The 44,445-nt window shown below is 72.0% G+C and carries 39 protein-coding genes; 20 read left to right on the forward strand and 19 right to left on the reverse strand.

Annotated elements, in window-relative coordinates; all coding sequences use genetic code 11:
- Positions 1-143: 143 nt before the first annotated feature.
- Both D0D15_RS21140 and D0D15_RS21145 read left to right on the forward strand, forming a co-directional pair.
- A complete protein-coding gene (locus D0D15_RS21140; RefSeq protein WP_233157430.1) occupies positions 144-1,421 on the forward strand; it encodes a glycosyltransferase 87 family protein in 1,278 nt (425 codons plus the stop codon).
- 4 nt (positions 1,422-1,425) lie between these two features.
- Positions 1,426-4,509 carry an acetyl-CoA carboxylase family protein gene (locus tag D0D15_RS21145; RefSeq protein ID WP_094007656.1) on the forward strand — a complete coding sequence of 1,028 codons (3,084 nt, stop codon included), beginning with the start codon at positions 1,426-1,428 and terminating at the stop codon, positions 4,507-4,509.
- 53 nt (positions 4,510-4,562) lie between these two features.
- On the opposite strand, the gene D0D15_RS21150 is transcribed toward D0D15_RS21145, so the two are convergent.
- Both D0D15_RS21150 and D0D15_RS21155 read right to left on the reverse strand, forming a co-directional pair.
- Positions 4,563-5,003 (reverse strand): nitroreductase family deazaflavin-dependent oxidoreductase, encoded by a 441-nt coding sequence (locus D0D15_RS21150; protein ID WP_167481529.1) that lies wholly within the window; start codon positions 5,001-5,003, stop codon positions 4,563-4,565.
- A 153-nt stretch (positions 5,004-5,156) separates the two neighbouring features.
- Positions 5,157-6,134, reverse strand: coding sequence for an aldo/keto reductase (locus D0D15_RS21155; protein ID WP_094007657.1), 978 nt, complete (start codon positions 6,132-6,134; stop codon positions 5,157-5,159).
- A gap of 100 nt (positions 6,135-6,234) precedes the next feature.
- Here D0D15_RS21155 and D0D15_RS21160 point away from each other — a divergent pair, with 100 nt between their 5' ends.
- The 7 genes from D0D15_RS21160 to D0D15_RS21190 all read left to right on the forward strand — a co-directional run bounded on the left by D0D15_RS21160 (position 6,235) and on the right by D0D15_RS21190 (position 12,809).
- The gene (locus tag D0D15_RS21160) at positions 6,235-6,909 is read left to right on the forward strand and encodes a DUF998 domain-containing protein (RefSeq protein WP_094007658.1); all 675 of its coding nucleotides are present in this window, start codon (positions 6,235-6,237) and stop codon (positions 6,907-6,909) included.
- Between the two features lie 74 nt (positions 6,910-6,983).
- Entirely contained in the window at positions 6,984-7,745 is a 762-nt protein-coding gene (locus D0D15_RS21165; protein WP_094007659.1) for a beta-ketoacyl-ACP reductase, read from the forward strand.
- A 4-nt stretch (positions 7,746-7,749) separates the two neighbouring features.
- The gene (locus tag D0D15_RS21170; RefSeq protein WP_094007660.1) at positions 7,750-8,202 is read left to right on the forward strand and encodes a MaoC family dehydratase; all 453 of its coding nucleotides are present in this window, start codon (positions 7,750-7,752) and stop codon (positions 8,200-8,202) included.
- Between the two features lie 83 nt (positions 8,203-8,285).
- On the forward strand, positions 8,286-9,305 hold the full coding sequence (locus D0D15_RS21175) for a phosphotransferase family protein (RefSeq protein WP_094007661.1): 1,020 nt from the start codon (positions 8,286-8,288) through the stop codon (positions 9,303-9,305).
- A gap of 2 nt (positions 9,306-9,307) precedes the next feature.
- Complete coding sequence (locus tag D0D15_RS21180) at positions 9,308-10,528, forward strand: acyl-CoA dehydrogenase family protein (RefSeq protein WP_094007662.1); 1,221 nt, start codon at positions 9,308-9,310, stop codon at positions 10,526-10,528.
- Entirely contained in the window at positions 10,525-11,712 is a 1,188-nt protein-coding gene (locus D0D15_RS21185; protein WP_094007663.1) for an acyl-CoA dehydrogenase family protein, read from the forward strand. Before D0D15_RS21180 ends, D0D15_RS21185 begins: the two co-directional genes overlap by 4 nt.
- The gene (locus tag D0D15_RS21190) at positions 11,709-12,809 is read left to right on the forward strand and encodes an acyl-CoA dehydrogenase family protein (RefSeq protein WP_094007664.1); all 1,101 of its coding nucleotides are present in this window, start codon (positions 11,709-11,711) and stop codon (positions 12,807-12,809) included. The genes D0D15_RS21185 and D0D15_RS21190 overlap by 4 nt, the downstream gene beginning before the upstream one ends.
- 918 nt (positions 12,810-13,727) lie before the next feature.
- On the opposite strand, the gene D0D15_RS21195 is transcribed toward D0D15_RS21190, so the two are convergent.
- The 3 genes from D0D15_RS21195 to D0D15_RS21205 all read right to left on the reverse strand — a co-directional run bounded on the left by D0D15_RS21195 (position 13,728) and on the right by D0D15_RS21205 (position 15,921).
- On the reverse strand, positions 13,728-14,303 hold the full coding sequence (locus tag D0D15_RS21195) for a TetR/AcrR family transcriptional regulator (protein ID WP_094007665.1): 576 nt from the start codon (positions 14,301-14,303) through the stop codon (positions 13,728-13,730).
- A gap of 80 nt (positions 14,304-14,383) precedes the next feature.
- Positions 14,384-15,169: an SDR family NAD(P)-dependent oxidoreductase gene (locus D0D15_RS21200; RefSeq protein WP_094007666.1), complete on the reverse strand. Its 786-nt coding sequence runs from the start codon at positions 15,167-15,169 to the stop codon at positions 14,384-14,386.
- Entirely contained in the window at positions 15,166-15,921 is a 756-nt protein-coding gene (locus tag D0D15_RS21205; RefSeq protein ID WP_162830625.1) for an SDR family oxidoreductase, read from the reverse strand. Before D0D15_RS21205 ends, D0D15_RS21200 begins: the two co-directional genes overlap by 4 nt.
- A gap of 110 nt (positions 15,922-16,031) precedes the next feature.
- On the opposite strand from D0D15_RS21205, the gene D0D15_RS21210 reads away from it, so the two are divergent.
- The 5 genes from D0D15_RS21210 (at position 16,032) to D0D15_RS21230 (ending at position 21,167) form a co-directional block, all read left to right on the forward strand.
- Positions 16,032-16,643 (forward strand): TetR/AcrR family transcriptional regulator, encoded by a 612-nt coding sequence (locus D0D15_RS21210; protein WP_115944682.1) that lies wholly within the window; start codon positions 16,032-16,034, stop codon positions 16,641-16,643.
- 390 nt (positions 16,644-17,033) lie between these two features.
- Positions 17,034-18,143: an epoxide hydrolase family protein gene (locus D0D15_RS21215; protein ID WP_094007668.1), complete on the forward strand. Its 1,110-nt coding sequence runs from the start codon at positions 17,034-17,036 to the stop codon at positions 18,141-18,143.
- A gap of 10 nt (positions 18,144-18,153) precedes the next feature.
- Complete coding sequence (locus tag D0D15_RS21220) at positions 18,154-18,612, forward strand: nucleoside deaminase (protein WP_094007696.1); 459 nt, start codon at positions 18,154-18,156, stop codon at positions 18,610-18,612.
- Positions 18,613-18,622: 10 nt separating this feature from the next.
- Positions 18,623-19,582: an isopenicillin N synthase family dioxygenase gene (locus tag D0D15_RS21225; protein ID WP_094007669.1), complete on the forward strand. Its 960-nt coding sequence runs from the start codon at positions 18,623-18,625 to the stop codon at positions 19,580-19,582.
- 214 nt (positions 19,583-19,796) lie between these two features.
- On the forward strand, positions 19,797-21,167 hold the full coding sequence (locus D0D15_RS21230) for a purine-cytosine permease family protein (RefSeq protein WP_094007670.1): 1,371 nt from the start codon (positions 19,797-19,799) through the stop codon (positions 21,165-21,167).
- 3 nt (positions 21,168-21,170) lie between these two features.
- On the opposite strand, the gene D0D15_RS21235 is transcribed toward D0D15_RS21230, so the two are convergent.
- The 9 genes from D0D15_RS21235 to D0D15_RS21275 form a co-directional block, all read right to left on the reverse strand.
- Entirely contained in the window at positions 21,171-21,452 is a 282-nt protein-coding gene (locus D0D15_RS21235) for a hypothetical protein (RefSeq protein ID WP_233157431.1), read from the reverse strand.
- A gap of 230 nt (positions 21,453-21,682) precedes the next feature.
- Positions 21,683-21,907: a hypothetical protein gene (locus tag D0D15_RS21240; protein WP_094007671.1), complete on the reverse strand. Its 225-nt coding sequence runs from the start codon at positions 21,905-21,907 to the stop codon at positions 21,683-21,685.
- Between the two features lie 127 nt (positions 21,908-22,034).
- Positions 22,035-22,649: a TetR/AcrR family transcriptional regulator gene (locus D0D15_RS21245; RefSeq protein WP_094007672.1), complete on the reverse strand. Its 615-nt coding sequence runs from the start codon at positions 22,647-22,649 to the stop codon at positions 22,035-22,037.
- A gap of 13 nt (positions 22,650-22,662) precedes the next feature.
- Positions 22,663-23,820 (reverse strand): acyl-CoA dehydrogenase family protein, encoded by a 1,158-nt coding sequence (locus tag D0D15_RS21250; RefSeq protein ID WP_115944683.1) that lies wholly within the window; start codon positions 23,818-23,820, stop codon positions 22,663-22,665.
- A complete protein-coding gene (locus D0D15_RS21255; RefSeq protein WP_115944685.1) occupies positions 23,817-25,790 on the reverse strand; it encodes an ATP-binding protein in 1,974 nt (657 codons plus the stop codon). The genes D0D15_RS21250 and D0D15_RS21255 overlap by 4 nt, the downstream gene beginning before the upstream one ends.
- A 5-nt stretch (positions 25,791-25,795) precedes the next feature.
- Positions 25,796-27,394, reverse strand: coding sequence for an acyl-CoA carboxylase subunit beta (locus D0D15_RS21260; RefSeq protein WP_162830626.1), 1,599 nt, complete (start codon positions 27,392-27,394; stop codon positions 25,796-25,798).
- Positions 27,391-28,539 carry an acyl-CoA dehydrogenase family protein gene (locus D0D15_RS21265; protein WP_094007674.1) on the reverse strand — a complete coding sequence of 383 codons (1,149 nt, stop codon included), beginning with the start codon at positions 28,537-28,539 and terminating at the stop codon, positions 27,391-27,393. The genes D0D15_RS21260 and D0D15_RS21265 overlap by 4 nt, the downstream gene beginning before the upstream one ends.
- Entirely contained in the window at positions 28,536-30,227 is a 1,692-nt protein-coding gene (locus D0D15_RS21270; protein ID WP_094007675.1) for an acyclic terpene utilization AtuA family protein, read from the reverse strand. The genes D0D15_RS21265 and D0D15_RS21270 overlap by 4 nt, the downstream gene beginning before the upstream one ends.
- Entirely contained in the window at positions 30,224-31,006 is a 783-nt protein-coding gene (locus tag D0D15_RS21275) for a TIGR03084 family metal-binding protein (protein ID WP_094007676.1), read from the reverse strand. Before D0D15_RS21275 ends, D0D15_RS21270 begins: the two co-directional genes overlap by 4 nt.
- 276 nt (positions 31,007-31,282) lie before the next feature.
- Between D0D15_RS21275 and D0D15_RS21280 the strand changes: the two genes are divergently transcribed.
- The 3 genes from D0D15_RS21280 to D0D15_RS21290 all read left to right on the forward strand — a co-directional run bounded on the left by D0D15_RS21280 (position 31,283) and on the right by D0D15_RS21290 (position 36,859).
- Entirely contained in the window at positions 31,283-34,081 is a 2,799-nt protein-coding gene (locus D0D15_RS21280; RefSeq protein WP_094007677.1) for a ribonucleoside-diphosphate reductase subunit alpha, read from the forward strand.
- The gene (locus D0D15_RS21285; protein WP_094007678.1) at positions 34,078-35,148 is read left to right on the forward strand and encodes a ribonucleotide-diphosphate reductase subunit beta; all 1,071 of its coding nucleotides are present in this window, start codon (positions 34,078-34,080) and stop codon (positions 35,146-35,148) included. The genes D0D15_RS21280 and D0D15_RS21285 overlap by 4 nt, the downstream gene beginning before the upstream one ends.
- A 265-nt stretch (positions 35,149-35,413) precedes the next feature.
- Positions 35,414-36,859, forward strand: a complete 1,446-nt coding sequence (locus tag D0D15_RS21290) for a cytochrome P450 (protein ID WP_115944684.1) — start codon at positions 35,414-35,416, stop codon at positions 36,857-36,859.
- 231 nt (positions 36,860-37,090) lie between these two features.
- Here the strand turns inward: D0D15_RS21290 and D0D15_RS21295 are convergent, their stop codons facing one another.
- From D0D15_RS21295 to D0D15_RS21310, 4 genes are all read right to left on the reverse strand, one after another.
- Positions 37,091-37,546, reverse strand: a complete 456-nt coding sequence (locus D0D15_RS21295; RefSeq protein WP_094007680.1) for a peroxiredoxin — start codon at positions 37,544-37,546, stop codon at positions 37,091-37,093.
- On the reverse strand, positions 37,543-39,369 hold the full coding sequence (locus tag D0D15_RS21300; RefSeq protein ID WP_094007681.1) for a GGDEF and EAL domain-containing protein: 1,827 nt from the start codon (positions 39,367-39,369) through the stop codon (positions 37,543-37,545). Before D0D15_RS21300 ends, D0D15_RS21295 begins: the two co-directional genes overlap by 4 nt.
- Positions 39,370-39,681: 312 nt before the next feature.
- Complete coding sequence (locus D0D15_RS21305) at positions 39,682-40,278, reverse strand: GNAT family N-acetyltransferase (RefSeq protein ID WP_094007682.1); 597 nt, start codon at positions 40,276-40,278, stop codon at positions 39,682-39,684.
- Positions 40,279-40,329: 51 nt separating this feature from the next.
- Complete coding sequence (locus tag D0D15_RS21310; RefSeq protein ID WP_094007683.1) at positions 40,330-40,983, reverse strand: TetR/AcrR family transcriptional regulator; 654 nt, start codon at positions 40,981-40,983, stop codon at positions 40,330-40,332.
- 100 nt (positions 40,984-41,083) lie between these two features.
- Here D0D15_RS21310 and D0D15_RS21315 point away from each other — a divergent pair, with 100 nt between their 5' ends.
- From D0D15_RS21315 to D0D15_RS21325, 3 genes are read left to right on the forward strand one after another with little or no spacing between them, the layout of a single operon-like run.
- Complete coding sequence (locus tag D0D15_RS21315) at positions 41,084-42,037, forward strand: alpha/beta hydrolase (RefSeq protein WP_094007684.1); 954 nt, start codon at positions 41,084-41,086, stop codon at positions 42,035-42,037.
- Entirely contained in the window at positions 42,037-42,483 is a 447-nt protein-coding gene (locus D0D15_RS36605) for a hypothetical protein (protein ID WP_198958333.1), read from the forward strand. Before D0D15_RS21315 ends, D0D15_RS36605 begins: the two co-directional genes overlap by 1 nt.
- Entirely contained in the window at positions 42,480-43,250 is a 771-nt protein-coding gene (locus D0D15_RS21325) for an NAD(P)-binding domain-containing protein (RefSeq protein WP_094007685.1), read from the forward strand. Before D0D15_RS36605 ends, D0D15_RS21325 begins: the two co-directional genes overlap by 4 nt.
- A gap of 153 nt (positions 43,251-43,403) precedes the next feature.
- Here D0D15_RS21325 and D0D15_RS21330 read toward each other — a convergent pair whose 3' ends face one another.
- Positions 43,404-44,432: an LCP family protein gene (locus tag D0D15_RS21330; RefSeq protein WP_425266797.1), complete on the reverse strand. Its 1,029-nt coding sequence runs from the start codon at positions 44,430-44,432 to the stop codon at positions 43,404-43,406.
- Positions 44,433-44,445: the final 13 nt, after the last annotated feature.

Here is a 44,445-nt window from a genome sequence, read left to right on the forward strand (position 1 = left end):
CCCATCAGGCGCCGCCGCCGGCCCTCCCCACCCCGGCGCCCGTCACCGGACCGGGGGACCTGCCGCCGCGCCCGCGCGTGCCGGTGCCAAGATGACGATCTTGGGGGACGCGGCAGGGGGCCGCGCCGGGACGGGGGGACACGATGGCCGCTCACCTGCACGCCCACGACCACCCGCGGCTCACCGGCACGCGCCTGCGGTGGATCACCCGCGGCGCGGCCGCGCTGCTCCTCCTCACCGTCGTCGGCTGGGTGCTGCTCTTCCAGGGGTTTCTCGACCTGCACGTCTACCGCACCGGCGGCCTCGCCTGGCGGACCGGCGCCGGGCTGTACACGCCGGCCTTCGCGGCCATGGTGCCGGGCATGCCGCTGCCCTTCACCTATCCCCCGTTCGCCGCGATCCTGTTCGCGCCCGTCGAGCTCCTGCCCTGGCACGTGGCGAAGTTCGCGGTCAGCCTCGCCTCCGCGGCCACCCTCGCGCTCACCACCACGCTCACCGCCCGCCGCCTCCTCGCCAATCGCGCCGCGGCGAACGCCCTCGGCATGAGCGTCGCCGCCCTGTGGGCGCTGTTCGAACCGGCCCGGCAGACCATCGGTTTCGGCCAGATCAACCTGATCCTGATGGCCCTGGTCACCGCGGACTGCCTGCTCCCCCGCACCCGCTGGCCCCGCGGCCTGCTGGTCGGCGTGGCCGCGGCGATCAAGCTCACCCCGGCCGTCTTCGTGCTGCTGTTCCTCCTCCGCCGCCAATACCGCGCCGCCGCCACCGCGGTCGCCTCGTTCGCCGCCTGCGGGCTCGCCGCCCTGCTGCTCGCGCCGGCCGACTCCGCGCAGTACTGGCTGCACACCCTGTTCGACCCGGGGCGCATCGGCGGCCTCGCCTACGCGTTCAACCAGAACATCCAGGCGATCCTGGTCCGGCTGTTCCCGGAGAACACCCTGCTCTGGGCCGTGCTCGCGGCCGCGGTCATGGCCCTGGCCGCGGTCGCCGCCCGCCGGGCCCGCGACGACGTCACCGCCCTGCTCGCCATCGCCGCCGGCGGGTTGCTCGCCTCGCCGGTGAGCTGGTCGCACCACTGGGTCTGGGTGCTGCCCGCCGCGGTGGTGGTGCTGGTCCGCGCCCCGCGCTGGAGCCCGGTGCTGCTCGTCTTCGCCGTCGGGCCGCACTCGTGGCTGCCGCAGACCCACGACCTGGAGATGCACTGGACCTGGTGGCAGCACCTGCTCGGGTCCTCCTACGTGCTGGTCTCGGTGGCCGCCCTGGTGATCATGGCCGGGAATTCGCCATCCCCGCGGATCGTTGAACAACTCGGCCGCCGGTCTCGCCCGTCCCGATCTGGCGACACCGGCGGCCCTGGTAGCGGCACCGCCCGCCCGGTAGCGTCCGGGGAGACCGAGGACGTGATCGACACGGTGAGGTGAGACGGTGCCGTCCCTGCTCGTCGCGAACCGGGGCGAGATCGCCGTCCGGATCCTCGGCACCGCCGCCGCGCTGGGCTTCCGCACGGTCGCCGTGTATCCCGGGGACGACGCCGACTGCGCCCACGTCACCCGCGCCGACCACGCCGAACGCCTCGACGGCACCTACCTCGACGCCGCCGCGATCGTCGCCGCCGCGCAGCGCACCGGATGCGAGTTCCTGCACCCCGGTTACGGGTTCCTGTCCGAGAGCGCGGACCTCGCCCGCCGCTGCGCGGACGCCGGGATTCGCTTCGCCGGACCGTCCCCGGACGCCCTGGAACTGTTCGGCGACAAGACCCGCGCCCGGGCACGAGCCCGGGAGCTGGGCATTCCGGTCCTCGCGGGCACCGACGGCCCGACCGATCCGGCCACCGCCGAGGCGTTCTTCGCCGAGCACGGCGCGGTGATGGTCAAGGCGCTGGCCGGGGGCGGCGGACGCGGCATGCGACCGGTGACCGACGCGGCCGGCCTGCCCGCCGCACTGCGCCGCTGCGCCTCCGAAGCCCGGGCCGCGTTCGGCGACGGCTCGGTCTACCTGGAACGGCTCCTCCCCCACGCCCGCCACATCGAGGTGCAGATCGCCGCCGACGGCGAGACGACGCTCGCGCTCGGCGACCGGGACTGCAGCCTGCAGCGCCGCCGCCAGAAGCTCATCGAGATCGCGCCCGCGACCCTCCCGGCGGAGCTCCGAAAGCGCTTGCACGAGTGCGCCACGCGGTTGGTCGGGTCCACTGTGTACCTTGGTCTGGCCACTGTGGAATTCCTGGTCGACGGCGGCGAATTCGTGTTCCTGGAGGTGAATCCGCGGTTGCAGGTCGAGCACACCGTGACCGAGGAGGTCACCGGGCTCGACCTGGTCGAGATCGGGCTCCGGCTGGCCGCGGGCGAACCACTGGACCGCACCGTCCCGCAGCCGCGGGGCGTGGCGATCCAGGCCAGGGTCAACACCGAGACGGTCCGGCCGGACGGCACCGTGCTGCCCGGCGGCGGCACGCTCACCACGTTCCAGCCGCCCACCGGCCGCGGCGTCCGCGTGGACACCCACGGCTACCCGGGCTATCCCGGCAACCCGCGTTACGACTCGCTGCTGGCCAAGGTGATCGTCACCGGACACGACCTCGCCTCGGCCGCCGCCCGGTTGCGTCGCGCGCTGGGCGAATTCGCCATCACCGGGCCGCCGACGAACCTCGCCCTGCTCCGGGCGCTGCTGGCCGAGCCGCTCGGCACGGCCGACACCACGTTCGTGGACCGCCGCCTGCCGGACCTGGTGGACGAGATCACCGAGCCCGCGGCCGCGCCGGGCACGGTCACCGCGCCACAGCAGGGCGTGGTGGCGCAGGTGTGCGTGGCCGAGGGCGAGACGGTGCCGGCGGGCGCGGAACTCGTCGTGCTCGAGGCGATGAAGATGGAACACCTGATCACCGCCGAGCGGGGCGGCGCGGTGCTCGGGGTCGTGGTCAAGCCCGGTGACACCGTCACGGCCGGGGCGGTCCTGGTCACCCTGCGAGAGAACGGCGAGGTGACCGGAGCCGCCGAGGCGACCGAGACCGACCTCGACCACATCCGGCCGGACCTCGCGGAAACCGTGGCGCGGCACGAGATCGGCCTGGACGCCGCGCGCCCGGACGCGGTGCGCAAGCGGCACTCCGCCGGGCAGCGGACCGCGCGGGAGAACGTCGAGGACCTGTGCGATCCCGGCAGCTTCACCGAGTACGGCGCCCTCGCGATCGCCGCGCAGCGCCGCCGCCGGGACCTCGGCGACCTGATCCGCCGCACCCCCGCCGACGGCCTGGTCACCGGCACCGCGACCGTCGGCGGGCGGCCGGTCGTCGTGCTGGCCTACGACTACACCGTGCTGGCCGGGACGCAGGGCGTGCACAACCACCGCAAGACCGACCGGATGCTGCGGCTGGCCCGGGACCGCGGCCTGCCGGTGGTGCTGTTCGCCGAGGGCGGCGGCGGGCGGCCGGGCGACACCGACACCTCCGCGGTCGCCCAGCTGGACGTGCCGACGTTCCGCATGGCCGCCCAGCTGGCCGGCGAGGTGCCGACGGTCGCGATCGTGTCGGGCTACTGCTTCGCCGGCAACGCGGCGCTGGCCGGGGTGTGCGACGTGGTCATCGCGACCGAGGGCAGTTCACTGGGCATGGGCGGGCCGGCGATGATCGAGGGCGGCGGGCTCGGAGTCGTCGCGCCCGGCGACGTCGGGCCGATGCCGGTGCAGTACACCAACGGGGTCGTGGACGTGCTGGTCGCCGACGAGGCCGGGGCGGTCGACGTGGCCAAGCGTTACCTGTCCTACTTCGCCGGCCCGGCCGAGGCCGGGGAACCACACGACCAGCGCCGGTTGCGGCACCTGGTGCCGGAGAACCGGGTCCGCGTCTACGACGTGCGGCCGGTGCTGTCCACAGTGGCCGATCCCGGCAGCCTGCTCGAACTGCGCGCCGGGTTCGGGATCGGGGTGATCACCGCGCTGGCCCGGATCGGCGGGATCCCCGTGGGGGTGCTGGCGAACAACCCGGCCCACCTCGGCGGCGCGATCGACGGCGACGCCGCCGACAAGGCGGCACGTTTCCTGGACCTGTGCCGCGCGCACGGCCTGCCGGTGGTGTCCTTCGTGGACACTCCGGGGTTCATGGTGGGCCCGGAGGCGGAGAAGACCGCGACGGTGCGGCGGTTCGGTGACCTGTTCGTCGCCGGGGCGCGGCTGACCTCGCCGCTGGTCGCGGTGGTGCTGCGCAAGGCCTACGGCCTGGGCGCGATGGCGATGACCGGCGGCTCGCTGCACGCGCCCGCGCTGACGGTGGCGTGGCCGACGGGCGAGTTCGGCGGCATGGGGCTGGAGGGCGCGGTGCGGCTGGGGTTCCGCGCGGACCTGGAGGCGATCGCCGACCCGGAGGCCCGGCACGCCCGCTACGCCGAGCTGGTGGCCGAGTACTACGAGCGCGGCAAGGCCCTGAACACGGCGACGGTCTTCGAGATCGACGACGTGATCGACCCGGCCGGCACGCGGGAGCTCATCATCCGCACCCTCGGCGCGACCGGCTGACCGCGGAACCCGCTCGCCGCGGCGGTGCGCGGCCGGTCGATCCGGGTGCCGCCTCATTCCTCCAGCAGGAAGAGCGGGATCCGGCGGTCCGTCTTCTCCTGCCACTCGGTGTACGTCGGCCAGAGCGCGACAGCGTACTCCCACCACTGGCGACGCTCCTCGCCGTCGAGCCGGCGGGCGACGTAGGTCTTCCTGACCGGGCCGTCCTGCAGCTCCACCGTCGGGTGGGCACGGAGGTTGGCGACCCAGCCCGGGTTCTCGCGGCGGCCGCCGTTGGACGCCACCGCGAGGTACTTGCCGTCCTTCTCGATCCGCATGATCGGCGACTTGCGGATCTTGCCGGTCTTGGCGCCGACCGTGGTGAGCACGACGATCGGGGCCCCGCCGGGCTCGTTGAGGCTGACCTCCCCGCCGGACGACTCGAACTGCTCCACCGCTTCGCGGACCCAGTCCGTCGGGCTCGGCGCGTACTCGCCTTCGAAGTGATCACTCACGCTTGCCACAAGGCGGCCGCCGCCCGCGGTATTCCCGCCACGGCGGACGCGCACCCCTGCCGGGGCCGGTGATGACGCCTGGCCGGCTCCGGGCAGCGCGCCGCGGCCGGGCGCCGGCCATTGGCGCGGTCACCCGGCCGGAACGCACGAGCCCTACCAGCGCTCGTGCACCTGCGCCCGGATCCGCCGGTCGTACAGCTCCCGCACCGCCTCCAGCGTCGGCTCCGGCAGTGCCTCGACCCCAGCCGCCGCCGCGTTCGCTCGCGCCTGCTCCGCCGATCGCGCCCCCGGGATCACCGACGTGACGCCCGGCTGCTGGATGATCCACCGCAACGCCGTCTGGGCGGGCGTCACGCCGGCCGGGGCCAGCGAACTGAACTCCGCGGCCGCCTCGACGCCCGTCGCGAAGTCCACCCCGCTGAACGTCTCCCCCTGGTCGAACGCCTCGCCGTGCCGGTTGAACGTCCGGTGGTCGTCCGTGGCGAACACCGTCTCCTTCGTGTAGCGGCCGGACAGCAGGCCGGACGCCAGCGGCACCCGCGCGATGATCCCCACCCCCGCCTCGGCGGCGGCCGGCAGCACCCGGTCGAGTGGCTTGAGCCGGAACGGGTTCAGGATGATCTGCACGCTCGCCGTGCCCGGGCGGGCGATCGCGGTCAGCGCCTCCGCGCACGTCTCGACGCTCACCCCGTACGCGGCGATCCGCTCCTCCGCCACCAGCGTGTCCAGCGCGTCGAACACGGCGTCACTGGAGTACACCGCCGCCGGCGGGCAGTGCAGCTGCACCAGGTCCAGCACCTCGACCCCGAGGTTGGCCCGCGACCGGTCGGTCCACGCCCGGAAGTTCTCCAGCGTGTACTCACCCGGGTCCAGCGGCGCGCGACGGCCCATCTTGGTCGCCACGAACACGTCCGGGTGGTCGCGCAGAAACCGCCCGATGATCTGCTCGCTGCGGCCGTCACCGTAGACGTCGGCGGTGTCGAAGAACGTGACACCGGCCGACACCGCGGCCTCCAGCACCGCGAACGCCTCGGCCTCGCCGACCTCGCCCCAGTCCGCGCCCAGCTGCCACGTGCCGAGCCCGACCACCGACACCGCACGGCCGGTCCGGCCGAGAACCCGTTGCTCCATGCCGACGATCCTAAGGGCCCCCACCGACAATCCCGGGCACGCGCCGAAACCGCCCACGAGATCACAAAACCCCCACACGTGCGCGCATAAACTGGGCCGGGTGACCACCACTCCGGCCCCCACCCGCGCGCCGCGGCTCCTCGCCCTGGGCTGCCTCACCGCGATCGCCGGGGGCGCCGCGCTCGTGCTCCTGCTGCAGTTCCTCCCGCCCACCGACCAGATCAGCCCGGTGCGCCGCACGATCAGCGAGTACGCCCTGAGCGCCAACAAGTGGATCTTCGACATCGCGGTCCTGCTGATCGCCCTCGGCTCGGCGGTGCTGTTCGCCGCGCACGTGCTGATGCGGGCCCTGCCGGTCCGCTCGGCCGCGGTCGTGCTCGGTGCACTGTGGACGGTCAGCCTGCTGGTGGTGGTCGCGTTCCCCAAGACCGACTGGTCCGTCGGGCCGAGCCTGGGCGGGGTGGTGCACCGGTACGCGAGCGTCGTCGGGTTCGTGTGCCTGCCGGTCGGCCTGCTGTTCGCCGCGCGCCGCATCTTCCCGGACTCGCCGGGCTGGCGCTGGGCGGCCCGCGCGCTGGCGATCGTCTCGCTCGCCTGGTTCGGGCTCATCCTCGGTGCGGTCGGCTACATGCTCGCCGGGGGCGGGCCGTGGTGGCGCACGATCCCGCTGGGCCTGGTGGAGCGCCTGCTCGCGGCCACCGAACTGCTCGCGCTCGCCACGCTGGCCGTCCCGTTACTACGATCGAACCGAACCGGGGTGACCCAGGTCACTTAGGCGCTCCGGGCCGGAGGCGAGTAGCTTTCTAAGCGCTCGCTTACCGACGCGCTCAACGACGAGGAGGAGTTCCCGTGACCGAGTCCCACTCCCGGGTCGCCATCGTGACCGGCGCCGGCCGAGGCATCGGCGCCGCTGTCGCGCGCAAGCTGGCCTCGGACGGTTTCGCCGTCGCCCTGCTGGACCTCAACGAGGAGTCCGTGAAGCAGGGCGCCGAGGACATCGCCGCGGCCGGCGGCAAGGCCATCGGGGTCGCGCTCGACGTCAGCAACACCGAGCAGGTCGAGGCCGCCGTCGCCCGGGTCGCCGAGGAGCTGGGCCCGCCGACCGTGCTGGTCAACAACGCCGGCATCACCCGGGACAACCTGCTCTTCAAGATGACCGACGAGGACTGGGACTCGGTCATGAACGTGCACCTCAAGGGCTCGTTCCTGATGACCCGAGCGGTCCAGAAGCACATGACCGAGCAGCGCTGGGGCCGGATCGTGAACCTGTCCAGCACCTCCGCGCTGGGCAACCGCGGCCAGGTCAACTACTCCGCGGCCAAGGCCGGCCTGCAGGGCTTCACCAAGACGCTGGCGATCGAGCTGGGCAAGTTCGGCGTCACCGCGAACGCGATCGCGCCGGGCTTCATCGAGACCGACATGACCGCCGCCACCGCGGAGCGCCTGGGCGTGCCGTTCGAGGACTTCAAGGCGTTCGCGGCCAAGGAGATCCCGGTGCAGCGCGTCGGCAAGCCCGAGGACATCGCCAACACCGTGTCGTTCCTGGTCAGCGAGGGCGCCGGGTTCGTCTCCGGCCAGGTCGTCTACGTCGCCGGCGGACCGAAGGACTGAGATCATGCGCGTCTTCAACGGACTGGACGAGTTCACCGCCGCGGTCGGCGAGCAGCTGGGCACCAGCGACTGGCACACCGTCACGCAGGAGCAGGTCAACACCTTCGCCGACGCCACCGGCGACCACCAGTGGATCCACGTGGACGTCGAGAAGGCCAAGCAGGGCCCGTTCGGCGCCCCGATCGCGCACGGTTTCCTGACCCTGTCGGTGCTGCCGCTGCTGTCGGCGGGCACCTACCGCGTCGACGGGCTGAAGATGGGGATCAACTACGGCCTGAACAAGGTCCGGTTCCCGCAGCCGGTCAAGGTCGGCTCGAAGATCCGCGGGGTCGCCGAGCTGGCCGAGGTCACCGACGTGCCGGGCGGCAAGCAGGTGGTGACGCGGTGGACGATCGAGATCGACGGCGAGGCCAAGCCGGCGTGCGTCGCCGAGTGGGTGACGCGCCTGATCGCCTGAGACGTGAGCCCGCCTCCGGGCGGGCTTCCGCTACGGTGGGACATACCGACTGGTCGGTATAGCTATCTGGACAAGGAGGCCCAGTGACGCAGCAGGACCTGCCCGGACTCGACCTCGCACGGCTGCGGGACTACCTGGACGAGCACTCCCCCGGGCTCGTCCAGGGCCCGCTCACCGGTGAGGTGGTGCAGGGCGGCCGGTCGAACCTGACCTACATCGTGGGCGACGGCGCCGGCCGCTGGGTGGTGCGCCGGCCCCCGCTCGGGCACGTCCTGCCCACCGCGCACGACATGGCCCGCGAGCACCGCGTCATCAGCGCGCTCGCGGACACGCCCGTGCCGGTGCCGCGGACGATCACGCTGTGCCAGGACACCGAGGTGCTCGGCGCGCCGTTCTACGTGATGGAGTTCGTGCCGGGCACCCCCTACCGCGCGGCGAGCGAGCTGGAGGCGCTCGGTGAGGAGCGCACGCGGGCGATCGCCGAGTCGCTGATGGACACCCTCGTCGACCTGCACACCGTCGACCCGGACGCGGTCGGGCTCGCCGATTTCGGCCGCCCGGAGGGGTTCCTGGAACGGCAGGTGCGCCGCTGGAAGAAGCAGCTGGACGCCTCCCGCAGCCGGGACCTGCCCGGCGTCGACGACCTGCACGACCAGCTGGCCCGCGCCATCCCGGCGTCCGGGCCCGCGGCCGTCGTGCACGGCGACTACCGGCTGGACAACGTCCTGGTCGACGAGACCGACCGCATCACCGCGGTGCTGGACTGGGAGATGTCCACGCTCGGGGACCCGCTGACCGACCTGGCCCTGCTCATCGCCTACGCCGAGCGCGGCAAGGTCAACCTGGAGATCGTCTCCAACGTCAGCACCGCGCCCGGTTACCCGGGCACGGACGAGATGATCGCGCGGTACGCGGCGCGGTCCGGCCGGGACGTCTCGGCGCTGGACTGGTACGTCGGGTTCGCGTTCTTCAAGCTCGCGGTGATCCTGGAAGGCATCTACTACCGGTTCAGCCAGGGCCAGACCGTGGGCGCCGGCTTCGACCAGATCGGCGCCGCGGTGGTCCCGCTCGTCACCCTCGGACTCGACACCCTCAAGGACTGATCATGGATTTCGCGTTCGACGCCAAGACCGAGGAGCTGCGGGAGCGGCTCCTGGAGTTCATGGACTCCCACATCTACCCCGCCGAGCCGGTCCACGAGGAGCAGCTGGCGCAGCGGGACAACGAGTGGACCTTCCCGCCGGTCGTGGAGGACCTCAAGGCCGAGGCGCGCAAACGCGGCCTGTGGAACTTCTTCCTCCCCGGTGAGCACGGCGCCGGGTTGACGAACCTGCAGTACGCGCCGCTGGCCGAGATCACCGGCCGCAGCCCGCACCTGGCCCCGGTCGCGCTGAACTGCTCGGCGCCGGACACCGGGAACATGGAGGTGCTCGCGATGTTCGGCACCGAGCAGCAGCGCAAGCAGTGGCTGCAGCCGCTGCTGGACGGCGAGATCCGCTCGGCGTTCGCGATGACCGAGCCGGACGTGGCCTCCTCCGACGCCCGCAACATCGCCACCAGCATCCGCCGCGACGGCGACTCGTACGTGATCACCGGGCGCAAGTGGTACATCACCGGCGCGATGAACCCGAACTGCAAGATCTTCATCGTCATGGGCAAGACCGACCCGGACGCCGAACCGCACCGCCAGCAGAGCCAGATCCTGGTGCCGCGGGACACGCCCGGCGTGCACGTCACGCGCGGGATGCACGTCTTCGGCTACACCGACGGCTCGCACGGCGGGCACGCCGAGGTGGTCTTCGACGAGGCGCGGGTGCCCGCGGACAACCTGATCGGCGAGGAGGGCGACGGGTTCGCCATCGCCCAGGCGCGGCTGGGGCCGGGCCGGATCCACCACTGCATGCGCTCGATCGGCATCGCCGAGCGCGCCATCGAGATGATGTGCCGCCGCACGCTGAGCCGCTCGACCTTCGGCAAGCCGATCGCCGAGCAGGGCGTGGTGCAGGACTGGATCGCCGAGGCGCGGGTGAAGGTCGAGCAGCTGCGGCTGCTGGTGCTCAAGACCGCGTGGCTGATGGACACCGTCGGCAACCGCGGCGCGCACACCGAGATCCAGGCGATCAAGATCGCCACCCCGAAGACCGTCGAGTGGATCCTGGACAAGGCGATCCAGGCGCACGGCGCGGGCGGGCTGTCCCAGGACTTCCCGCTGGCGGAGATGTGGGCGGGGATCCGCACGCTGCGGTTCGCCGACGGACCGGACGAGGTTCACAAGCGCTCGCTGGCCCACCGCGAGCTGAAGAAGTACCGATCGGAGGCCCGATGAGCACGCTGACCGCCGACGACCTGCGCGCGCGGGTGGGCGAGCTGCTCGCCGCCCACCCGCCGGCGAGCACGGAGCGGCTGGAGTTCCTGCGAGCCCGGTTCGACTCCGGCCTGGCCTGGGTGCACTACCCGGAGGGCCTGGGCGGGCTGGGCGCGCCGCGCGAGCTGCAGAACGTCGTCGAAGCCGAGCTGGCGAAGGCCGGCGCGCCGGACAACAACCCGCGCCGGATCGGCATCGGGCTGGGCATGGCGGCGCCGACGATCCTGCGGTTCGGCACCGAGGAGCAGAAGAAGCGCTATCTGCGTCCACTGTGGACCGGCGAGGAGGTGTGGTGCCAGCTGTTCAGCGAGCCGGGCGCCGGATCGGACCTCGCCGCGCTGGGCACCCGCGCGGTGCGCGACGGTGACACGTGGGTGGTCGACGGGCAGAAGGTGTGGACGTCGGTCGCGCACATCGCCCGGTTCGCGATCCTGGTCACCCGCACGGATCCGGACGTGCCCAAGCACCAGGGCATGACGTACTTCATCTGCGACATGACCGATCCCGGTGTCGAGGTGCGGCCGCTGCGGCAGCTGACCGGCGAGGCCGAGTTCAACGAGGTGTTCCTGTCCGGGGTGCGGATCCCGGACGCGAACCGGCTCGGCGCGGTCGGCGAGGGCTGGAAGGTCGCGCAGACCACGCTGATGAACGAGCGGGTGGCGATCGGCGGCAACGCGATCCCGCGCGAGGGCGGCCTGATCGGGATGGTGTCGCGGACCTGGCGGGACCGGCCGGAGCTGCGCACGCCGGAGCTGCACGACCGGTTGCTCCGCCTCTGGGTCGAGGCGGAAGCGGCGCGCCTGGCCGGGACGCGGTTGCGCCAGCAGCTGGCGGTCGGGGCGCCGGGGCCGGAGGGTTCGGCGATGAAGCTGGCGTTCGCGAAGCTGCAGCAAGCGCTGACCGGGCTGGAGATCGAACTGTCCGGTGAGGACGGTCTGCGTTACGACGACTGGACGTTGCGCCGGCCGGAGAAGGTCGACATGCTCGGCCGCGGGCCCGGGTACCGCTACCTGCGGGCGAAGGGCAATTCGATCGAGGGCGGCACCTCCGAGGTGCTGCGCAACATCATCTCCGAACGCGTGCTCGGGCTGCCGTCCGAGCCACGGGTGGACAAGGACGTCGCGTGGAAGGACCTGCCGCGGTGAGCGATCTGCTGTACTCCGAGGTCGAGGAGGACCTGCGCGCCAGTGTCCGGGACCTGCTCGGCGACCAGGCCGGGTTTTCGGCCGTGCTGGCACGGACGGAGAGCGCCGAGCCGTACGACCTGAAGCTGTGGCGGACGCTGGCGACGGATCTGGGCCTGGCGGGGCTCGCGGTGCCGGAGTCGCTGGGCGGGCAGGGCGCGTCGTACCGCGAGGTGGCGGTCGTGCTGGAGGAGCTGGGCCGGTCGGTGGCGCCGGTGCCGTTCCTGGGCAGCGCGGTGCTGGCGACGGCGGCTTTGCAGGCCGCGGGTGACACGGAGTTGCTGCCGCGCTTGGCCGCCGGTGAGGTCGTCGGCGCGCTGGCGGTGCCGCTGACGTCGGCGCCGGACGCGGGTTTCCCGGGTGGCGTGTCGGCGAACACGGAGGGCGCGCTGAGCGGCGCGGTGCGGACGGTGGCCGATGCGTCGGTGGCGGACGTGCTGATCGTGCCGGCGGTGGGCCCGGACGGCCCGGGGCTGTACGCGGTGGAGAAGACCGCGGCGACGGTGACCGAGGTGGTGTCGCTCGATCTGACGCGCCGGCTGGCGGACGTGTCGTTGGACAACGCGTCGTCGCGGTTGCTGGTGTCGGGTGCCGGGGCGGAGGCGGCGCTGCGGCAGGCGTTGCTGGTGGGCGCCGGGTTGCTGGCGTCGGAGCAGGTCGGGGTCGCGCAGTGGTGTCTCGATGAGACGGTGGCGTATCTGAAGCAGCGCTACCAGTTCGGGCGGCCGGTGGGTTCGTTCCAGGCGCTGAAGCACCGGCTGGCGGATCTGTACCTGGAGATCGTGTCCGCCCGCGCGACGGCCCGCTATGCGGCGGACACGCTCGCTACCGGTGACTCGGATGTGCCCGTCGCGGTGGCGGTGGCGCAGTCGACGTGCTCGACGGTGGCGCTGCACGCCGCGGAGGAGGCGGTGCAGTTGCACGGCGGGATCGGGATGACGTGGGAGCACCCGGCGCACCTGTACCTGAAGCGCGCCAAGAGCGACGAGCTGGCGCTCGGCACGCCGGGGCGGCACCGTGCGGCGCTGGCGGGGTTGGTGAACCTGCCGCCGGCCTGAGGCGGATTGCTGGAGCGTGGTTTTTCGGGAGGCCGGTGCTGTGGCGCCGGCCTCCCTTGTCTTGTGTCGTCGGCGCGTGGCTCCCGCGTGAGTGGACACTTCGCAGGCGCACGAAAGGCCCAGCCACGGACTTCGGCGCACGAAAGCACCCAGTCGTAGGTGTACGAAGGGACCAGCCACACCAGGCGAGGCAGGTGGTCGCGTCGCACCCGCACGAGCGGGCATGTCGCCCCCGCACGAGCGGGCACCTCGCACCCGCACGAGCAGGCATCTCGCACCCGCACGAGAGGACATCTCGCACCCCCACGAGAGAACACCTCGCACCCGCACGAGAGGACATCTCGCACCCGCACGAGAGGGCACCTCGCACCCCCACGAGAGGACATCTCGCACCCCCACGAGAGGGCACCTCGCACCCCCACGAGAGGGCATCTCGCACCCCCGCGGGTGGACACCCAACGCCCCATGAGCGGACACTTCGCACTCGCACGAGTGGCCCCCTCATGCGACCGCACGAATGGTCACCTCGCCGCCGCACGAACAGTCACCTCGCCGCCGCACGAACGGTCACCTCGCACGAACGGTCACCTCGCACGAGAGGGCATCTCGCACGCCCACGAGCGGACATCTCGCACGCCCACGAGCGGACATCTCGCGCGGGCACGAGTGGACACCTCGTGTGGCCGCACGAACGGTCACCTCGCACGAGAGGGCATCTCGCACGCCCACGAGCGGGCACCTCGTAGCCCCACGAGTGGCCGCCTCACGGCCCCGCGAGAGGGCATCTCGTACCCACCCACACAAATGGCCATCTCGTACCCACACGAATGGTCGCCTCGTACCCACACGAATGCGTCACCTCGTGCCGGCACCACTGGACCAACCGCGCCCCGCCACCAGAAAGGCAGCGCAACAACCTCAGGGCCGCAGCGAGCCCACCAGCAGATCGGCGTAGTGCGCACCAACCTCCGGCGCGCTCAGCCGCCCGTCGCTGCGGTACCAGACCGCCAGGTGGTGCACCGAGCCGAAGAAGAAGTCCACCACGATGTCCGCGGGCTTGTCGGTGCGGAACACGCCCTCCCGCTGCCCCTCCTCGATCAGCGACCGGAACAGCACGTGGTACCGGCGCCGCTCGGCGCGCACCGCCTTGCGGTTTTCCGGGCTGAGCTGGTGCATGGACTGGAAGAAGATCGTCGTGTCGTCGAGGTTGTCGATGCTGCTCACCACGACGTCGGAAGCGGCCGCGTGCAGGCGCGCGGCCACCGGCTCACCGCTGGCGACCACCTTCTCCAGCTGCTCGGTCTGCAACCGCAGCACGCGGCCGTAGATCTCGTGCAGCAGGTCGTCCTTCGAGCCGAAGTAGTGGTACATCGCGCCCTTGGTGACCCCGGCCGCGGCCACGATCTCCTGCACCGACGTCCGGTCGAACCCGCGCTCGGCGAACAACCGCGTCGCCGCCGACAGCAGCCTCGCCGGCACCGGCTCCTCGGTCATCCGCAACGTCCTTCCTCGACCGGCACAGCATAACCGCGCCCCCGGTCGCACACCTTCCGGCGATGTGCGACCGGAGCACGTCACTCGCCCTGCGCGGCCTCCACCTTGCGCTGCAGCTTGTTCATCCCGCCCAGCCAGCGGTCCGTCTGCGTCGCGCGGGTGGTGTAGTACTCGGCGACCTCCGGGTGCGGCAGGATCAGGAACCGGTCGTCGGAGAAGGACTCCATCACCGCGTCCGCCACCTGGGCCGGTTCGATCGCCGACGCGCCCATGATCAGCTGTCCGCCGACGCCCGTCGCGGCGAGCATGTTCGTCCGGACGCCCTGCGGGCAGATCGCCTGGACCGTGATGCCCCGGTGCCGGTACGTCGCCGAGAGCCACTCCGCGAACGCCAGCGCCCCGTGCTTGGTCACCGAGTACGGCGCCGATCCGAGGCTGGTCAGCAGCCCGGCCGCGGAGACCGTCGCGAGGAACCGGCCCCGCCCGCGCTCCAGCCAGGCGGGCAACAGCAGGTGAGCCGCCCGCACGTGGGCCATCACGTTGACGTCCCACGCCCGCGCCCACACCTCCTCGGGCGCCTCCGGCCCGCCGTGCGGGGCGATGCCCGCGTTGGCGCAGAACAGGTCGATGGCGCCCAGCTCGCCGGTGGCCCGCGAGATCAGCGACGCGACCCCGTCCACCCCGGCCGCGTCACCGGCGACCGCGACCCCGCCCACCTCCGCGGCCACCGCCTCCGCGGCCGGGCCGTCGAGGTCGGCCACCACGATCCGCGCGCCCTCGGCCGCGAACCGCCGCGCCAGCGCCGCCCCGATCCCGCCGCCACCGCCGGTGATGACGACCCCGGCGCCCCTCAGCTCGAAGCTCACAGCCCGCCTCCCAGCGTCACGCCGCCGTCCAGCACCACGGTCTGCCCGGTGATCCACCCGGCCTCGTCGGAGAGCAGGAACGCGACCGCCCCGGCGATGTCCTCCGGCACGCCGAGCCGCTTCATCGGGTACGCCGCGGACACCTCCTCCTCGCGGCCCTCGTACAGCGCGGTGGCGAACTTGGTCTTCACCACGGCCGGCGCGACCGCGTTGACCCGGATCTTCGGGCCCAGCTCGACCGCCAGCTCCTGCGTCATCCGGATCACCGCCGCCTTGCTCACGCCGTACATGCCGATCCCGGGCGAGGCACGCAGGCCGGCGATCGAGGCGACGTTGACGACCGAGCCGCCGTGCTCCCCCATCCACGCGTCGCGCGCCTGACGCAGCCAGGCCAGCGGCGCGAGCACGTTGACGGCGAGGATCTTCGCCGCGGCGTCGCGGTCGATGTCAAGCATCGGGCCGTACACCGGGTTGATGCCGGTGTTGTTGACCAGCATGTCCAGCCGCCCGAAGGTCTCCACGGTCCTGGCGACGGCCTCCTCCTGGTGCGCCGGGTCGTCGGCCTTGCCGGGCACCGCGATCGCCACCCCGGGCCCGCCCAGCTCGTTCACCGCGTCGGCCAGCGGCTCGGGCTTGCGGGCGGTGATGCACACCCGCGCGCCGCGCTGCACCAGCTCACGGGCGATGCCGAAGCCGATGCCCCGGCTCGCCCCGGTGACGATCGCGACGCGGTCCTTGAACGAGTTCACCATCGGGCTCCTGTCTCCTGTCCACCTTGACTAAGCGCTCGCTTACAATGAGAACGGCCGGACCGCCGTGTCAAGTCTCCCGCCAGGCGGTTCCCGACTGGGAGGATTCCGCCATGACCATCTCGCTGTCCGCCGAACTCTGGCCGGACGTGCAGCCGGACGCGGCGCGGCGGCTGATGCTGGCCGGAGTCGAGTCCTTCGCCCGCCGCGGCTACCACGCGACCACGACGCGCGACATCGCCGGCGCGGCCGCGATGAGCCCCGCGGCGCTGTACGTGCACTTCCCGTCCAAGGCCGCGCTGCTGTTCGCCATCAGCAAGAGCGGGCACCAGCAGACGCTCGACCTGGTCGAGGACGTCGCGAAGCGCGCCGACGACCCGAAGGAGCGGATGCGCCGGATCGTCGCCGACTTCGTCGCCTGGCACGCCCGGCGGCACACCGTGGCGCGCGTCGTGCAGTACGAGCTGCAGGCGCTGCCGGAGCAGGAGTACCAGGTGGTGGCCGACCTGCGGCGCCGCATCGAGCACCTGGTGCGCGGCGTCATCGAGGAGGGCGTGGCGCAGGGCCAGTTCGTGGTGGCCGATGTCAAGACCGCCGCGCGAGCGGTCCTGTCGCTCGGCGTCGACGTGGCGCGCTGGTACACCGAACGCACCGGGAAGACGCCCAAGGCGCTCGGCCGCGAGTACGGGGATCTCGCGCTGCGCATGCTCGGCGCGCAACCCTGACAGCGACGGTGCCACGACGCTCACCGTACCTCACATACTAAGCGGTCGGTAACCTCCGTCCCCACCTTCGGCACGTCTCAGCACGCCGGCCCGCGAGGCGTGCTCGGCGTCGGCGGCGAGGGTGCGCCGGCAGCGCGTGGTGGACCGGATGGGCCGCCGTGACCTCGACCGACGCGTGCGGTTCGACGAGCCGGACGAAGAGCGGGAAGGCCACCGAGAAGGGCCGAGCCGCGTCGGTGAGGGTTGCCGCCTCGTCGGCACAGAGGCAGCGGGAGGTCCGCGCGGGCCGGGAAACGGCGGTACCGCGCGGCGTTACCGGCGCCGGCCGCGCACGTGCGGCCGCCGGCGACGAACCGGACGGTGGGTGCGGTTCCTCGCTACCGTCACGGCATGAGCGAAATCCGCCCGTTCCACCTCGCCGTCCCGCAGTCCCAGCTCGACGACCTGCACGCCCGCATCGACCTGACCCGCTGGCCGGACGAGCTGCCGGGCGTGGGCTGGAGCTACGGCATCCCGCTCGGCTACGTCCAGGAGCTGACCCGGTACTGGCGCACGTCCTACGACTGGCGCGCGCACGAGCGGCGGCTCAACGAGCTGGGCCAGTTCACCACCGAGATCGACGGGCAACGCATCTACTTCCTGCACGTCCGGGCCGCCGACGAGGACGCCCTGCCGCTGATCCTCACCCACGGCTGGCCCGGTTCGGTGGTGGAGTTCCTGCCGGTGATCGAGGCGCTGTCGGCGCGGCACCACCTGGTCATCCCGGCCATCCCCGGCTACGGCTTCTCCGGCCCGACCACCGGCGCCGGCTGGGACGTGGCACGCGTCGCCCGCGCGTTCGCCGAGCTGATGCGCCGCCTGGGCTACGACCGCTACGGCGCGCAGGGCGGCGACTGGGGCTCGGCGATCTCCCGCCGGCTGGGGATCGACGACGCCGAGCACGTCGCCGGGGTGCACGTCAACATGCTCGGCACCGTCCCGTCCGGGAACCCCGCCGAGCTGGACGAGCTGTCCCTGGCCGACAAGGAGCGGCTCGGCCGGCTCGAGCGCTACCAGCGCGAGCTGTCCGGCTACATGAAACAGCAGTCGACGCGCCCGCAGACCCTGGCCTACGCCCTGCACGACTCCCCCGTCGGCCAGCTCGCCTGGATCGTGGAGAAGTTCCAGGAGTGGACCGATTCGGGCGAGACCCCGGAGGACGCCGTCGACCGGGACCTGATGCTCACCAACGTGATGATCTACTGGCTGACCGGCACCGCGGGCTCCTCGGCGCGGCTGTACTACGAATCGGCCCGCAGCCGGGGCAAGCAGCCCGGGCTGGACGTGCCGATGGGGGTGGCGGTGTTCCCGCACGACATCGTGCTGCCGGTGCGCCGCCTGGCCGAGCGCGACAACAACATCGTGCACTGGTCGGAATTCGACCGGGGCGGGCACTTCGCCGCGATGGAGGAACCGGATCTGTTCGCCGAAGACGTTCTGGAGTTCTTCGGTTCGCTCTAGAGTGGGGCGCATGCTCAAACCCGATCCCGGCCGGCTGCTCGCCGTCGCCCGCGAAGAGGCCCTGCTCGGCAAGTCCGAGGGCGGCGTGCCCATCGGCGCGGCGCTGTTCACTGTGGACGGTGAGCTGCTGGGCCGGGGTCACAACCGGCGCGTGCAGGACGGCGACCCGTCGATGCACGCCGAGACCGCGGCTTTCCGCAACGCGGGCAGGCGGCCGCACTACCGCGACACGGTGATGGTCACCACACTGTCACCCTGTTGGTATTGCAGCGGCCTGGTGCGGCAGTTCAGCATCTCCCACGTGGTGATCGGCGAGGCCCGCACCTTCTCCGGTGGCCACGACTGGCTTGCCGGGCTGGGGGTCGGCATCACGATCCTGGACGACCCCGCGTGCGTCACGCTGATGACGGAGTTCATCGAAGAGCGCCCGGACCTGTGGTTCGAGGACATCGGGGTCGAGACTTCCTGAAGGAGCAGCCATGCCGCCGTCCGTTCCGCTGATCGACCTGACGTCCTGGTTCGACGGTTCCGGCCGCGGCCGGGTGGCCGCCGAGGTGGACCGCGCGCTGCGCGAGTCCGGTTTCCTGCTGATCACCGGGCACGGCGTGCCGGACGAGCTGCGCGCGCGGGTGCGGTCGCGGGCGCGGGAGTTCTTCGCCCTGCCGGCCGAGGTCAAGCGGCGGTACGCGGTGACGGTCGGCGGGCGCGGGTGGCTGCCGCCGGGTGTGGAGGCCAACGGCTACGCCGAGGGCACCGAAACCCCGCCGGACCTCAAGGAGTCCTACTCGGCAGGCGCGGACACCGCGACCGGGATCGCCGAGGTCGACGAGTTCTGGTTCCAGCCCAACGTGTGGCCGGCGGAGGTCCCGGAGTTCGCCACCGCGTCGCGCGAGTACCTGCGGCGGATGCGGGAGCTGTCGGACGAGCTGCTGACGGTGTTCGCGGCCGCGCTCGGCCTGCCGTCCGACCACTTCACCCGGCACACCGGGCACCCGACGTACACGTTCAACATCAACTGGTACCCGGCGCTGAACCGGGTCGGCGCGCCGGCGCCGGGGCAGTTCCGGATCGGGCCGCACACCGACTTCGGCACGGTGACGGTGCTGGACCGGCAGGCCGGGGTGGGCGGGCTGCAGGTCTGCACCAGTGACGGCGAGTGGGTGGACGCGCCGTACGACCCGGCGGCGTTCACGGTCAACATCGGGGATCTGATGGCACGCTGGACGGGCGACCGCTGGCGCTCGACGCGGCACCGGGTGCTGCCGCCCTCGGCCGACGCGCCGGAGGAGGACCTGGTGTCGCTCATCTTCTTCTACGAAACCGACCACGACGCGCGGATCACCTCGCTGGCGCCGCCGCTGGGCCGCACGGCGTACCCGGAGGTCGTGGCGTCGGAGTACCTGCGCGGGAAACTCGACGCGATCACCGTGGCCCCCTGACCCCACTGGGACCAGGGGGCGCGACGGCGTCAGTTGCGGCCGTACTCCCCGCCGCAGTCACAGCAGTTGCCACAGTTGCAGTTGCCCGGTTTCTCCATGGCGTCCCTTTCCTCGGATGGGGTTCGCAGTCCGGGTCGCGGGGCGGTGCGGGAAAGTTCCGCGGTTCACCCGATGGTGCAACACGGACGCAACATCGGGTGCCTACGGTGCTGCCATGGCGACCACGGCGGGGCGGAAAACGGGCGGATACGGCGAACAGGTCGTCGCGGTCGAACCGGGCGGTATCGAGCCGGTGGCGGCGGCCGACCGGCACGGCAGGCCGCGTCAGCTGTTCTGGACGTGGGCCTCGCCGAACCTGGAGTTCGCCACGATCTTCGTCGGGGTGCTGGCAGTGTCGGCGTTCGGGCTGAGTTTCGCGCAGGCCGTGATCGCGGTGGCGATCGGCAACGGGCTGGGCGCGGTGTCGCACGGCGTGCTGTCCGCGCGCGGGCCGCGGTTCGGGGTGCCGCAGATGGTGTTGAGCCGCCTGGCGTTCGGCTACCGCGGCAACACGGTGCCGGCGGCGCTGATGTCGGTGACGGCGGGGATCGGCTGGTTCGCGGTCAACAGCGTCAGCGGGGCGTTCGCGCTCGGCACGCTGACCGGGATGCCGGTGCTGCTGTGCCTGGTGATCGTGGTGGTGCTGCAGATCGGGATCGCGTTCTTCGGGCACAACCTGGTGCAGGCTTACGAGCGCTGGATCTTCGGGGTGCTGGCGGTGGTGTTCGCGGCCGGGGCGGTGGTCACGTTCGCGCGGGCGTCGCCGGGTGCGGTCGCCGGAACCGGTGGAGTGGGCGGGTTCCTGCTGACCGTCGGCGCGGCGTTCGGGTACACGGCGGGCTGGAACCCTTACGCCGCGGATTACACGCGATACCTGCCGGAGTCGGTGAGCGGCCGGGCGGTCGGCTGGGCCGCGGGCGGTGGCCTGTTCGTGGCGACGACGGTGCTGATGGCGACGGGCGCGGCGTCGGCGACCCTGGGCGGTGGGGAGGGCAGTCCGACCGCGGCGTTCACCGGGCACATGCCGGGCTGGCTGGCCGCGCTGACGCTGCTGGCGATCGCACTCGGGGCGGTGGCCGCGAACGCGCTCAACGTCTACTCGGGAGCGCTGGCGTTCCTCACGCTGGGCGTGCAGCTGCCGCTGGCGTGGCGGCGGGCGCTGGTGGCGCTCGCGTTCGGCGTCGTCGGGTTCGTGCTGGCGTGGCTGGGGCTCGCCGACGCGGGGACGGCGTACGAGCACTTCCTGCTGGTGATCGCGTACTGGGTGAGCCCGTGGCTGGGCGTGGTGTTCGCCGACCAGCTGATGCGGCGCGGGCAGGCGGGGCTGGACCGCCTGCTGTCCGACACCGGGCGGTGGGGGTGGCCGGGGCTGGTGGCGTTCCTGGTCGCGGCGGTGGTGTCGATCGTGTTGTTCGCGAACCAGACGCTGTACGCGGGGCCGGTGCCGCGGGCGGTGCCGGCGGTGGGCGACGTGACGTGTTTCGCCGGCTTCGGCTTGGCGGCCGGGCTCTACGCGGTGCTGGGCCGCCGCTGGGTGCGTGGCTGAGGCTCACCAGCGGTCCCAGTGCAGGACCTCGCCGCGGCCGATGCGGGGCGCGGGGCGGAAGTCGGTGCCGAGCGTGAAGGCGAGCGGGATCAGCGCGGCCAGCATGATCTCGTCGTGCGGCACGCCGAGGGTGGCGGCGAGTTCCTTCTCCAGCGGCGCGTGCGCGGTGGTCCAGACCGTGCCGAGGCCGCGGTTGCGACCGGTCGGGACCTGGGTGGCGAGGTCGGCGCACTCCTCGATGAGGCGCCGCGGGACGGACCGGGTGACGTCGAGGCGCTTGCACACGGCGCGGGTGGTGGACAGGATTTCGTCGGCAGATTGATCACGGGACCGATCAGCCCGGGCAAGCCGGGCCGGACAACGGTCGGCCCGTGAGATCCGGGCCTGCTCGAGCACGCCGAGAATCCCGCGTGAGCGCGGACCTTCCGCCACGGGCCCGCAGCCAGGCAGGGCCGTCGTGTGGCCCAGGCATCGGGCCCGGCACCGGCGCCGGGCCGAGGTGAGCCGGCGGTGCGTCAGGCCACGTGGCCCACCGCGGGCGCCAGCACGGCCTGCCCGGCCTCGGTCAGGACCGCGGGCACCAGGCGCTCCCCGGTGCGCGCCGGGCGGATGTAGCCGCCGTGCGCGAGGGCGTGCGCGGCCATCTGGTCGCAGCAGGCGACTCCGTCGATGAAAAGGTCCGGCTCGACGCTCGACGACATCACGGCGCGGCCCTGGGCCACCGCTCGCAACATCGCCATCGCACGATGGGACAGCTCTTCACCTGTACCGGACACCGGGATCTACCCCCTTGCCTCGTCACCTGCTGTTGCCTCTGTTATCGCACACTGGTCCATTAGTGTTAACGACCGGTCCCCCGACACGCCGTCAGCCACCCACCGAGGTGACCTCGGGCTCGGGCAGCGCGGGGCCCAGCACCCGGGCCCACTGGCGGATGATCCGGCGCCGCCGGGTGGTGTCGTCGGCCAGCAGGTTCGCCAGGCCGAGCCCGCGCGCGAGGTCGAGGGTCGACTGGACCAGCTCCCGCACCCCGGGCCGCGTCTCCTCCACCCCGAGCAGGTCGACCGCCAGCCGGTGCGCCTCCCGCCCGACCTTCGCCTGCAGCGGCACCAGCACGGTGCGCAACGACTCGTCGCTGGAGGCCGCCACCCACAGGTGCAGCGCGGCGCGGAACATGGGGCCGGTGTAGAGGTTGAGCAGCATGTCGACCACCGGTTCGATGCGGGACCGCCCGGACGGCAGCCCCTCGGCGCCGCGGCGCATCTCCGCGATCTGCACCTCGCCGACGTACTCGACCGCGGCCGTGACCAGGTCCTCCCGCGTCGGGAAGTGGTGCTGGGCGGCCCCGCGCGAGACCCCCGCGCGCTGCGCGATCAGCGCGACCGTGGTGCCGGCCCACCCGACCTCGCCGATGCAGTCCACGGCTGCCTCGATGAGCTTGCGGCGGGTGGTCCGGCTGCGCTCCTGGCGGGGCTCCGGCACCTTCGGTTCCTCCCTAGTACGACTTCGGCAGGCCCAGGGAGTGCTGGGCGACGAAGTTGAGCACCATCTCGCGGCTGACCGGCGCGATCCGGCCCACGCGGACGGCCGCGAGCAGCGTGCCCAGCCCGTACTCCGACGCCATGCCGTTGCCGCCGTGGGTCTGGATCGCCTGGTCGACCGCCTTGATGGCGACCTCCGCGCCAGCGTACTTGGCCATGTTCGCGGCCTCGCCCGCCCCGAAGTCGTCGCCCGAGTCGTACAGCGCGGCGGCCTTCTGGGTCATCAGCTTGGCCAGCTCCAGCTCGATCTTGACCTGCGCCAGCGGGTGCGCGATGCCCTGGTGGGTGCCGATCGGCGCGCCCCACACGCTGCGCTCCTTCGCGTACGCCACGCCCTTGTCCAGCGCGTACCGGGCGATGCCGATGGAGAACGACGCGCCCATGATCCGCTCCGGGTTCAGGCCCGCGAACAGCTGCGCCAGCGCCGCGTCCTCGGAGCCGACGAGCGCCTCGGCCGGCGGCGGGACGTCGTCGAGGAACAGGCCGAACTGCTTGTCGGCCGAGACGAGGTCCATTTCGATCTGCCGGTACTCGAACCCGGGCGTGTTCGTGGGCACGATGAACAGCGCCGGCTTGAGCTTGCCGGTCTTCGCGTCCTCCGTGCGGCCGACGACCAGCACCGCGTCGGCCTCATCCACACCGGAGATGAACACCTTGCGCCCGTTGAGGATCCAGTCGGCACCGTCGCGCTTGGCCGTCGTGGTGAGACGGTGCGAATTGGACCCGGCGTCGGGTTCGGTGATGGCGAAGGACATCCGCACCTCGCCGGTGGCGAACCGCGGCAGCCACGAGCGCTTCTGCTCCTCGGTGCCGTAGCGGGCGATGACCGTGGCGCAGATCGCCGGGGACACCACCATCAGCAGCATCGGCGTGCCCGCCGCGCAGAACTCCTCGCACACCGCGGCCAGGTCGCCGATCCCGGCGCCGCCTCCGCCGTACTCCTCGGGCACCGACACGCCGAGGTAGCCCAGCCGCCCGGCCTCGTTCCACAGGTCGCTGGTGTGGCCGCCGCTGCGCGCGACCTTCACGTAGTACTCGTGCCCGTAGCCGCGGGCCAGGTCGCCGACCGCCTTGCGCAGCGCGATCCGCTCTTCGGACTCGACGAAGTTCATGCTTGCTCCTCAGGGGTGACGACGGCGAGGACGGCGCCCGGTTCGACCTGCTGCCCCACCGACACGGGCAGGTCGGTGACCACGCCGTCGGCGGGCGCGGTGATCCGGTGTTCCATCTTCATGGCTTCCAGCCACAACAGGGGGTCGCCGGCGGACACGGTGTCGCCGAGCGCGACGGCGATCCGCAGCACGGTGCCGGGCATCGGCGCGACCAGCGAGCCCGCGGCGAGCGCGGCCTCCGGGTCGGTGAACCGCGGCACCGGGACCAGGTCGACGGCCCCGAGCGCGGAGTCCACGCACACCAGCCCCGGGTACCGGCCGACGGTGAACACCCGCCGGACCCCGTCGACGTCGAGCACGACCCGCTCGGGTGTGGCTTCGACCACGTCCGCGCCGTCGGCCCGCAGACCGGCCCGGTATTCGACCTCGACCTCGATGTCCCCCGCGAGGTAGCGCCTGCGGAGGGGCGCGGAGGTCACGTTGCGCCACCCGGCGGGCAGCCGGCCGAGGGTCCGCGCCGACGCCCGGTTGGCCGCGGCCTCGGCGAGCGCCGCCGCCGTGGCCGACAGCCGCACCGCGGCGGCATCCGCGAGCGGGCGGGACAGGACGTCCAGCCCGTGCCGGTCCAGGAACGCGGTGTCGGTGTGCCCGGCCAGGAACTCCTCGTGCCGCAGCACGTTGACCAGCAGGTCGCGGTTGGTGCGCAGGCCGTGGATGCGCGCCCCGGCCAGGGCGCGCGCGAGCCGCCGGGCCGCCTCCGCCCGGGTCGGCGCCCAGGCGATCACCTTGGCGAGCATCGGGTCGTAGTGCACGCCGACCACCGAGCCGTCGGCCACCCCCGCGTCCAACCGCAGCCCGGCCTCGCCGCCGAGCGCGAACTCGGTGTCCACGCCCGGGATGTCGAACCGGTGCAGCGCCCCGCTCTGCGGCTGCCACCCGGCGGCCGGGTCTTCGGCATACAGTCGTATCTCGATGGCGTGCCCGCGCGACGGGGGCGGTTCGGCGGGCAGCCGCTCCCCCTCGGCGATGCGGATCTGCAGCGCGACCAGGTCCAGGCCGGTGACGCATTCGGTGACCGGGTGCTCGACCTGCAGGCGGGTGTTCATCTCCAGGAAGTAGAAATCTGCCGTCGTCTCCCCGGGTGCGGGTGTCCCGCGGGGTACTGCGAGGAACTCGACGGTTCCCGCGCCGACGTAGTCGATGGCCTTCGCCGCCTTGCGGGCGGCGTCGAACAGCTCCGCTCGCATCGCGTCGTCGACCAGCGGGGACGGTGCTTCCTCGACCACCTTCTGGTGCCGCCGCTGGATCGAGCACTCCCGCTCCCCCAGCGCCCACACCGTGCCGTGGGTGTCGGCGAGCACCTGGACCTCGATGTGCCGCCCGGTTTCCAGGTACCGCTCGCAGAACACGGTCGGATCGCCGAACGCCGAGGCCGCCTCCGCGCTCGCGCTCCGCACGGCGTCGGCCAGCTCGTCCAGGGACCGCACGATGCGCATGCCCCGGCCGCCGCCCCCGGCGGAAGCCTTGACCAGCACCGGCAGGTCGTCCTCGGTGACCGCGGACGGGTCCAGTTCGGACAGGACCGGCACCCCGGCGGCGTCCATCAGCCGCTTGGACTCCACTTTGGAGCCCATGGTCTCGATCGCGGACGGCGGCGGGCCGATCCAGGTCAGCCCGGCGTCGATCACGGCCCGGGCGAACCCGGCGTTCTCGGAGAGGAACCCGTAGCCGGGGTGCACGGCGGCCTCGCCCGCCGAGCGCGCGGCCGCCACCAGCAGGTCGGCCCGCAGGTAGGTTTCGGACGGGGTGTTGCCGGGCAGCCGGACCGCCGCGTCGGCCTCGGCGACGTGCGGGGATCCGGCGTCGGCGTCGGAGAACACGGCCGTGCGGGCGATGCCCAGGGCGGAGCAGGTGCGGAACACGCGGCGGGCGATCTCCCCGCGGTTGGCGACCAGAACGTTGTCGATCACGTCACTCACATCCGGAAGACGCCGAAGCCCTCGGCGCCCCTGATCGGTCCATTGTGGATGGCGGACAGGCACAGCCCGAGCACGGTGCGGGTGTCGCGCGGGTCGATGATGCCGTCGTCGTAGAGCATGCCGGACAGGAACATCGGCAGCGACTCGGCCTCGATCTGCTGCTCGACCATGGCGCGCATCGCGGCGTCGGCGTCCTCGTCGTAGGGCTGCCCGCGCCCGGCCGCGGCCTGGCGGGCCACGATCGACAGCACCCCGGCCAGCTGCGCCGGGCCCATCACCGCGGACTTGGCGCTGGGCCAGGCGAACAGGAACCGCGGCCCGTAGGCTCGCCCGCACATGCCGTAGTGCCCGGCGCCGTAGGACGCTCCCATGAGGACGGACAGGTGCGGGACCTTCGAGTTGGACACCGCGTTGATCATCATCGCGCCGTGCTTGATGATGCCGCCCTGCTCGTACTCCTTGCCGACCATGTAGCCGGTGGTGTTGTGCAGGAACAGCAGCGGGGTGTCGGTCTGGTTCGCCAGCTGGATGAACTGGGTGGCCTTCTGCGACTCCTCGCTGAACAGCACGCCCTGGGCGTTGGCGAGGACCCCGATCGGGTAGCCGTGCAGGTTGGCCCACCCGGTGACCAGGCTGGTGCCGTAGAGCGGTTTGAACTCGTCGAAGTCGGAGCCGTCGACGATCCGGCCGATCACCTCGCGCGGGTCGAACGGGATCTTCAGGTCGGTGGGCACGATGCCGAGCAGGTCCTGGGCGTCCAGCACCGGCTCGGCGTAGTCCGGTTTCGGCGACGGGCCCTGCTTGTGCCAGTTGAGCCGCTTGACGATGCCGCGGCCGATGCGGATGGCGTCCTGCTCGTCGTGCGCGAGGTAGTCGGCCAGGCCCGAGGTGCGCGCGTGCATCTCCGCGCCGCCCAGCGACTCGTCGTCGGACTCCTCGCCGGTGGCCATCTTGACCAGCGGCGGGCCACCGAGGAACACCTTCGCGCGTTCCTTGACCATCACCACGTAGTCGGACATGCCGGGCAGGTAGGCGCCGCCGGCGGTGGAGTTGCCGAACACCAGCGCGATGGTCGGGATCCGCGCCGCCGAGGAGGTCGTCAGGTTGCGGAAGGTGGCCCCGCCCGGGATGAAGATCTCCTTCTGCGTGGGCAGGTCCGCGCCGCCGGACTCGACCAGGTTGATCGTGGGCAGCCGGTTCTGCGCCGCGATCTCGGCCGCCCGCAGGCCCTTCTTGAGGCTGGACGGGTTGCTGGCGCCGCCCTTCACGGTCGGGTCGTTGGCGACGATCATGCACTCGACGCCCTCGACCACGCCGATGCCGGTGACGACGCTGCCGCCGACGTGGTAGTTCGTGCCCCACGCGGCCAGCGGCGACAGCTCCAGGAACGGCGAGTCCTCGTCGATGAGCAGCTCGATCCGCTCCCGGGCGAGCAGCTTGCCGCGTTTGCGGTGGCGTTCGACGTACTTCTCGCCGCCACCCGCGATCGCCTTCCCGTGCTCGGCCTCCAGCTCGGCGAGCTTGGCCGCCATCGCCTCCCGGTTGGCCGCGAACTCCGCGCTCCCTGTGTCCGCTCCGGACCGGATCACGCTCAAGCCGTGTACCCCAATCTCTTCGCCGCGAGACCCGCCAGGATCTCGTTGGTGCCGCCGCCGATGCCGAGGATGCGGACATCGCGGTAGTGCCGTTCCACTTCGGACTCCCGCAGGTAGCCGAGGCCGCCGTGCAGCTGGACCGCCTCGTTGACCACCCACTCGGCCGTCTCGACCGCGGTGTTCTTCGCGAAGCACGCCTCCGCGATGACCTCCTCGCCGGCCACGAACCGCTGCGCGATGTGTCGCGTGTAGACGCGGGCGAGGTCGATCCGCCGGGCCATCTCCACCAGCTTGTGCTGCACCAGCTGGCGGGAGATCAGCGGGCGGCCGAACGTCTCCCGCAGGCGGCACCATTCCAGGGTCAGGTCCAGGGCGCGCTGCGCGGTCGCGTACCCCTGCACGGCGAGGGAGAGCCGCTCGGTGACGAAGTGGGTGGCGATCTGGATGAACCCGGTGTTCTCCTCGCCCACCAGGTTCTGCACCGGCACGCGGGCGTCGGCGAAGGACAGCTCGGCGGTGTCCGAGCAGTGCCAGCCCATCTTCTCCAGCTTGCGGCTGACCGTGAAGCCGGGCGTGTCCCGCTCGATGACCAGCAGCGACACGCCGTGAGCGCCCGGACCGCCGGTGCGCACCGCGGTGGTCACGAAGTCGGCGCGGGTGCCGGAGGTGATGTAGGTCTTGGCGCCGTTGACGACGTAGTGGTCGCCTTCCCGGCGGGCGGTGGTGCGGATCCCGGCGACGTCGGAGCCGCCGTCGGGTTCGGTGATCGCCAGCGACCCGATGAGACGGCCCTCGATCGTCGGCCGCGCCCAGCGTTCGATCTGCTCGGCACCGCCCGCGGTCACGATGTGCGGCAACGCGATGCCGTTGGTGAACAGCGACGCGATCAGCCCGCCCGAGCCGCCCGCGTACAGGATTTCCTCGGTGACGGTCATCGCGTCGAGGAAGTTCCCGCCCCCGCCACCGGCGCTCTCCGGGAACGACACCCCGAGCAGGCCGATCTCGCCGGCCTTGCGGTGCAGGTCGCGCGGCAGCTCACCGGCGCGCTCCCAGTCGTCCAGGTGCGGCAGCACCTCGGTCTCGACGAACCGGCGCACGGTCTTGCGCAGCGCGGTCCGCTCGGGCGTGGCGAACGGGTCGGTCACAGCAGCACCTCCGGGATGTCGGCGTGGCGGGCGCGCAGCCACTCGCCGAACGCCTTGGCCTGCGGGTCGAACCGGGCCTGCGACGCGACCCCCTGCCCGAGCAGCCCTTCGACGACGAAGTTGAGCGCGCGCAGGTTGGGCAGCGCGTACCGGCGGACGGTGAGATCCGCGGTCTCCGGTAGCAGCCGCTGGAACTCCGCGACGGTCAGGTGGTGCGCGAGCCAGCGCCACGCCTCGTCCGAGCGTGCCCACACGCCGAGGTTGGCGTCGCCGCCCTTGTCGCCGCTGCGGGCGCCGAGGATCGTGCCCAGCGGCACGCGCCGGGTCGGCCCGTCCGGCAACGGTTCCGGCAGCTCCGGATCATCCACTTCGGACAAGTCCAGGGTGTCCGTCGCGGGCGCGATGTCCAGCCGGGACCCGTCGGGCAGCACGGCCACGTGCGGCACTTCGGCGGCGTCCACGTAGGCCGCCGTGTAGACGCCGTACGGCGAGGCGTCCGAGGGCGGCGCGGTGACGTGGAAGCCGGGGTAGCTCGCCAGGGCCAGTTCGATCGCCGCGCCGCTGAACGCGCGCCCGGCCACCTTCGGATCGGCGTCCTTGACCGCGCAGTGCAGCAGGGCGCTGGCCCGTTGCTCGGTGTCGGCGTCGGTGTGGTCGGTGCGGGCCAGGGTCCAGCGGATCTCCGCGGGCGGCCTGGCCTTGAGCGCACCTTCGAGCTGGTCGCGCACCAGCGCGGCCTTGGCCTCGATGTCCGGCCCGGTCAGCACGAAGGTGGTCTCGTTGCGGAAGCCGCCGAGGGTGTTCAGGCACACCTTGAGCGTCGGCGGTGGCGGCTCGCCGCGGGTGCCGGAGATCCGCACGCGGTCCGGGCCCTCCTCGGTGAGCGTCAGGGTGTCGAACCGCGCGGTGACGTCCGGTCCGGCGTAGCGCGCGCCGGCGATCTCGTACAGCAGCTGGGCGGTGACGGTGCCCGCGGTCACCGCTCCCCCGGTGCCCGGGTGCTTGGTGATCACGCTGGAGCCGTCGGCGGCGATCTCCGCGATCGGGAAACCCGGGGTGCCGGTGTCGTGTTCGGTGAAGAACGCGTAGTTGCCGCCGGTGGCCTGGGCGCCGCATTCGATGACGTGCCCGGCGGCCACCGCGCCGGCGAGGGCGTCGTAGTCGTCGCGCGCCCACCCGAAGTGCGCGGCGGCCGGGCCGACGACCAGCGAGGCGTCGGTGACCCGTCCGGTGACGACGACGTCCGCACCGCGCTCCAGGCACGCGGCGATACCCCAGGCGCCGAGGTAGGCGTTGGCGGTCAACGGTTTCCCGAGTCCCAGTTCGTCCACCCGGGACAGCAGGTCGTCGCCCTCGACGTGGGCTACTGCGACGTCCAGGCCCTGCTCCCGCGCCAGCTCGCGGATCGCGGCGGCCAGCCCGGCCGGGTTCAGCCCGCCCGCGTTGGTGACGATCCTGACGCCGTTCTCCTTCGCCAGTGCGAGGTTGTCCGCCATCTGGCGCAGGAACGTCTTGGCGTAGCCGCGGGTGGCGTCCTTGAGCCGGTCCCGGCCGAGGATCAGCATGGTGAGCTCGGCGAGGTAGTCGCCGGTCAGCACGTCCAGCGGGCCGCCGGTGAGCATCTCGCGCACGGCGGAGAACCGGTCGCCGTAGAAGCCGGAGGCGTTGCCGATGCGCAGCACGGTCATGCGAACTGCCCCGCCTTCCGCCCGGAACCGGGCGGGCCGGCGAAGGCCTGCGCGATCTCCAGCCACTTCTCCGCGTCCGGACCGGCCGCCACGACGTCGGTGTCGGCCGGGTGCCGCCGCTGCGTGACGACGAGGCAGAACCCGAGCGCGGACCCGGTGACGCGTTGTGCGGCGTCCTCCGGGCCGAACGTCCACTCTTCACCGTCCACCCCGGACAGTTCGACGCGGAACTCCTCGGCGGGCGGGGCGAGTCCGTGCACCGAGAACGCGAAGTTGCGGGTGCGCACCCCGAACCGCGCGATCTGCCACAGCCGGCGGGCCGGCTCCCGCCGCAGGCCGAACGCGTCGTAGACGTCCTGCGCGTGCGCCCAGGTCTCCATCAGCCGCGCGGTCGCCATGGACGCCGCACTCATCGGCGGCCCGTACCACGGCAGCTTCTGCCCGTCCGGAACCCGCGCCAGCTCGTTCGCCAGCTCGTCACGCCCGGACCGCCACAGCGCGAGCAGCTCTTCGCGCGGTTTTCCGGCCAGTTCCCGCGCCCCCTGGTCGACGAAGTCCTCTCCCGCGGCCAAGGCCCGCTGGACCTCGGCCGGGAACTCGTCGGGGGTGCGCACCGCGATCAGCGCCTTGGCGTCGGTCCACGCCAGGTGCGCGATCTGGTGCGCGATCGTCCAGCCCTCCGCCGGGGTCGGGACCGACCACTCGGCCTCGCTCACCAGGTCGTCCAGTTCCCGGCTCTCGTCGGCCAGGTCCCGCAGGATCGGTCCGGGGTCCGCCACGCCATCCGCCTCCTCGCGCACGCTTGCTGCCGAGCGTGGCACCCCGGAACGGAAAAATCAAGCACGCTTGATTGTTTTGCCTAGCACGGCGCGCCGACACGCCCGCATCTTGGGGTCACTGGACAGGCCAACCCCAAGATGTAGTCTTCGATCACCGGTAGGGCCCGACGCCAGGGGAAGCGAGCGGGGGCCCGTCCGGTACGAGTCGTGCCCACCCCAGCACGCCGGCGACCAGGCCGGTGTGCCGATGAAACGCGCCCGAAAACGGAGTGATGCATGTCTGTGGAAACCTCCCCGGCGCCGGCAGCCACGCTGCGGGTGATCCGCCGGGACGGCGAGGCGTCGCCCTTCGACGCGAGCCGGATCTCCGTCGCGCTGACGAAGGCCTTCCTCGCCGCCGAGGGTGACGGGGCCGCCGCGTCGTCGCGGATCCACCACGTCGTCGGCGAGCTGACCGCGCAGGTCGAGTCCTCGCTGCGCCGCCACGCCACCGGGGACGCCGTGCACCTGGAGCAGATCCAGGACCTGGTGGAGCTGGCGCTGATGCGTGGCGGCCACCACAAGGTCGCCCGCGCCTACGTGCTCTACCGCGAGGAGCACGCCAAGGCCCGCGAGACCGCCCCGGCCCCGGCGGCGATCCGCGTCAAGCACCCGGACGGCGAGCTGCGCCCGCTGGACCGCGAGCGCGTGGCCCGCGTCGTCGGCGAGGCTGTCGCCGGGATCGACGACGTCGCGGCGGAGCCGGTCCTGGCCGAGGCCGAACGCAACCTCTACGACGGGATCGGCGCCGACGAGCTGGCCCTGGCGCTGATCATGGCCGCTCGCACGCTGGTCGAGCGCGAGCCCAACTACTCGGCCGTCACCGCGCGCCTGCTGCTGGACAAGCTGCGCGGCGAGGCGCTGAGCCACCTCGCGGGCGAGCCGCGCCAGGCCTCGCACGCCGAACTGGACTACCCCGGCTACTTCCGCGACTACCTGCACCGGGCGATCGAGCTGGAGCTGGTGGACCCGGAGCTGGCCCGCTTCGACCTGGACCGCGTCACCGCCGCGATCCGCCCGGACCGCGACCTGGACTTCGGCTTCCTCGGCCTGCAGACCCTCTACGACCGGTACTTCCTGCACGAGAACGGCACCCGGTTCGAGCTGCCGCAGGCGTTCTTCCTGCGCGTGGCGATGGGCCTGGCCCTGCGCGAGGACGACCGCGAGGCCCGGGCGGTGGAGTTCTACGACCTGCTGTCCAGCTTCGACTTCATGGCCTCCACGCCGACGCTGTTCAACTCCGGCACCACCCGGGCGCAGCTGTCGTCGTGCTTCCTGACCACGGTCGAGGACAGCCTGGACGCGATCTTCCAGTCCTACAAGAACAACGCACTGCTGGCGAAGTACTCCGGCGGGCTGGGCAACGACTGGACCCCGGTGCGCGGGCTGGGCGCCCACATCAAGGGCACCAACGGCACCTCCCAGGGCGTGGTGCCGTTCCTGAAGATCGCGAACGACACCGCGGTCGCGGTCAACCAGGGCGGCAAGCGCAAGGGCGCGGCGTGCGCGTACCTGGAGACCTGGCACATCGACGTCGAGGAGTTCCTCGACCTGCGCAAGAACACCGGCGACGACCGGCGCCGCACCCACGACATGAACACCGCGAACTGGGTGCCCGACGAATTCCTGCGCCGCGTCGAGGCCGACGCGCAGTGGACCCTGTTCTCCCCCGACGAGACCCCGGACCTGCACGACCTCTACGGCAACGCGTTCGCCGAGCGCTACCGCGAGTACGAGGCCGCGGCCGACCGCGGCGAGATCCGCGTGTTCCGCCGGGTGCGGGCGGTGGAGCTGTGGCGGCGGATGCTGACCATGCTGTTCGAGACCGGGCACCCGTGGATCACCTTCAAGGACCCGAGCAACCTGCGCTCGCCGCAGCAGCACGCGGGCGTGGTGCACTCGTCCAACCTGTGCACCGAGATCACGCTGAACACCAGCGCCGACGAAGTGGCGGTGTGCAACCTCGGCTCGGTCAACCTGGCCCGGCACGTCACCGCCGAGGGCCTGGACACCGCGAAGCTGGAGCGCACGGTGCGCACCGCGGTGCGGATGCTGGACAACGTCGTGGACATCAACTTCTACACCATCCCGGAGGCGCGCTGGTCCAACCTGCGGCACCGCCCGGTGGGACTGGGGCTGATGGGCTACCAGGACGCGCTGTTCACGCTCGGCCTGCCGGTGGACAGCCCGGAGGCGGTGGAGTTCGCCGACCGCAGCATGGAGCACCTGAGCTACCACGCGATCGCGGCGTCGGCGCAGCTCGCGCGGGAGCGGGGCGCGTACCAGACCTTCGAGGGCTCGCTGTGGAGCCAGGGTGTGCTGCCGCTGGACTCGCTGCGGCTGCTGGCCGACGCACGCCAGGGCGACGCACTCGACGTCGACTCGTCGTCCACTCTGGACTGGGACGCGCTGCGTGAGGTGGTGCGCGGCGGGATGCGCAACTCCAACGTCATGGCGATCGCGCCGACCGCGACGATCTCCAACATCTGCGGGGTCGGGCAGTCGATCGAGCCGCTGTTCCAGAACCTCTACGTCAAGTCGAACATGTCCGGCGACTTCACCGTGGTCAACCCGCACCTGGTCGCGGCGCTGAAGGAGCGCGGCCTGTGGGACGAGGCGATGGTGGCCGACCTGAAGTACTTCGACGGCAGCCTCGCCCGGATCGACCGGGTGCCGGCCGATCTGAAGCGGCTCTACGCGACCGCGTTCGAGATCGACAGCAAGTGGCTGGTGGACGCCGCCTCGCGCCGGCAGAAGTGGATCGACCAGGCCCAGTCGCTCAACCTCTACATCGCCGCGCCGAGCGGCCGCAAGCTGGACGAGCTGTACCGGTACGCGTGGCACAAGGGCCTGAAGACGACCTACTACCTGCGGGCCAAGGCCGCCACGAGCGTGGAGAAGAGCACGCTGCGCGGCACGGACGGCAAGCTCAACGCGGTGCCCGCCACCGTTCCGGCCGCCGTGCCCGCTGCGGTTCCGGAACCCGAGTTCGCCGCCTGCCGGATCGACGACCCCGACTGCGAGGCCTGCCAGTGACCACCACCGAAACCGACGCGACCGGGCTCGGCGCGATCAGCCGCGGCGCGGACCGGGTCAGCGTCGACGACAAGGCGATGATCAACGCCCGCGCGGACGTCAACCAGCTGCTGCCGCTGAAGTACCACTGGGCGTGGGAGAAGTACCTGGCCGGCTGCAGCAACCACTGGATGCCGACCGAGGTGGCGATGCAGGCCGACATCGCGCTGTGGAAGTCGCCGGACGGGCTGACCGAGGACGAGCGCCGCATGGTCAAGCGCAACCTCGGCTTCTTCGCCACGGCCGAGTCGCTGGTGGCGAACAACCTGGTGCTGGCGGTGTACCGGCAGATCACCAACCCGGAGTGCCGCCAGTACCTGCTGCGCCAGGCGTTCGAGGAGGCCGTGCACACGCACACCTTCCAGTACATCTGCGAAAGCCTGGGCCTGGACGAGGGCGAGCTGTTCAACGCCTACCGCGAGGTCCCGTCCATCACCGACAAGGACGCGTGGGCGCTGAAGTACACGCGGAACCTGGAGAACCCGGACTTCGCGACCGGCACCGCGGCCGCGGACCAGGACTTCCTGCGCGATCTGGTGGCCTTCTACGTGGTGTTCGAGGGCATGTGGTTCTACACCGGGTTCGCGCAGATCCTGTCGCTGGGGCGGCGCAACAAGATGGTGGGGATCGCCGAGCAGTTCCAGTACATCCTGCGCGACGAGTCGATCCACCTGAACTTCGGCATCGACTGCATCAACCAGATCAAGATCGAGAACCCGCACCTGTGGTCGCCGGAGTTCCAGGCCGAGGTGCGGGAGATGCTCACCGAGGCGTGTGAGCTGGAGGTCGCCTACGCGCGGGACACGATGCCGCGCGGGATGCTCGGCCTGTCGGCGGCGCTGTGCGAGCAGTACCTGCGCTTCATCACCGACCGGCGCGCCCAGCAGCTCGGGCTGGCCCCGATCTTCGGCGAGAACGAGAACCCGTTCCCGTGGATGTCGGAGGCGATGGACCTGCGCAAGGAGAAGAACTTCTTCGAGACGCGGGTGACCGAGTACCAGACGGGTGGATCGCTCGCCTGGGACTGAACACCTCGATCCCGTGGCGGAGCCCGGTGCTCCGGCGTGCGCAACCGGCACCGCCGCGGGTTCTCAGACGTCCCCTCGCGAGGACAGCGCCGACGTGGTGAAGTGGCATTCATGAGGAGGCGATCCCACAGCGAGGGGGCGTCTGAGGTTCCGCTACCCGCACCGCTACGAAAGCCGATCGACTCCTTGAAGATTCACCCTTGCCGGGTGAGGGGGTGGTGCGGGACCGTGGTGATCAGCCACGTTTTCGCAAGGAGGCGCGATCGTGACCAGTGCCGTCGTCCGGGCGTTCCGGGAACGTGTTCCACCTCTGACCGCCATCCCCCTCCCCCGGGCCGTCGACCGCCGCCTGCTGGACCAGCGGTGGCCGGTGCGGGAGCTGGCGGCCCCGCCCGCGGGCAGCGGGCTGGAGCCGGTCATCGGCGACGCGGGGGCGCCGGTCGTCGGGCACGCCATCGAGTCGATGCGGTTCGGGCTGGACTTCGCGCTGCACCGGTTCGAACGGTACGGGCCGGTGTCGTGGATGGGGGCGTTCGGGCAGCGGATCGTCGTGCTGGCCGGCCCGGACGCCACCCAGGCCGCGCTGGTGAACAAGGACAAGGCGTTCTCGCAGGAGGGCTGGCAGTTCTTCATCGAGCGGTTCTTCCACCGCGGGCTGATGCTGCTGGACTTCGAGGAGCACCACCTGCACCGGCGGATCATGCAGGAGGCGTTCACGCGCGACAAGCTGGCCGGCTACATGCGGCAGGCGGCGCCGGTCCTGCGCGAGGGTGTGGCGGCGTGGGCCGGTGCCGAGCGGCCGCGGCTGTACTGGCTGCTGAAGCGGCTCACGCTGGACGTCGCGTCGCGGGTGTTCATGGACATGCCGCCGGGCGCGGACGCCGACGCGATCAACCGGGCGTTCGTGGGCACGGTACGGGCGGCGACGGCGCTGGTGCGGGTGCCGGTGCCGGGCGGCCGGTGGGCGGCGGTCCTGCACGGACGGCGCGTGCTGGAGCGGTACTTCGCCGAGAAGCTGCCGTCGAAGCGCCGCAGCGAGGGCGCCGACCTGTTCTCGGCGCTGTGCCACGCGCGGGGCGACGACGGGGCCGAGTTCACCGACGACGACGTCATCAACCACATGATCTTCCTGATGATGGCGGCCCACGACACGGCGACGATCACCAGTTCCGCGGTGGCCTACCACCTGGCGAAGCACCCGGAGTGGCAGGAGCGGGCGCGGGAGGAGTCGCTGGCGCTGGGCGACGACCTGCCGGATCTGGCGGCGCTGGAGAAGCTGACCACGCTGGACCTGGTGATCAAGGAGGCGTTGCGGCTGACGGCGCCGGTGCCGTCGCTGCCGCGCAAGACGGTGAAGGACACATCGGTGCTGGGGCACTACATCCCGGCCGGGACGATGTGCAGCGTGTCGCCCAACACGAACCACTATTCGCCGGAGCACTGGACGAACCCGCGCGCGTTCGACCCGGAGCGGTTCGCCGAGGGGCGGCGGGAGGACAAGTCGCACCGGTTCGCGTGGATGCCCTTCGGCGGCGGGGCGCACAAGTGCATCGGGATGCACTTCGGGAACAACGAGGTGAAGCTCCTGCTGCACGAGATGCTGCGCACGTACCGCTGGTCGGTGCCCGAGGGATACCGCATCAAGTGGGACTACGTGTCGCTACCGGTCCCGGTGGACGGCTTGACGGTACGCCTGCAGCGCCTGCGCTGACTGGCGGGACTCCGCTCACGCACGCGAGTCCCACGCTCGGGCACGCGAGTCCCACGCTCGGGCACGCGAGTCCCACGCTCGGGCACGGAGTTCCGCGCTCGGGCACGGAGTTCCGCGCTCGGGCACGCGAGTCCGCGGCCCTTCGCCCGATGAGGCCGAGACGGCTGCCGCATCCGGCGTCGGCGCGCCGCCAGGTTCCGGGCCAGCCGGGATCTCTCGGGAACGGCCGTATCAGCGGCTGCGCGCCCGCAGCACTTCCAGCGCCTTGTCGGCGTGCACGGACATCCGCAGTTCGCTCTTGATCACTTCCAGCAGGCGCCCGTCGGTGTCGATGACGAACGTGTGCCGCTTCGTCAGCAGCGGGCCGAACGAGCGCCGCACGCCGAAGGTTCGCGCCACCTCGCCCTCGGTGTCCGACAGCAGCGGGTAGTCGAACCCGTGCCGCGCCGAGAACTCCTGCTGCCGCGCCACCGGGTCCGGGCTGATCCCCACCCGCTGCGCGCCGACCTCCGCGAACTCCTTCGCCAGGTCCCGGAAGTGGCAGCTCTCCGCGGTGCAGCCGGGCGTCATCGCCGCCGGGTAGAAGAACAGCACCACCGGCCCCGACTCCAGGAACCCGTTCAGCGAGCGCGGCTCACCCCGCTCGTCCGGCAGCGTGAAGTCCGGGACGATCTCACCGGGCTTCATCCGGTCACCGTCGCGTCGGTGTGCTGCTCGATGAGCTGGTCGACCTCGTCACCGGTCGCGGTCTCGGCCACGAACGCGCCACGCGCGGCGATCACGCCGTGCCGCCGCAGCCGTTCGGCCTGCTCGTGGCTGCGCACGCCCTCGGCGCCGATCCGCAGCTTCAGCTCACGCGCCCGCGTGATCAGCTGGTCCAGGTGCCGCGCCGCGGTCTCCGGCTCACCGTCGGCGAGCGCGTCGACGACCGGGCCGGACAGGATCACGTGCTGCACCGACAGCTGGTGCTGCGGGATCAGCTCCAGATCCGCCGAACCCTGCACGGTCAGCACCAGCTTCGCGCCGAGGTCGGCCAGCACGGTGAGCGAGTCGAGCACCTCGCCGCGCGGGTCGAGGATCGACGCGGGGTCCGCGCACAGCCGCAGCGCCTTGGCCGGCAGCTCGTTGCGGTCCAGCTCGTCCTTGACCATCGCCACCAGGTCCGGTTCGATCGCGAGCCGGTTGGGCAGGCGGATGCACACGTCCGGCGCCGCGTCGCCGTAGCGTTCGCGCCAGCGCGCGGTCGCCCGCAGCGACTCGGTCAGCAGCCACTTGCCGAGCGGGATCGTCATGCCGGTGGTGTCGGCCAGCGGGAAGAACTCCTCGGCGGGCAGTTCGCCCAGCTCCGGGTGGTGCCAGCGCAGGCCCGCGTTGACGGCGGCGATCTCGTCGGGGTTGGCCAGCTTGACGGTGGGCTGGTAGATCAGCTCGAACTGCCCGTTCTCCAGCGCGCCGGCGATCTCCGCGCCGAGCCGGTAGCGGGCGCGGTCCCGCGCGTCGAGCTCCGGGTCGAACAGCATCCACTGCGCCTTGCCGGCCTCCTTGGCGCGGTGCAGCGCGATCTCCGCGGCGCGCTCGATGTCCTCGACACCGCCGTCGCGCACGTCCCGCACCACGATCCCGGCGCTGGCGCTCACCCCGACGCCGTGTTCGCCGATGTAGATCGGCTCGGCCAGGTCCTCCAGCGCGGTCTCGACGAGGGCGATGACCTGCGGCGGGGTCAGCTCGCCGCGCAGCAGCACGGCGAACCCGTCACCGGACAGCCGCGCCACCAGGGCGTCGTGGTCGGCGAAGGCTTCCTTGAGCTTCTTGGCGACCCCGCGCAGCACCGCGTCGCCGACTCCGGCGCCGAGCCCGTCGTTGATCACCTTGAACCCGTCGAGGTCGAGGTAGACCAGCGCGATCTGACCGCGTGCCGACGGGCTGAGCGCGGATTCCAGCAGGGTGCGGAAGCGGGAGGCGTTGGACAGGCCGGTGAGCGAGTCGTGGATGCTCTGGTGCCGCAGGGTTTCCTGCAGCGTGTAGACCTCGTTCGCGTCGGCGGCCATCAGCACCGGGTACAGCGTGCCGGGGCGGTCGCCGGGCAGGCGGGTGAGGACGATGTCGGCCCACACGCCCGCGTCGTCGGCGTGGGCGAGGCGGATCCGGTCGGCGAACTCCTCGATCTCGGTCTCGGCCAGCTCGGCCAGGGCGGTGGCGAGCTTCTGGCAGTCGCGGTCGTCGAAGCCGAGTTCGGTGAGGCGGCGGCCGCGCAGGCGGTCGGGCTTGTGCCCGAGGAACTTGCCGAGCTCCTTGTTGACCTCGACGATCGTGCCGTCCGGATCGGCCATCGCGATGCCGATGGGTGCGGTGCTGTAGAGCGTGGTGAAGCGGCGCAGGGCGGCGTCGCGGGCCGCTTCGGCCTCGGCGACGGCGGTCCGCGCGAAGTCGTGCAGGAGTCGTTCGAGCTCTTCCGGGGGAAGTGATACTCCGTCCGTGTCAGCCAACCGCGCGGCCCAGCGACGGGCCACGTCCGCCCACCCTGGTGCGGCACCAGGTTCCGACACGCTCCACCTCTTCCGGAGAACGACAACGGCCAGGTCAGGCCCGGTCTGGGCGCCGACAAGCCCACTCCGGGCCGGATCCGTCCCGGAGTCATGCCACGCCATCACGCACGGACAGACTTGTCTACCGGCCGAACGTGTGATGATCAGTGTAGATGTCGTCACCGCTGGTGATTTTTTCGGCTACCGCGTCCAGGCGCGGTCAACAGATCAGCCGTGCCCCAGGCGGTGTCCGGAGGCCGGGAAGGCAACTGGGAGTGGTGGTCCCCCGCCCTCGGATCAGACCTTCCCCCAGCCCTGCCCGGCCGCGCGGGAGGCGACCCCGAGCGGCGATCCGCCGGGCGCCGTCAACCGCCACACCGCGACCCTCCCGGTGGCCGCGGTGCCGCCCGGTAGCCGCGTCGGGCGTTCTTCCAGGCGCGTGAAGCCGAGCCGGGCGGGGACGGCGCCGCTGCGGTGGTTGGCCACGTCGTGGACGATCTCCACCCGGTTGGCGCCGACGCGGAACGCCTCGGTGGTCAGCAGCCGCGCCGCGCGGGTGGCCCAGCCGCGGCCGGTGCAGGCCTTCGCGAGCCAGTAGCCGATCTCCAGCCCGCCCCGGCCGATGCGCGCCATCAGCCCGCAGCTGCCCGCGAGCGTCCCGTCCGGCGCGACGATCGCGTAGTCGAAGGTCTCCGCCGCGAGCCAGCTCTCCCGCGACAGCGTCAGGAAGTCCCGCGCGTCGCGCTCGGTGTAGCCGTCCACCGCCCACGGCATCCACGGCGCGAGGTGGTCCAGGGACTCGTTCACCAGGCGGTGCAGGAGCTCGGCGTCGCCGGCCCACCACCGGCGCAGCAGGATCACCCCGTCCGAGAGGGTCTCCGCAGGGATCTGCATCCCCCGATCATCCACGCCGCCGCCGTGGCCCGCACGGGACTTTCCGCCGCGTCAGCCGAGACCGGCCTCGATGTGGGCGAGGTGCGCGGCGAGGATGTCCTCGAACGCGGCGCCGCGGTCCGCCCCGAGCGGCCGGACGTCGCGGGCGAAGTGCGCCAGGGCGGGGAAGCGTCCGGGGTCGGCGCCCAGCACCGCGACGCGGAACAGCTCCACGCCCTGCTCGTACTCCTCGGGGGTGAGCGTGCGGACGCCGGCGTCGGCGGAGATCAGCGCGGCGAGCAGGACCACGATCCGGTGGTAGCGCGCGGGGATCTCCTCGTCGGGCAGGCCGGCCGCGCGCAGGGCCTGCAGCACCTCCTCCATGACCAGCCGCGAGCCGGTGCCGCTGGAGGCGTACCGGCCCCAGATCGTGGCGAGCTGCGGGTGCCGGCCGAACGCCTCCCGCAGCCGCAGGGCCAGGGCGGTGATGCGCTGCTTCCAGTCCCCCTCGGGGCGATGACCTTCCACGGCGGCCAGCAGGATCCGGTCCGCGACCGCGCGCAGCAGCTCGGTCTTGTTGCGGAAGTGCCGGTAGAGGCTGGAGGAATCGGTCCCGAGCGCCACGGCGAGCTTGCGCACGCTGAACGACTCGGCGTCGCTCGTGCGCAGCAGCTCCGCCGCCACGTCCAGGATCTCCTCGGTCGACCAACGCCTGCGGCCCGTCATCTCGCCCCTTCCGTCCGGAGCGAGTCTAACCTATGCACTTGCCGTTGCACGCACCGCGTGCATAATGGGGACACATGCCTCTGGGGAAGGAGAAGCAACCATGAGCGAAACCGTCACGCGACCACCGGCACCGGACTTCGACACGATCACGCCGGAGGAACTGCGTGCCTACAGTGACGCGGAGAACCGCTTCCGCGCGTCCGAGGCGGCCCGGGAGATGCTCGGGCACCCGGACCCCGGCGCCACGATCGAATGGCAGCAGGTGCCGCTGCCCGGCCGCGAGCTGCCGGTCCGGGTGTACCGTCCGGCGGCCGGGGCCGGAACCGCGCTGCCGCTCGTGGTCCACGTGCACGGCAGCGGCTTCACGGGCACGGCCGTGCAGTGCGACTGGACCAACAGCCACGTCGCCACCCAGCTGCCCGCGGTCGTCGTCTCGGTCGAACACCGCCTCCTGGACTTCGACACGCCGCTGTCGGCGGCCGCCGACGACGGCTGGGACGTGCTGCAGCACGTGGTGCGGCACGCTTCGCGGTGGGGTGTCGACCCGGAGCGGGTGGCCGTGTTCGGCGAGAGCTGCGGCGCGCTGATCAGCGCCCTGACCGCGATCCGGGCCAGGGACGCCGGCCTGCGCCTCGACGCGCAGGTGCTGGTCAACCCCGTCACCGACACGACCGGCACGATGCTCGACCACCCCTCGGCCACCGAGTACGCCCACACCCCGGCCCTCGCGCTGCCCCAGCTCCGGCTCATCCGGCGGCTCGGCGTGCCACCGGGAGCCGACGCGCGGGCGGTCTCACCGCTGTACGCCGACGACCTGAGCGGGCTGGCCCCGGCGCTCGTGGTGGTGCCGACCCGCGACCCGGTGGCCGATCACGGCCGCCGCTACGCCGAACGGCTGCACGCGGCCGGGACACCGGCGCGGCTGAGCGAATACCCGGGAGCGGGGCACGCGTTCCTCACCCTGCCCGGGGTGGAACCCCAGGCCGCGACCGCGCGGGCGGAGATCCTCGAGTTCCTCCGGGCCGCCCTCGTGCCGAGCGGGGAGGCGTTCTGATGACGCAATCACCTCCGCGGCGATCGGCGCTCGCCGCGATGTACACGGGGCTGGGACTCACCGTCGCCGTGACGGTCCTGGCGTACCTCAGCACTGCGGTCCTGGCCGGCCACGTCCGGGCCGGCTATCCGGCCTACACCCCGGCGCAGGTCGATTCGGCCGTCACCGCCTACCTCGTCTTGTTGTCCGTCCTCGGAGCGCTCGGCGCCGGCGGCTGGCTCTGGACGACCTGGGCGGTCCGGGCCGGCAAGCGGTGGGCCCGGCCCGCCGCGACCGTGATGCTGGTGCTCGGCATCGGCACCGGGCTGACCGGGCTGTTCATCAGGGACGTCTCGGGCGAGCCGGGGCTGCCGCCGGCGCTGGGCTGGGCCGGGATGGCGCCCTGCCTGGCGGGCATCGTGGCGGTCGCACTGTTGTGGAAACACTCGGAGAGGAAGGCGCAGTGAACAGCATCGGCATCATCGGGGTGGGCGAGATCGGCCGGGCCATCGTGGACGGCCTGCACCACGGGGGCGGCGACGCACCCGCGGTGTTCCTCTCGCCGCGGGGAGCCCGCACCGCCGCGGAGCTGTCCGAGCGCTACCCCGGCGTTCAGGTGTGTCCCGGCAACCAGGCGGTGGCCGACCGCGCGGACATCGTGATCATCGCGGTGCGCCGTCAGGACCGGCACGAGGCACTCGACGGCATGACGGTGGCCGGCGACAAGATCGTGATCAACGTGATGGCCGGCGTCGCCAACGACGACCTGCGTGCGACGCTGGGCACCGAGGCCCCGATCGTCCGGGCCATCCCGCTGCCCGCGATCCGCGAACGCCGCTCCCTCACGGCGACCTACCCGTCCCACCCGGTGGCGGATGCGTTCTTCGAGCGGCTGGGCGGGGTGCTCCCGATCGGCGACGAGGCGGCCTTCGACGTCCTCTCCGCGGTGACGGGAACGCTGACCAGCCACTACCGGTACCTCGCCACGATCACCGCGTGGGCCGCCGGACACGGCATCGCCGCCGAGGACGCGGACCGCTACGTCCGGAGCCTCTTCCAGGAGACCGGCCGCGCCCTGAGCGACCGGACCCGCACGCTGGAGCGTCTCGCGGCCGACCACGAGACGCCGAAGGGGAACAACGAGCGCATCCGCACGACCTGGTTCACCCCCGCCAACGCCGCCGCGCTCACCCAGGCCCTCGACGACCTGCTCACCGACCTCGGCCGGCCCTAGGAAAGGCCTGACGACGATCGCGGGTGGTTGGTGGGTTCTGCTGGTGGTGTCGCGGTTTGCGATGCGTTCGGATCGCGTGGCGGGGCAACGGCAGACCCCTGGTCACCCTGCTCCCCGCCGGGCAGGGAACGCCGCTTCAACGTCAGAGACGCCCTAGGTCATGATGGCGCTCTCGGGCACCACCGTGTCGTTCCGCAGCGCGTCGAACAGCTGCTTCGACTTCGTCTTGTCCCAGCGTTCGGCCGAGGCGGACGTGACGGGCACCGTCGTGGACAGCACGCCGTCGGAGGAGATGCCGCGCATCGCCCAGGCCAGGCCGACCAGGTTGTGCAGGTGGTCGCCCTCGTCGATGGTCAGCGCGTCCGGCGCGGCGCTCAGCAGCGGGAAGACGTCGAACGGGTTCAGCAGGGTGCCGGGGCTGGAGATCTCGCTGACCAGCGCGCCGATGAACTTGCGCTGGTTCTCCACCCGGTCCAGGTCCGACCGTGGCGTCGCCTCGCTGTGGCGCATGCGCACGAACCCGAGCGCCTGCGCGCCGTCGAGGTCGCCGCACCCGGCGGGGATCGTGATGCCGGTGACGGTGTCGTGCATCTCCTTGTCGACGCACATGTGCACGCCGCCGATCGCGTCGACGATGTTGGCGAACCCGCCGAACCCGATCTCGGCGTAGTGGTCGATGCGCAGCCCGGTGGCCTGCTCGACCGTCTTGACCAGCAGCGGCGCGCCGCCGATGGAGAACGCGGCGTTGATCTTGCTGGTGCCGTGGCCGGGGATGGCGACCTGCGAGTCGCGCGGCAGGCTGACCAGCGTCGGCTTGGTGTCGTTGTCCGGCAGGTGCGCGATCATCATCGTGTCGGTGCGCTGACCGCCGCCCGCGGCCGCGACGTCACCGGTGACCAGGCGCTGCTCGTCCTCGGCGGTCAGGCCCTCGCGGCTGTCCGAGCCGACGATGAGCCAGTTCGTGCCCGCCCCGGCGGCGGGGCGGCCCTCGTAGTCCTCCAGCGCGGCGATCCGGTTGATCGAGAACTCCAGGTACACCCACACCCCGGCGAGGAACAGCACGAACACCGACAGCAGGGTGAGCAGGACCTTGCCCGGGCCGAACCGGCGGCGGCGGCGGCGGCGCGCGACCGGCGGCGGGGGCGGCGGGACGTCACCGACGCCGGTCTGTGACTTATACAAATCTCCGAGCCCA

This window comes from Amycolatopsis thermalba (assembly GCF_003385215.1).
Classification (GTDB): Bacteria; Actinomycetota; Actinomycetes; order Mycobacteriales; family Pseudonocardiaceae; genus Amycolatopsis_E; species Amycolatopsis_E thermalba.

What these genes read in the sequence shown, in the direction of transcription:
- D0D15_RS21140 (WP_233157430.1), top strand. Translation starts at nt 144, where the DNA reads ATGGCCGCTCACCTGCACGCCCACGACCACCCGCGGCTCACCGGCACG.
- D0D15_RS21155 (WP_094007657.1), bottom strand. Translation starts at nt 6,134, where the DNA reads ATGGAGCAACGGGTTCTCGGCCGGACCGGCCGTGCGGTGTCGGTGGTC.
- D0D15_RS21170 (WP_094007660.1), top strand. Translation starts at nt 7,750, where the DNA reads ATGCGCGTCTTCAACGGACTGGACGAGTTCACCGCCGCGGTCGGCGAG.
- D0D15_RS21180 (WP_094007662.1), top strand. Translation starts at nt 9,308, where the DNA reads ATGGATTTCGCGTTCGACGCCAAGACCGAGGAGCTGCGGGAGCGGCTC.
- D0D15_RS21185 (WP_094007663.1), top strand. Translation starts at nt 10,525, where the DNA reads ATGAGCACGCTGACCGCCGACGACCTGCGCGCGCGGGTGGGCGAGCTG.
- D0D15_RS21195 (WP_094007665.1), bottom strand. Translation starts at nt 14,303, where the DNA reads ATGACCGAGGAGCCGGTGCCGGCGAGGCTGCTGTCGGCGGCGACGCGG.
- D0D15_RS21205 (WP_162830625.1), bottom strand. Translation starts at nt 15,921, where the DNA reads ATGGTGAACTCGTTCAAGGACCGCGTCGCGATCGTCACCGGGGCGAGC.
- D0D15_RS21210 (WP_115944682.1), top strand. Translation starts at nt 16,032, where the DNA reads ATGACCATCTCGCTGTCCGCCGAACTCTGGCCGGACGTGCAGCCGGAC.
- D0D15_RS21215 (WP_094007668.1), top strand. Translation starts at nt 17,034, where the DNA reads ATGAGCGAAATCCGCCCGTTCCACCTCGCCGTCCCGCAGTCCCAGCTC.
- D0D15_RS21220 (WP_094007696.1), top strand. Translation starts at nt 18,154, where the DNA reads ATGCTCAAACCCGATCCCGGCCGGCTGCTCGCCGTCGCCCGCGAAGAG.
- D0D15_RS21225 (WP_094007669.1), top strand. Translation starts at nt 18,623, where the DNA reads ATGCCGCCGTCCGTTCCGCTGATCGACCTGACGTCCTGGTTCGACGGT.
- D0D15_RS21230 (WP_094007670.1), top strand. Translation starts at nt 19,797, where the DNA reads ATGGCGACCACGGCGGGGCGGAAAACGGGCGGATACGGCGAACAGGTC.
- D0D15_RS21240 (WP_094007671.1), bottom strand. Translation starts at nt 21,907, where the DNA reads ATGGCGATGTTGCGAGCGGTGGCCCAGGGCCGCGCCGTGATGTCGTCG.
- D0D15_RS21250 (WP_115944683.1), bottom strand. Translation starts at nt 23,820, where the DNA reads ATGAACTTCGTCGAGTCCGAAGAGCGGATCGCGCTGCGCAAGGCGGTC.
- D0D15_RS21270 (WP_094007675.1), bottom strand. Translation starts at nt 30,227, where the DNA reads ATGACCGTGCTGCGCATCGGCAACGCCTCCGGCTTCTACGGCGACCGG.
- D0D15_RS21280 (WP_094007677.1), top strand. Translation starts at nt 31,283, where the DNA reads ATGTCTGTGGAAACCTCCCCGGCGCCGGCAGCCACGCTGCGGGTGATC.
- D0D15_RS21295 (WP_094007680.1), bottom strand. Translation starts at nt 37,546, where the DNA reads ATGAAGCCCGGTGAGATCGTCCCGGACTTCACGCTGCCGGACGAGCGG.
- D0D15_RS21305 (WP_094007682.1), bottom strand. Translation starts at nt 40,278, where the DNA reads ATGCAGATCCCTGCGGAGACCCTCTCGGACGGGGTGATCCTGCTGCGC.
- D0D15_RS21310 (WP_094007683.1), bottom strand. Translation starts at nt 40,983, where the DNA reads ATGACGGGCCGCAGGCGTTGGTCGACCGAGGAGATCCTGGACGTGGCG.
- D0D15_RS21315 (WP_094007684.1), top strand. Translation starts at nt 41,084, where the DNA reads ATGAGCGAAACCGTCACGCGACCACCGGCACCGGACTTCGACACGATC.
- D0D15_RS36605 (WP_198958333.1), top strand. Translation starts at nt 42,037, where the DNA reads ATGACGCAATCACCTCCGCGGCGATCGGCGCTCGCCGCGATGTACACG.